Annotated in this window: 62 protein-coding genes and 1 tRNA gene (2 of these 63 only partly in view); 39 read left to right on the top strand and 24 right to left on the bottom strand. The window is 59.8% G+C overall.

Annotated features, from left to right (window positions below; all coding sequences use genetic code 11):
• A protein-coding gene (locus G482_RS0111840) for a TraB/GumN family protein (RefSeq protein ID WP_028450200.1) crosses the window boundary here: on the top strand, positions 1-849 show its 3' portion. 411 nt of this gene lie to the left of the window's left edge; 849 of the gene's 1,260 nt are visible here — the last part of the coding sequence; the start codon falls outside the window, past its left edge; the stop codon is at positions 847-849.
• A 104-nt stretch (positions 850-953) separates the two neighbouring features.
• On the opposite strand, the gene G482_RS18490 is transcribed toward G482_RS0111840, so the two are convergent.
• On the bottom strand, positions 954-2,030 hold the full coding sequence (locus G482_RS18490) for an alpha/beta hydrolase family protein (RefSeq protein WP_169721076.1): 1,077 nt from the start codon (positions 2,028-2,030) through the stop codon (positions 954-956).
• Between the two features lie 391 nt (positions 2,031-2,421).
• Between G482_RS18490 and G482_RS0111830 the strand changes: the two genes are divergently transcribed.
• The 3 genes from G482_RS0111830 to G482_RS0111820 all read left to right on the top strand — a co-directional run bounded on the left by G482_RS0111830 (position 2,422) and on the right by G482_RS0111820 (position 4,611).
• The gene (locus tag G482_RS0111830) at positions 2,422-3,186 is read left to right on the top strand and encodes an SDR family oxidoreductase (RefSeq protein ID WP_028450199.1); all 765 of its coding nucleotides are present in this window, start codon (positions 2,422-2,424) and stop codon (positions 3,184-3,186) included.
• Positions 3,187-3,196: 10 nt separating this feature from the next.
• Entirely contained in the window at positions 3,197-4,036 is an 840-nt protein-coding gene (locus G482_RS0111825; RefSeq protein WP_028450198.1) for a bifunctional transcriptional activator/DNA repair enzyme AdaA, read from the top strand.
• A gap of 89 nt (positions 4,037-4,125) precedes the next feature.
• A complete protein-coding gene (locus G482_RS0111820) occupies positions 4,126-4,611 on the top strand; it encodes an SAM-dependent methyltransferase (protein WP_028450197.1) in 486 nt (161 codons plus the stop codon).
• Positions 4,612-4,675: 64 nt separating this feature from the next.
• Here the strand turns inward: G482_RS0111820 and G482_RS0111815 are convergent, their stop codons facing one another.
• A complete protein-coding gene (locus tag G482_RS0111815; protein WP_028450196.1) occupies positions 4,676-5,296 on the bottom strand; it encodes a cation efflux transmembrane domain-containing protein in 621 nt (206 codons plus the stop codon).
• A 65-nt stretch (positions 5,297-5,361) separates the two neighbouring features.
• Between G482_RS0111815 and G482_RS0111810 the strand changes: the two genes are divergently transcribed.
• From G482_RS0111810 to G482_RS0111800, 3 genes are all read left to right on the top strand, one after another.
• Positions 5,362-5,796 carry a MerR family transcriptional regulator gene (locus tag G482_RS0111810; protein WP_028450195.1) on the top strand — a complete coding sequence of 145 codons (435 nt, stop codon included), beginning with the start codon at positions 5,362-5,364 and terminating at the stop codon, positions 5,794-5,796.
• Between the two features lie 105 nt (positions 5,797-5,901).
• A complete protein-coding gene (gene blaOXA / locus G482_RS18485; protein ID WP_034619679.1) occupies positions 5,902-6,708 on the top strand; it encodes a class D beta-lactamase in 807 nt (268 codons plus the stop codon).
• Positions 6,709-6,831: 123 nt separating this feature from the next.
• Positions 6,832-6,908 (top strand) — tRNA-Pro (locus tag G482_RS0111800).
• A gap of 171 nt (positions 6,909-7,079) precedes the next feature.
• On the opposite strand, the gene G482_RS0111795 is transcribed toward G482_RS0111800, so the two are convergent.
• Entirely contained in the window at positions 7,080-7,979 is a 900-nt protein-coding gene (locus G482_RS0111795; protein ID WP_028450194.1) for a LysR family transcriptional regulator, read from the bottom strand.
• Between the two features lie 127 nt (positions 7,980-8,106).
• Here G482_RS0111795 and G482_RS0111790 point away from each other — a divergent pair, with 127 nt between their 5' ends.
• The 9 genes from G482_RS0111790 (at position 8,107) to G482_RS0111750 (ending at position 13,524) form a co-directional block, all read left to right on the top strand.
• Positions 8,107-8,643 carry a carboxymuconolactone decarboxylase family protein gene (locus G482_RS0111790; RefSeq protein ID WP_028450193.1) on the top strand — a complete coding sequence of 179 codons (537 nt, stop codon included), beginning with the start codon at positions 8,107-8,109 and terminating at the stop codon, positions 8,641-8,643.
• Between the two features lie 59 nt (positions 8,644-8,702).
• Positions 8,703-9,200, top strand: a complete 498-nt coding sequence (locus G482_RS0111785) for a YHS domain-containing (seleno)protein (protein ID WP_034619534.1) — start codon at positions 8,703-8,705, stop codon at positions 9,198-9,200.
• 126 nt (positions 9,201-9,326) lie between these two features.
• Entirely contained in the window at positions 9,327-9,599 is a 273-nt protein-coding gene (gene grxC, locus G482_RS0111780; RefSeq protein ID WP_028450191.1) for a glutaredoxin 3, read from the top strand.
• On the top strand, positions 9,592-9,990 hold the full coding sequence (locus tag G482_RS0111775) for a DUF302 domain-containing protein (RefSeq protein WP_028450190.1): 399 nt from the start codon (positions 9,592-9,594) through the stop codon (positions 9,988-9,990). Before grxC ends, G482_RS0111775 begins: the two co-directional genes overlap by 8 nt.
• Before the next feature lie 11 nt (positions 9,991-10,001).
• A complete protein-coding gene (locus tag G482_RS0111770; protein ID WP_028450189.1) occupies positions 10,002-10,250 on the top strand; it encodes a BufA1 family periplasmic bufferin-type metallophore in 249 nt (82 codons plus the stop codon).
• A 128-nt stretch (positions 10,251-10,378) separates the two neighbouring features.
• On the top strand, positions 10,379-10,837 hold the full coding sequence (locus G482_RS18480; protein ID WP_051258996.1) for a DoxX family protein: 459 nt from the start codon (positions 10,379-10,381) through the stop codon (positions 10,835-10,837).
• Positions 10,838-10,846: 9 nt separating this feature from the next.
• On the top strand, positions 10,847-11,287 hold the full coding sequence (locus tag G482_RS0111760) for a peroxiredoxin family protein (protein WP_034619533.1): 441 nt from the start codon (positions 10,847-10,849) through the stop codon (positions 11,285-11,287).
• Between the two features lie 416 nt (positions 11,288-11,703).
• Complete coding sequence (locus G482_RS0111755) at positions 11,704-12,126, top strand: hypothetical protein (RefSeq protein ID WP_034619676.1); 423 nt, start codon at positions 11,704-11,706, stop codon at positions 12,124-12,126.
• A gap of 354 nt (positions 12,127-12,480) precedes the next feature.
• The gene (locus tag G482_RS0111750; protein WP_156905396.1) at positions 12,481-13,524 is read left to right on the top strand and encodes a hypothetical protein; all 1,044 of its coding nucleotides are present in this window, start codon (positions 12,481-12,483) and stop codon (positions 13,522-13,524) included.
• 147 nt (positions 13,525-13,671) lie between these two features.
• On the opposite strand, the gene G482_RS0111745 is transcribed toward G482_RS0111750, so the two are convergent.
• From G482_RS0111745 to G482_RS18470, 3 genes are read right to left on the bottom strand one after another with little or no spacing between them, the layout of a single operon-like run.
• A complete protein-coding gene (locus G482_RS0111745) occupies positions 13,672-13,974 on the bottom strand; it encodes a TfoX/Sxy family DNA transformation protein (RefSeq protein WP_211227614.1) in 303 nt (100 codons plus the stop codon).
• A gap of 43 nt (positions 13,975-14,017) precedes the next feature.
• Complete coding sequence (locus G482_RS0111740; protein ID WP_028450184.1) at positions 14,018-14,566, bottom strand: carboxymuconolactone decarboxylase family protein; 549 nt, start codon at positions 14,564-14,566, stop codon at positions 14,018-14,020.
• Positions 14,567-14,592: 26 nt separating this feature from the next.
• Entirely contained in the window at positions 14,593-15,633 is a 1,041-nt protein-coding gene (locus G482_RS18470; protein ID WP_084414646.1) for a zinc-dependent alcohol dehydrogenase family protein, read from the bottom strand.
• Positions 15,634-15,716: 83 nt separating this feature from the next.
• On the opposite strand from G482_RS18470, the gene G482_RS0111730 reads away from it, so the two are divergent.
• Positions 15,717-16,319 (top strand): TetR/AcrR family transcriptional regulator, encoded by a 603-nt coding sequence (locus G482_RS0111730; protein WP_034619530.1) that lies wholly within the window; start codon positions 15,717-15,719, stop codon positions 16,317-16,319.
• A 22-nt stretch (positions 16,320-16,341) separates the two neighbouring features.
• Here the strand turns inward: G482_RS0111730 and G482_RS0111725 are convergent, their stop codons facing one another.
• Positions 16,342-17,226, bottom strand: coding sequence for a LysR family transcriptional regulator (locus G482_RS0111725; protein WP_028450182.1), 885 nt, complete (start codon positions 17,224-17,226; stop codon positions 16,342-16,344).
• Between the two features lie 77 nt (positions 17,227-17,303).
• Between G482_RS0111725 and G482_RS0111720 the strand changes: the two genes are divergently transcribed.
• The 11 genes from G482_RS0111720 (at position 17,304) to moaE (ending at position 25,953) form a co-directional block, all read left to right on the top strand.
• Entirely contained in the window at positions 17,304-17,999 is a 696-nt protein-coding gene (locus G482_RS0111720; RefSeq protein ID WP_028450181.1) for a glutathione S-transferase family protein, read from the top strand.
• Between the two features lie 212 nt (positions 18,000-18,211).
• On the top strand, positions 18,212-19,789 hold the full coding sequence (locus G482_RS0111715; RefSeq protein WP_028450180.1) for a 2Fe-2S iron-sulfur cluster-binding protein: 1,578 nt from the start codon (positions 18,212-18,214) through the stop codon (positions 19,787-19,789).
• A 34-nt stretch (positions 19,790-19,823) separates the two neighbouring features.
• Complete coding sequence (locus tag G482_RS0111710; RefSeq protein ID WP_028450179.1) at positions 19,824-20,444, top strand: glutathione S-transferase family protein; 621 nt, start codon at positions 19,824-19,826, stop codon at positions 20,442-20,444.
• Positions 20,445-20,491: 47 nt separating this feature from the next.
• Positions 20,492-20,959, top strand: coding sequence for a nuclear transport factor 2 family protein (locus tag G482_RS0111705; protein WP_028450178.1), 468 nt, complete (start codon positions 20,492-20,494; stop codon positions 20,957-20,959).
• Between the two features lie 152 nt (positions 20,960-21,111).
• The gene (locus G482_RS0111700) at positions 21,112-21,354 is read left to right on the top strand and encodes a BufA1 family periplasmic bufferin-type metallophore (RefSeq protein WP_028450177.1); all 243 of its coding nucleotides are present in this window, start codon (positions 21,112-21,114) and stop codon (positions 21,352-21,354) included.
• Between the two features lie 70 nt (positions 21,355-21,424).
• Positions 21,425-22,267, top strand: coding sequence for an MNIO family bufferin maturase (gene bufB, locus G482_RS0111695; protein ID WP_028450176.1), 843 nt, complete (start codon positions 21,425-21,427; stop codon positions 22,265-22,267).
• Positions 22,264-22,989 (top strand): HvfC/BufC N-terminal domain-containing protein, encoded by a 726-nt coding sequence (locus G482_RS19675; protein WP_051258968.1) that lies wholly within the window; start codon positions 22,264-22,266, stop codon positions 22,987-22,989. The genes bufB and G482_RS19675 overlap by 4 nt, the downstream gene beginning before the upstream one ends.
• 42 nt (positions 22,990-23,031) lie before the next feature.
• Positions 23,032-24,003, top strand: coding sequence for a GTP 3',8-cyclase MoaA (moaA, locus tag G482_RS0111685; RefSeq protein ID WP_028450175.1), 972 nt, complete (start codon positions 23,032-23,034; stop codon positions 24,001-24,003).
• A gap of 47 nt (positions 24,004-24,050) precedes the next feature.
• On the top strand, positions 24,051-25,244 hold the full coding sequence (locus tag G482_RS0111680) for a molybdopterin molybdotransferase MoeA (RefSeq protein WP_028450174.1): 1,194 nt from the start codon (positions 24,051-24,053) through the stop codon (positions 25,242-25,244).
• Positions 25,245-25,493, top strand: a complete 249-nt coding sequence (locus G482_RS0111675; protein WP_028450173.1) for a MoaD/ThiS family protein — start codon at positions 25,245-25,247, stop codon at positions 25,491-25,493.
• A gap of 1 nt (position 25,494) precedes the next feature.
• Positions 25,495-25,953, top strand: coding sequence for a molybdopterin synthase catalytic subunit MoaE (moaE, locus tag G482_RS0111670; RefSeq protein WP_028450172.1), 459 nt, complete (start codon positions 25,495-25,497; stop codon positions 25,951-25,953).
• 18 nt (positions 25,954-25,971) lie between these two features.
• Here the strand turns inward: moaE and cysD are convergent, their stop codons facing one another.
• From cysD to G482_RS0111655, 3 genes are read right to left on the bottom strand one after another with little or no spacing between them, the layout of a single operon-like run.
• Complete coding sequence (gene cysD / locus G482_RS0111665) at positions 25,972-26,907, bottom strand: sulfate adenylyltransferase subunit CysD (protein ID WP_034619529.1); 936 nt, start codon at positions 26,905-26,907, stop codon at positions 25,972-25,974.
• Entirely contained in the window at positions 26,892-29,444 is a 2,553-nt protein-coding gene (locus tag G482_RS0111660; RefSeq protein ID WP_028450170.1) for a putative inorganic carbon transporter subunit DabA, read from the bottom strand. The genes cysD and G482_RS0111660 overlap by 16 nt, the downstream gene beginning before the upstream one ends.
• A complete protein-coding gene (locus G482_RS0111655; RefSeq protein WP_028450169.1) occupies positions 29,441-30,931 on the bottom strand; it encodes a proton-conducting transporter transmembrane domain-containing protein in 1,491 nt (496 codons plus the stop codon). Before G482_RS0111655 ends, G482_RS0111660 begins: the two co-directional genes overlap by 4 nt.
• 95 nt (positions 30,932-31,026) lie before the next feature.
• Between G482_RS0111655 and G482_RS18460 the strand changes: the two genes are divergently transcribed.
• Together G482_RS18460 and G482_RS0111645 are read left to right on the top strand one after the other, a co-directional pair.
• Complete coding sequence (locus tag G482_RS18460; protein ID WP_051258967.1) at positions 31,027-31,944, top strand: LysR family transcriptional regulator; 918 nt, start codon at positions 31,027-31,029, stop codon at positions 31,942-31,944.
• On the top strand, positions 31,941-32,810 hold the full coding sequence (locus G482_RS0111645; protein ID WP_051258966.1) for a DUF6671 family protein: 870 nt from the start codon (positions 31,941-31,943) through the stop codon (positions 32,808-32,810). Before G482_RS18460 ends, G482_RS0111645 begins: the two co-directional genes overlap by 4 nt.
• A 42-nt stretch (positions 32,811-32,852) precedes the next feature.
• Here the strand turns inward: G482_RS0111645 and G482_RS0111640 are convergent, their stop codons facing one another.
• Positions 32,853-33,035, bottom strand: a complete 183-nt coding sequence (locus G482_RS0111640; RefSeq protein ID WP_028450167.1) for a hypothetical protein — start codon at positions 33,033-33,035, stop codon at positions 32,853-32,855.
• A gap of 366 nt (positions 33,036-33,401) precedes the next feature.
• On the opposite strand from G482_RS0111640, the gene hypA reads away from it, so the two are divergent.
• From hypA to hypE, 8 genes are all read left to right on the top strand, one after another.
• Positions 33,402-33,743, top strand: a complete 342-nt coding sequence (gene hypA, locus G482_RS0111630) for a hydrogenase maturation nickel metallochaperone HypA (RefSeq protein WP_028450166.1) — start codon at positions 33,402-33,404, stop codon at positions 33,741-33,743.
• Positions 33,744-33,832: 89 nt separating this feature from the next.
• A complete protein-coding gene (gene hypB / locus G482_RS18455) occupies positions 33,833-34,693 on the top strand; it encodes a hydrogenase nickel incorporation protein HypB (protein ID WP_034619669.1) in 861 nt (286 codons plus the stop codon).
• Positions 34,642-37,056, top strand: a complete 2,415-nt coding sequence (gene hypF / locus G482_RS0111620) for a carbamoyltransferase HypF (RefSeq protein ID WP_245575280.1) — start codon at positions 34,642-34,644, stop codon at positions 37,054-37,056. Before hypB ends, hypF begins: the two co-directional genes overlap by 52 nt.
• Positions 37,047-37,292: a HypC/HybG/HupF family hydrogenase formation chaperone gene (locus tag G482_RS0111615; protein WP_028450164.1), complete on the top strand. Its 246-nt coding sequence runs from the start codon at positions 37,047-37,049 to the stop codon at positions 37,290-37,292. The genes hypF and G482_RS0111615 overlap by 10 nt, the downstream gene beginning before the upstream one ends.
• Positions 37,293-37,299: 7 nt before the next feature.
• A complete protein-coding gene (gene hypD, locus G482_RS0111610; protein ID WP_028450163.1) occupies positions 37,300-38,415 on the top strand; it encodes a hydrogenase formation protein HypD in 1,116 nt (371 codons plus the stop codon).
• Positions 38,416-38,635: 220 nt separating this feature from the next.
• Positions 38,636-39,301, top strand: a complete 666-nt coding sequence (locus G482_RS0111605) for a GNAT family N-acetyltransferase (RefSeq protein ID WP_084414642.1) — start codon at positions 38,636-38,638, stop codon at positions 39,299-39,301.
• Between the two features lie 86 nt (positions 39,302-39,387).
• Entirely contained in the window at positions 39,388-39,693 is a 306-nt protein-coding gene (locus tag G482_RS0111600) for a hypothetical protein (RefSeq protein ID WP_028450161.1), read from the top strand.
• A gap of 41 nt (positions 39,694-39,734) precedes the next feature.
• A complete protein-coding gene (gene hypE / locus G482_RS0111595) occupies positions 39,735-40,784 on the top strand; it encodes a hydrogenase expression/formation protein HypE (protein WP_028450160.1) in 1,050 nt (349 codons plus the stop codon).
• Between the two features lie 7 nt (positions 40,785-40,791).
• Here the strand turns inward: hypE and G482_RS0111590 are convergent, their stop codons facing one another.
• The 3 genes from G482_RS0111590 to G482_RS0111580 form a co-directional block, all read right to left on the bottom strand.
• Positions 40,792-41,943: a PQQ-dependent sugar dehydrogenase gene (locus G482_RS0111590; protein WP_028450159.1), complete on the bottom strand. Its 1,152-nt coding sequence runs from the start codon at positions 41,941-41,943 to the stop codon at positions 40,792-40,794.
• A 155-nt stretch (positions 41,944-42,098) separates the two neighbouring features.
• The gene (locus G482_RS0111585) at positions 42,099-42,722 is read right to left on the bottom strand and encodes a Rossmann-fold NAD(P)-binding domain-containing protein (RefSeq protein ID WP_028450158.1); all 624 of its coding nucleotides are present in this window, start codon (positions 42,720-42,722) and stop codon (positions 42,099-42,101) included.
• Positions 42,723-42,967: 245 nt separating this feature from the next.
• Positions 42,968-44,119 carry an Acg family FMN-binding oxidoreductase gene (locus G482_RS0111580; RefSeq protein WP_028450157.1) on the bottom strand — a complete coding sequence of 384 codons (1,152 nt, stop codon included), beginning with the start codon at positions 44,117-44,119 and terminating at the stop codon, positions 42,968-42,970.
• 89 nt (positions 44,120-44,208) lie between these two features.
• On the opposite strand from G482_RS0111580, the gene G482_RS0111570 reads away from it, so the two are divergent.
• Positions 44,209-45,099 (top strand): LysR family transcriptional regulator, encoded by an 891-nt coding sequence (locus G482_RS0111570; RefSeq protein ID WP_028450156.1) that lies wholly within the window; start codon positions 44,209-44,211, stop codon positions 45,097-45,099.
• A gap of 58 nt (positions 45,100-45,157) precedes the next feature.
• Here the strand turns inward: G482_RS0111570 and G482_RS0111565 are convergent, their stop codons facing one another.
• The 10 genes in view from G482_RS0111565 to G482_RS0111520 are tightly spaced (at most 24 nt apart) and all read right to left on the bottom strand, a layout consistent with a single transcriptional unit that may run on beyond the window.
• The gene (locus G482_RS0111565) at positions 45,158-45,586 is read right to left on the bottom strand and encodes a response regulator transcription factor (RefSeq protein WP_028450155.1); all 429 of its coding nucleotides are present in this window, start codon (positions 45,584-45,586) and stop codon (positions 45,158-45,160) included.
• A gap of 24 nt (positions 45,587-45,610) precedes the next feature.
• Entirely contained in the window at positions 45,611-46,138 is a 528-nt protein-coding gene (locus tag G482_RS18450) for an NADH-quinone oxidoreductase subunit B family protein (RefSeq protein ID WP_034619528.1), read from the bottom strand.
• 3 nt (positions 46,139-46,141) lie between these two features.
• Positions 46,142-46,684 carry a 4Fe-4S binding protein gene (locus tag G482_RS0111555; protein WP_028450154.1) on the bottom strand — a complete coding sequence of 181 codons (543 nt, stop codon included), beginning with the start codon at positions 46,682-46,684 and terminating at the stop codon, positions 46,142-46,144.
• A gap of 13 nt (positions 46,685-46,697) precedes the next feature.
• Positions 46,698-47,624: a respiratory chain complex I subunit 1 family protein gene (locus G482_RS0111550; RefSeq protein WP_051258964.1), complete on the bottom strand. Its 927-nt coding sequence runs from the start codon at positions 47,622-47,624 to the stop codon at positions 46,698-46,700.
• A gap of 4 nt (positions 47,625-47,628) precedes the next feature.
• A complete protein-coding gene (locus G482_RS0111545; RefSeq protein ID WP_245575279.1) occupies positions 47,629-49,323 on the bottom strand; it encodes a hydrogenase large subunit in 1,695 nt (564 codons plus the stop codon).
• Positions 49,324-49,337: 14 nt separating this feature from the next.
• Entirely contained in the window at positions 49,338-51,206 is a 1,869-nt protein-coding gene (locus G482_RS0111540; protein WP_028450151.1) for a proton-conducting transporter transmembrane domain-containing protein, read from the bottom strand.
• A 1-nt stretch (position 51,207) separates the two neighbouring features.
• Positions 51,208-51,696, bottom strand: coding sequence for a hydrogenase maturation protease (locus G482_RS0111535; protein ID WP_028450150.1), 489 nt, complete (start codon positions 51,694-51,696; stop codon positions 51,208-51,210).
• Positions 51,693-52,571, bottom strand: coding sequence for an FAD/NAD(P)-binding protein (locus G482_RS0111530; RefSeq protein ID WP_051258963.1), 879 nt, complete (start codon positions 52,569-52,571; stop codon positions 51,693-51,695). The genes G482_RS0111535 and G482_RS0111530 overlap by 4 nt, the downstream gene beginning before the upstream one ends.
• On the bottom strand, positions 52,571-53,641 hold the full coding sequence (locus G482_RS0111525) for a 4Fe-4S dicluster domain-containing protein (RefSeq protein WP_245575278.1): 1,071 nt from the start codon (positions 53,639-53,641) through the stop codon (positions 52,571-52,573). Before G482_RS0111525 ends, G482_RS0111530 begins: the two co-directional genes overlap by 1 nt.
• Positions 53,642-53,661: 20 nt before the next feature.
• Positions 53,662-53,885, bottom strand: partial view of a molybdopterin oxidoreductase family protein gene (locus tag G482_RS0111520; RefSeq protein WP_034619527.1) — the 3' end only. Its footprint extends 1,687 nt past the window's final position; only the last 224 of its 1,911 coding nucleotides appear in the window; its start codon lies off the right edge, out of view — the gene reads right to left on this strand; it ends in the stop codon at positions 53,662-53,664.

Genomic DNA, 53,885 nt, shown 5'->3' with positions numbered 1-53,885 from the left:
GGGCAAAAAATGTTTGCCTATGTCGATCAGACGCAAGCAGGCGCCAAGCCTATGGAGCTGGCCGGGATTGATGTGATGATGGAAGGCGTGGCGTCAACTGGGCTTTTTGTTACGCGGCTAGAAGCACGGCTGCAGGCTCGCAATGCGGCGGTTTTATTGGATCCGCAATGGAGCACCTTCAAAACTATCGCTCAACGCGTAACAACCAACCCTGAATACACCGATGCGCCTGCCGATCTGGCGGTATTTAAGCGGGTTTTGGAGCTGGTGAAAACTGAGTTTTGTACTGCCCCCGCTACAAATCAATATCGCTTTGACTCGGATGGCTTCTGGTGCCGCGCAGTGAATAGCTTGGGCGGAACAGCGGGTTATGTGTGGAATACGCCAAAAGTACTGGACTACAATGCGCGTGACCATGAAGCGGGAAACAACGCACTTTGGCTGCTGGATGGCCCATTTGCTGGGAAAAAGGCCATTGTACTTACGCATGCCTTGCATGGTTTTGCCGCAGGTTCCACCCTGCAGGAAAGTACCGGCAGCGTGCTCGCCAAGCGCTATGGCACGCAAATACACACTACCAATATCACCGCCAGCAAAGTCAATAGCCCCGATGAAATCGTATTAAGCGGTAGCTTGGAATTTGAATTAGACCAGGTGGGGGCGCTTGTTTACATGCCTTACCCGACGGATGCCGCGGTCAGAGCCGAGGTGGGCAAAAGAAGTATCCGTGAGGTGAACTTTGCCACGCAAACACCGAACCGTTTTGGTCGCGCCTATCAGAGCTTGTTTTATGTGCGGCAGATTAACTTCATTACCCCCAATTGGACAGGCTACCCAGCGGTGTATTGAGTTGCTGGCATTCTGTCTTGATAAACCGAGCCTGTTAGGCTCGGTTTAATTTTGCTTGGGTTCGGGGCGCGCAGCGGGCGGTGTCACTCGAGCAGGGCTCGCACTTACTGCGAATATCTTTTAGCCCACTCCACAATCAGCGGTAGAAACTCCGGCGCGAAGGCGTCTTCGGCGGCGATGAAATAGCGTAGCGTCATCCACCATGTCCATTCGCTGGGTAGTTGCATGCTGTAGGTGGCCGAATTCAGCATGGTGTGATCGGCCTGCGGGATGATGGCCACTTGATGCTGCGGGTGGGCTTGGGGTTTCAGGAGGGCGGCAAAGGCCTGCGCGTTTGCGGCGGCATCTACATTCAAATCATCTTGGCCCCAAATCGCCAGTATTGGCGTTGCTAGGTTGCTGAGCTGCTCGCGGCTATTGGCATGGCGATTGAGCGCGATGAAATGATAGCGCGCGGCGCTCAGCGGCTCGGTATTGGCGCCAGCGGGGGCGGGGTGTTGGGCGATGTAAGCCTGATATTGCTGGCGATAGTCGGCAAAGCTGAGCGAGAGCGAAGGCTGTGGCGCGGCGTGTTGCCATTGCAGCGCTTGCGCCGTGGCCGGCGCGCTAAGGCCCGCGCGGCGCAGGCGTTGCTGGGTGAAATACACCCCCTGCGCCTGCCAGTCGAGCGCCGCCCCAACGGTGATGAGGTAAGCGGGGGCGGGTTGCTGCGTGCCGACGATGGGTAAAACCCAGCCGGCTTGGGAAAACCCCAGCACGCCAATGTGTTGCGGCTGAATGTCTTTGCGCTGGGCCAGCATTTGCATGGCAGCCTGCGTTTCTTGCGCCCGATCGGCCATCGATTGCTGCAGCCAATCGCCCGTAGATTGGCCGGTGCCCGGTTTGTCCCAGCTAAAACACGCGATGCCCGCCGACAAAAATGCGTTGATGATCTGCGTGTAGCGGTCTAGCCCACGGGTTTGCGGCCCATCGCCATGCACCAGCAACACCACCGGAAAAGGCCCCTGGCCGGCGGGTAATAATAATGTGCCGGCCAGCTGATTTTGCTGCTGGCGAAAGGTGAGCTCAACTTGTTGCTGGGCGCGGAGCTCATGGCGCTGCGCCAAGAGCAGCACCGCCAGTAGGAGCAAAACTGCGCAGGCGCAGGCTAGCCAAAGTCGACGACGTAATTTGTAATGCAAACGGGTGTACTCCCAGTAGCAAAGGTGAGGCCGCGAGTGCGGGGCGGCGTTTCGTTGCAGCGTGACTGCGGCCATCCAGCCTAGGCCGGTGGTAAGCCATGCTGATGCGCGCGGCATAAATGCCAATCATACAGATTTAGAAAGATCTGCGTCATTTCAATTCGGTTGCAGCGCCATGCAGCTAAGCCCAATTTGATCTCTTGGGTATAGGCTTGTAGCCATTATTAAATAATGTGTTGAGCGATATACCCCTAATGATCATGGCAGGGCATCACGCGGCCAACATCCCCCTGCAATTGCGCAAGATTCGGGTCGGCATGACGGGGGCGGCGCCGTAGGATGAGCCCAGCTTAGGCATGAGCCTAAGCCTCATCTGATAAGGGGAAGCACCATGGGGCGTTTAGCCAATAAAGTAGCGATTATCACCGGGGCAAGCAGCGGCATTGGCCATGCCACGGCAGCGCTGTTTGCCCGCGAAGGGGCTGCAGTGGTGGTGGCGGCGCGGCGAGCGGCACCTTTGCACGATTTGGTGGCGCAAATTCGGGCCGCCGGTGGCCAGGCGAGCGCGCTGGTGGGCGATGTGGGGGATGAAGCGTTTGCAGAGGCGCTGGTGGCGCGGGCGGTGGATGAATATGGTGGGCTGGATATCGCCTTTAATAATGCGGGCATTTTGGGTGAAATGGGGCCGGTCACGCAGCTGAGCCTAGCGGATTGGAATCAGGTACTGGCCACTAACCTCACCAGCGCTTTTCTGGCCACCAAATATCAGCTGCCGGCGATGGCGGCGCGGCAGGGCGGCTCGCTGATTTTTACGTCGACATTTGTCGGCTATACCGCCGGTATGCCGGGCATGGCGGCCTATGCCGCCAGCAAAGCCGGGCTAATTGGCCTGACGCAAGTATTGGCCAGCGAATTTGGCGCGCAGCAGATTCGGGTGAATGCGCTACTCCCCGGCGGCACCGATACGCCGGCGGGCCGCGAATTTGCCAATACGCCCGAAGCCATCGCGCTGGTGCAGCAGCTGCATGCGCTCAAACGCATGGCTACGCCAGCCGAAATTGCCCGTTCGGCTTTGTATTTGGCCTCGGATGAGGCAAGCTTTACCACCGGCTCCGCCATGTTGGTGGATGGTGGGGTGTCGATTCAGCGGGTGTAAGGGGGCGCAGATGTCAGATTTCCAGCGCGTGGCGCAGGCCATGCAGTATTTAGCGGCGCATGCGCACGAGCAGCCTAGCCTTGCCGCCGTGGCCAGCGCGGTGCACCTGAGCCCGTTTCATTTTCAGCGGCTATTTTGCCGCTGGGCCGGCACCACGCCCAAGCGGTTTTTGCAGGCGCTGACGCTGGAGCGGGGCAAGGCGCTACTCGATCAATCCGCCTCGGTGCTGGAAACCGCTCATGTGCTGGGGCTGAGTGGTGGCTCGCGCCTGCATGATCATTTTGTGCAGCTGGCCGCAGTTACGCCCGGCGAATACAAAAGCCGTGGCGCGGGGCTGGTGATCGAATATGGGCTGCACGCCACGCCGGTTGGGCCGCTGTGGCTAGCGCAAACCCCGCGCGGGGTCTGCCGCGCCGAGCTGCTGGATTTTCATTCCCCCGCCACGTTGCTGGCCGAGCTGCAGCAAGCCTGGCCGCTGAGTACCATCCGCGAAAACCCAGCCGCCACCGCGCCTGTGGTGGCCACGATGTTTGGCGCGGCAGATGCCGCCGCGGCAGGGCCGGTGTCGCTGCATGTGGCCGGCACCAATTTTCAGCTGGCGGTGTGGCGCGCTTTATTGAATATCCCGCCCGCGGCGCTCACGAGCTACGGGCAGATCGCGGCGGCCGTGGGGCGCCCGACGGCGGCGCGGGCCGTGGGCAATGCCATCGGCGCCAATCCTGTGGCCTTGCTCATTCCCTGCCATCGGGTGATTCAGCAAAGTGGGGCACTGGGCGGCTATCGCTGGGGCTTGGGCAAAAAGCTGATGATCCAAACCTGGGAGCAGCTGCAGGCCGCGCCCGTGCTCTAGCCTTGTGCGCCACAGACAAAGCCCTGCCGCATACGCTACAGTGGGCAGGGCGCGGCTGCCGGCTGCGCCCACACCCAGCCGGAGGCCCAATGAACGACACCTTTTCCCTTGCCCCGATTGCCTATGTGGCGGCCAGCCGCAGCGCGCCCGAAGACGATCACTGGGGCGGCACACTGGCGCAGATTACCCTCACCGACGATTACCCGGCCGAAGCACTGGCCGGGCTGGCCGAGTTCTCGCATGTGGAAGTGCTCTTCGTGTTTCATCAGGTGGCGGCGCACAAAATCGAGTCGGCCGCCCGCCACCCGCGCAATAACCCGGCCTGGCCCAAGGTGGGCATCTTTGCCCAGCGTGGCAAAAATCGCCCTAATCGGCTGGGCTCCACCATTTGCCGTGTGGTGAGCGTGGCCGGGCGCACCCTCACCGTAGCCGAGCTGGATGCGATTGCCGGCACGCCGGTGGTGGATCTCAAACCCGTCCTGGCTGAATTTTTGCCCCGCCAAGCGGTGCAGCAGCCCGCATGGGCCAGCGAGCTGATGCAGGCGTATTGGTTGCCCGCGGCTACACCGGAATAAGGTAAGGGTATTGCCCTATCGGGCTTGCTAATCTTGCTTTACTGGTGAATACACCTGGCGGGTATTAGTGTGCGTGCTTTAATTCATGACGCGCTTGGCGCAATACCTGTAGGGCTGCGCTCAGCGCTAGGCTGGCCATGATGGTGGCCACCATTAAATCCGGCCAGCTACGGCCGGTGCCAAACACCCCCGCTGCCGCCAGCAAGACTGCCAGATTGCCAATCGCATCGTTGCGCGAACACAGCCATGCGCTTTGCCGATTGCTATCGCCATGCCGGTGCGCATACAGCAGCAGCGCCACGCCCAGATTCACCAACAGCGCCAGCGTGCCCACCCAACCCATGGTGAGCGGCTCGGGCACGCCGCCCTGCCAAGCCCGCCAGCCGCTGGCCAGTAGCACCCCCACGCCAAACAGCGCCATGCTGGCCGCTTTCACCAGCGAGGCCCGCGCCCGGGTACCGAGGCTGAGCCCCAATACCCACAGACTCAGCGCGTAATTGGCCGCATCGCCTAAAAAATCCAGCGAATCGGCCAGCAGCGACACCGAGCCCGCTGCCGCCCCGGCCCACAGCTCCAGTCCAAACATCCCGGCATTAGCCAATAGCGCCAGCCATAAAATTTGCCGATAACGCGGGTCGACCACCGCCGTAGCCCCACTGCACCCACCGTGACATGCTGCTCCCATGGTTTTGCTCCACATCGAAGAATGATGCAGGTATGCTGAACCCTGTAGCCACTACGGAGTCAAGCATGGCCACCCTCACCACCCAGCAGCTGGCGCAGGCCAGCGGTGTGCATGCCGAAACCATTCGCTATTACGAACGCATTGGGCTGTTGCCCGCGCCGCCGCGCGCGGCCAATGGCTATCGCCGCTACGGGGCCGATGCCGTCACGCGGCTGGGGTTTATTCGCCGCGCCCGCGAGCTGGGCTTTGCGATTGAAGATATTCGCGGCCTATTGGATCTGGCCGCCCACCCCGATGCGCCTTGCCGCGATGCCGATGCGCTGGTGCAGCGGCAGCTAGAGGCCGTGGCCGCGCGGATTCGCGATTTGCAGGCTTTACACAGCGCGCTACAAACGCTGGCCGGCTGCGACAGTGATGCCGCCGCCCATTGCCGCCTGCTCGAAACACTGGAAAACCGCGCCTGCCCGCAGTGCGATGCCCAGCACGCCGCAACGGCATAAATTCTGCCCGCTTCGCTATCGGCCATGCCGCTCGGTGATGGTGATATTGCCTTGTGGGTTATGGCGGCTTTTGCGTATGCTGGCTGTTTTGGGCGGGAAGTGGCGATGTATAAATTCATTACGGGTATAGCGCTAGGGCTATTGGCTAATCTGGCTTTGGCGGCAATACCCCTAAAAGAAGACCCGCGTCTCGTTACCGCCATGCAAGGCGCGGCTGGGGTGATTGTGGTGCAGGATGTAGCTAGCAATCGCTGGCTGACCAATGATCTGGCCCGCGCGCAGCAGCGCTTTAGCCCCGCTTCGACGTTCAAAATCCCCCACAGCCTGATCGGCCTGCATACTGGCGCGGTCGCCAGTGTGGATGAAGTGTTTTTCCACTACCGCGGCGAGCCAGTGTTTTTGCCCAGCTGGGCGCAAGACATGAGTTTGCGGCAAGCGATTAAAGTGTCTAATGTCTTGGCCTATCAAACGCTCGCCCGCCGCATCGGCCCAACGCAGATGCAGGCGGCGCTAACCGAGCTCAATTACGGCAACGCCAAAATTGGCAAGGCCATTGACCAATTCTGGCTTGGGCAGGGCGCGCTGCAGATTAGCGCCAGCGAGCAAGTCCAATTTTTAAGCCGCCTGGCTCAAGGTCAACTACCTTACCCTGCTGCCCAGCAAGCCGCCGTGCGCGAGATTAGCCTACTGGAAAACACCGCCGGCTGGCAGCTCTACGGCAAAACCGGCTGGACCGGCAGCCAGCAGCCCAGCATCGGTTGGCAGGTAGGCTGGCTCACGCAGGGCGGGCAGCTGTATGTATACGCCCTGAATATGGATACCCCGCCCGGCACCGATCTAGCCGCCCGCCCCGCGCGTGTGAAAGCCAGCCTGCGTGCACTAGGGCTGCTTGAGGGTATGTCTACCAAGTAATTGATTTAATTGGGTTGCGAGTAGATACAGTGGTGGGTATGAATCACCACTAACCCCAATCCTCTCCGCCAAGCCCCGCCAAGGCTTGAGTCACCTCGCGGTTGCTGTTAAAATTCAATGCATCGGAATATGGCGCAGCCTGGTAGCGCACTTGCATGGGGTGCAAGGGGTCGCGAGTTCGAATCCCGCTATTCCGACCAATAAAAACAAGGGCTTATCATCGTGAGGTGGTAGGCCCTTGTTGCATTTCTAGGCCGAACGCCTGTTGGCTTATCCATCGGCTTATACAAAATGCTGCGCTTGGGACAAAGTGACCTTTACTCTGAGCCCCTAGCCCGCCATGCAAATAATGGCAACTGATTCACTCCGCCTCAATTCAGCGCCCCATTTTCCCTTAGCGCTTGCGCCATAAAATCCACAAAGGCGCGGATTTTGGCTGAGCCGTGGCGGCCTTCGCGGTGGACGATGTGGATGGGCAGGGGCTTGGCTTCGTAGTCGCTTAGCACCGTTTTCAGCTCGCCACTCTGTAAATGCGCGGCCACCTGATAGGAAATCAGGCGCGTAATCCCCGCGCCATTGCGTACCGCCGAGATTGCGCCGTCGTTGCTGGTGACAGTGATGCGTGGTTTGATGCGTACGACTTTGCTGTGTTCATCTTCACCAAATTTCCATTCCACCGTGGGGCTAATGCTGCTGGCTGCCACGATCTGGTGCTGCAGCAAATCTTGCGGGGTTTGCGGAATACCATATTGCGCCAAGTAGTCGGGTGAGGCGCACAGCACGCGGCGCACTTGGCCCACCCGTATTGCCCGCATGGTACTGTCGGGCAAGGCGCCGATGCGGATACCCACATCCACCCCTTCTTCCAGCATATTCACCACCCGATCGAGAAACATCGCCGATACATCCACATCGGGGTAGCGCTGCAAAAACTTCACCACCTGCGGCATCACATACAGCTGGCCAAACAGCACCGGCGCGGTGATGGTCAGATGCCCGCGCGGTTCGGCGTTAATGCCGGCGGCCACTTCGTCGGCTTCTTGCACCTCGGCCAAAATCCGCCGCGCATCATCCAGATAGCGCTGGCCCGCATCGGTGACGCGCACATAGCGCGTAGTGCGGTTAAGTAATTTCACGCCCAGATCGTCTTCCAGCGCTGCTACCGCACGCGTCACCGCCGGGGGCGACATGCCCAGCTTGCGCGCGGCGGCGGCAAAGCTCTCGGTTTCCGCGACGGCCACATACACGCTCATCTGATGAAAACGATCCATGATTTATTCCATTTTTAGCAACAATCTATTGTCTGGCATATGGATTCTTCTTTCAAGTGGAGATCGGCACAATGCAGTCATTCGCTCAACACCGAGCGAAGTTCTTCAAACCACAAGGAAAAACATCATGAGCCGGATTACCGTCATCACTACCGAAACCGCTACTGCCGAACAACAAGCGCTGTTTGATGCGATCCACGCCCAGCTGGGGATTGTGCCGAACTTTTTGAAAGTGTTTGCCAATTCACCTGCGGCACTGCGCGCCTTCCTCGGCCTGCACGGCATTGCCAAAGAAGGCAGCCTGGATCTGCAAACCCGCGAGCGGATCGCCCTGGCTCTGGCGCAGCAAAACTCGTGCGAATACTGCTTGTCGGCGCACACCGCGATTGGTAAAGGCGCTGGCCTGAATGGCGATGAGATCGCCGCCAACCGCGCCGGCTCTAGCCAAGACGCCAAAGCCGCCATTGCCGTCAAACTGGCGCGTTCGCTGGCCGAGCACAAAGGCGAAATCACCACCGCCGAGCTGATCGAAGCGCGTAACGCCGGTTTTACCGATGCCGATATCGTCGAAATCATTACTCACGTTGGTATGAATTTGCTGACCAATATCTTGGGCAAAGCCAGCCGCGTGGAAATCGATTTCCCGAAAGTGACTTTGGCTTAAACGTTTGCTGCACCCCGTTGTACCCACACTCACTACTTCTTATTGAAAAGGACTATCCCATGTTGAACCTTCGCAAAACCCTGATCGCCGCTACTTTGATGTCGGGCTTCGCCTTCTTGGCGGCCGTACCAAGCACTGCCATGGCCTTCGACGAAAACTCGACCGCCGCGATTAATGTCGATGCCCAAGGCGTCGGCCTGAAAGGCTACGACCCGGTGGCGTATTTCACCGCCAAAGCACCCACGCTGGGCAACGCGGCCTACAGCGCGCAGCACGATGGCGTGACTTATCACTTCGCCAGCAAAGCCAATCGCGACAAATTCAATGCCAACCCAGCGCGCTTTGCGCCGCAATTTGGCGGCTTCTGCGCAATGGGCGTGGCGCTGGATAAAAAGCTGGATGGTGATCCGCAAGCCTGGAAAGTGGTCGATGGCAAGCTGTACCTGAATGTGAATAAAGAAGTACAGAAAAAATGGCTGGAAGACGTGACCGGCAATCTGAAGAAAGCCAATATGGAATGGCCAAGCATCAAAGATAAAGCCCCCAAAGAACTGTAATAACCACTATGGGTATGTTGCTGTAGCCATTAAATTATATGCAATACAGCGATATACCCTATCAATCACGCCATGGTGCCGCGGCCCTTGCCCCGGCGGCCGTGGGCAAAGCGCAAGGAAAGCCAGATGTCGACCATTACCCTCTACAGCACCCGTAGCTGCCCATTTTGTGTGCAAGCCGAAAACCTGTTGGCGCGCAAAGGCCTGGCGGTGAACAAGATTTTGGTAGATCAAAATCCGGATGAATTTACCACCATGGTAGCGCGCAGCGCGCGTCGCTCGGTTCCGCAGATTTTTATTGGTGAGCGCCATGTAGGTGGGTTTACCGATCTGCTCGCGCTAGATCAATCAGGCCAATTGCCAGTCTGGTTGGCGCAAGCCGGGGTGGCCGATGTGTGAAGAACCGAACGCCTTTGGCATCGACAAAATCGCCTCGGCCTATGACTTTAGCGAAACCATCGCCCGCTTAAGTGCAGCGATTCAGAGCAAAGGGGCGACGATTTTTGCCCAGATCGATCATCAGGCGCAGGCGCAGCAATATCAATTGCAATTGACCCCGATGCAGTTATTGATTTTTGGTCACCCCAAAATCGGTACGGCGCTGATGAATTCAGCCGCCAGCACGGGGCTGGATTTACCGCTGAAAGCCTTGGTGAGCCAAGACTGCCACGCGCAGGTGTGGGTGCACCTGAATCAGCCCGATTATTTGCAACTGCGGCATGGATTTGACGACGGATTATTAAACCCGCTGCGTGGCCTGCATACCTTGCTCAGCCACAGCATTCAATAAGGATGAATAGAATGGATCGCAAACACCTGATTCTCGCCAGTGCCATGACCGCGGTGCTGGCGCTGGCCAGCCAGCCGAGCCTGGCTGCCGACCCCAATAAAGAAAAATGCTTTGGTGTGGCCAAAGCGGGCGGCAACGATTGCGCCGCCAATGGCCACTCTTGCGCCGGCATGGCCAAGCAAGACCGCGATGGCAAAGAGTGGAAGCTCGTCGCCAAAGGCTCATGCCTGCGTCTGCAAGGCTCGCTCACGCCCAAGTAGCCCGCAGCTGGCTATCGATCTCTCCTCCGTTTGCCCCCTTGTTTGCCCAGCAAGGGGATTTTTTTGCCCAGCCTGTCAGATTTGGCGCCCCGCGCCGACTAATTGAAACCCATCACAAGGAAACGACCATGTTCGCTAGCCCTTACTTCGCCCGCCTTAGCGCGGCCACACCCTTCAATCATCTCGCCCCGGTGGTCGATTTACTGCTGCGGCTGTATCTGGCCAAGGTGTTTTTTATGTCTGGCCAGACCAAAATCGCCGATTGGGAGACCACGCTGCTGCTGTTCACCGACGAATACCACGTGCCATTGCTCTCGCCGCAGCTGGCGGCCATTGGTGGCACGGTGGGCGAGCTGGTGCTGCCGGTATTGCTGGTGCTGGGCGTGTTGACCCGGCTGTCGGCGCTGGGGCTGTTTGGCCTGAATCTGGTGGCGGTGCTGTCGTATTACCACGTGCTCAAAGACATTCCCACCGCGCTGCAAGATCACCTCGAATGGGGCTTGCTGCTGCTGGTGTTGCTGGCCGTGCCGGTGCAACGCTGGGCGCTTGAGCGGCTGTGGCTACCCAGCGCTAGCGCCAATCAATAAGGAGTGATGATGAAAAATCTCTGGCTTGCTTGCTGCCTATGGCTGGCCTGCGCCAGCGCCTACGCCGCCCCGCAGCTGCAGGGGCGGGATGTGCTGACCGGGCAGGCGGTTAATCTGGCGCAACTGCGCAGCAAAGATCAAACCGTGCTGCTGGTGTTTTTTAAAGCCGGCTGCAATACCTGCGTTTACAACTTCAAACTGATTCGCGAGTTTTATCAGGCCAATAAAAATAGCCGTTTTCAGGTGATTGGTGTGGGGCTGGATCGCAAACCCGAACTCTTTCGCAGCTACGCCGAGCTAGTGCGCGCCACCAGCCCAAAGATGCGCAGTTTCCGCTGCTATGGCGCTTTGACCCCGCGCAGCAAGATCAATTTGGCGAAATGCAAAGCGATTCCACCGTCTTTGTGCTCGGCAAAAACGGCGACATCACCCTCAAGCGCGAAGGCGTAATCAAAGATGCCGATTGGGATGACATCTGGACCTCACTGCAAAATCCATAGCAAACGCGGCCAACGCCGGGCTGGCTAGCCGTGGTGAGGGTGAAGCGGCTTTGCAAGGGTATATCGCCCTGAGTAAATTGATAATTGGCTTACGGATGAATACATGGGGCATGTATGGCTGTGGGGATGAGGTGAAGGCACTCATCGTGCCTGATCAAACATGCTGGCTGATTGGCATAAATCTGGGCCTGGCTAGGAAGAGCGATTACAATCGCTGCTGTTCATCGGGTGACGGATTTCGGCCATTGCCAGTCACTAAAATCACAGTTGTTTGTGCATTAAGTTCGCATTTAAGAGAATTCTTCCGTATTTTGACAAGCCCAAATGAATGCGAATATCGAATATTACATTTCAAGGTTAGAGTTAATGCTTTATTCATTCCATCTATTCGCTGGAACTTTTAAGAATGAAAAGGATGCTCAAAAGTTTGCTTTTGAACATTGGGAACCGGAGCCCTCAGCTGATACTTGTGATAGCGATTACGAGGCTTGGGAGCGCAGAAACCCTATTTGGCCACTTAAGCAAGAACTAGGGTTTTATATGGATTCTGATTTTGTTGAGTTAGTGACCGACTTGTCTTATTTAAATGACCTTATTCAGAGCGAATCTGAAAAATCAATCCTAGCAAAGTGTCTTTCTGAAAAATATAGTCATTACATAATAATTGGTTCTGAAGCCATATATGGAGATCGGCGAGCGCCATTGAATGACAAGCAGCTAAGAGAGCCTGTAAGTACCGAATCACTGGTCTATCTTGGGAAATTTAACAGCAAAATACAAAACAACTAATTTACTTCGAAAACTACCTGCTTTTGCTATTTTAAAGGGTGTTTTCATATATGAAGTGGCTCATCGACTGATATTCTCGGAGTCTGCGGATGTGCGATTTAACCGCAGAATGGTTAGCACGCCCACGATTCCCCCTGAAGACAGCTTTCCGCTCTGGGTCGCCAGCCGCCCTCGCGCATTAAATAACCCAAGCTGTCGCGCACCCCGGCTAGCGATGCGCCCCCCAGCCCGTTCTCACGGGCTTTTTTGCGGTTTTGTGTTTCTAAATTTGCAATAATCAATTGCATGGACTGATGATTCTTCTTTAAATCGTGCTCAATCACAATGGCGTCATTGTTTTGGATGATTGCCGCGATGAGCTTACATACTTTCAACCTTGTTCCCCATTGCCCCGGCGAGCGGGTGATGCCGCTGGCGCCGCTGCTGACTTTGCCCAATGGCCAGCGCTGGGTGGCGCAGCATTATTTGCGCTATCAGCACACGCTGCAGAGTGTATCGGCCTTGCTGGCGCAGATTGATTTTGATGCGCACACGCCGCTGTTTGCCGGGCAAGATGCTGGCGGGGTGTATCTGCAAGTGGGGCTGATTGGGCGCGAGAATTATGATCGCAGCAATACACTACGGGCGTATAAGCTGGTGTACGGCAGAAAATGGCGTATAGATGCCGATACCCCCACATCGGAAATCATCCAAACCGCTTTTCTGGCGATAAAAAAAGCGCGTGAGCATGAGGTGCGCGAGCTACTGACGGTGCGCAATGCGGCTGGCCAAACCAGCGCGGCGTTTAGCAATCACCATGATTTACCGCTGCTGGCGCAGCAGCGAAGTGGGTTACAGCCCGCCACTAAGCCCGCAGCTGGGCTGACGGCCGAGCTGGCGGCGCTGCGCTTTGCCCAGCGCCGGATTACGCTGTTGCAACAGGTGGATCTCGCCGGCGAGCGGGTGTTGCTGGATTTACAGCTGGGCCCGGCGCCGCTGGCGCGGCAGCTGGAGGGCGATTTGCCCGAATTTGCCGAGCTGGCCTTTAGCGTGATTTTGCCGCGCGGCGCTTGGGCGCAGCTGCCGTACGCGATTATGGATGCGCTGATTGCGCATAGCGATCGGCATGTGGATGAAACCTTTCGCTTTCGCGGCTTTGCCCGCTTTAGCCGCGCCAACTCGATCCAGGCGATTGCGGCGCTGTCGCTGCATACGCGCCCCTATGCGCGCGATCTGGCGGATGCACAATTTGCGCAGATTTTTCGCGCGAATAATTATGAGGTGGATGCCAGCCGCGCACCGGCGCTGGGGCAGGGCGCGCTGGCGGAAAAAAACCAGCGCCTGATCGGGCAATTTGCCGATTTGCTCGGCCATCTGCCACAAGGCTATGCCCAAGCACCCGCGACGCAAACGGCTTAGCCGCAGGGGGCGCGAGGGTCGCGATGATAATCCCGAAATCGTGGCCGTGCCGCGACTTTGGGTGCCAGCTTATCGGCGGCTGTTTGAGCGGTATATGGCTGAAGAATAGGTATTAATTGCCCCGCAGGGCTATACCCTTTATTGGGCTTATTTGCGCTTGGGTGCCAGCCCCAGATCATCCAGCCGCAGCAGTATTTCAGTTTTGCGCTCGTGTTTGATTTGCTGCCACGGTAGGTCTTCCTGCGCGCCGATCAGGGCATACAGCATATTCAGCGATAGATTGGGCACCACTTGTTGCAGCTGGGCATATAGCGCAAAGGCATCGGCAGCGCGCACTTGCGCGGCGCTGGTGATGCCGATTTGCGCCAGCATGGCGCGGCTTTTTGGCCCGAGGCCTTTGAGTTGATCTACGCTCGGCATGGTGGCGGTTTCGCTTACGGTGGGTTGCACAAGGATAGCCATGATCGGGGCGATCTGGCTATCGATGCCCGGCTTAGGCGGACGGCCAGCGGTCGGCGGCAAAGACTGCGTCTAACGGCGTATCAGCCACGCTGGTGGTGTAGTTGGACAAGATTTTCAGGCTAGTCCCCAATATCACCTCGAACACCGTTTGCTGGCTGTAGCCGGCGGCGATGAAGCTGGCGACTTCCTGCGCGGTGGGCCAGCCGCGGCTTTCGACAACTTGGCTGGTGAATTGGCGCAAGGCTTCGAGTTTGGCATCGGCAATTGGCGTGTTGTTGCGCAGCGCGGCGATCACCTCGGCGGGCACGGCGGCTTTGGCGATGGTGGTGTGCGCGGCCATGCAGTAGTCGCAGCGATTGAGCCGGTTGGCCGTCATCATAATGATCTGTTTTTCGGTTTCGCTTAAGTTGGTGTGGTTAAAAATCTGCGTGAGCGCCAGATAGCCTTCCAATAGCGCGGGCGATTCGGCCATATGGGCGAATAAATTGGGCACAAAGCCGTAATTGGTCTGCGCTGCTTGCAGCAAGCTCTGGCTGCCGGCCGGGGCGGTGGCGATGGTGTGTAGTTGAAATGGGGTCATGCTTATTCCTTGATGGGGTGTGGGGTTTAGGGCTGAACATTGATAACGACTTTGCCGAAATGCTGGGCGCTGGCGAGGTAGTCATACGCCGCGCTGGCCTCGGCATAGGCAAACTGCCGGTCAATTACCGGGATAATCTGGTGTTGGCTCAAAAAGGCATTGAGCGCGGTAAAGTGCGCCACCGAGCCGACCAAAATGCCGTTGATCTGCGCGTTTTTGGCTTGCAGTGGCCATAAATTGGGCGTGGAGCCAAAGCCGGTGAGCACGCCGATCTGGTGAATCTGCCCGCCAGAGGCCAGCGCATGAATCGAGCGCGCGTATGTGTCGGGGCCGCCTAGCTCTAGCACATGATCAACGCCGATACCGTCAGTGAGGGCCAGCGCGATGTCATCCCAGTTGGCTTGCTGGCGATAGTTGATGGTGTGCCAGGCGCCCAGCGCTTTGGCGCGCGCCAGTTTGTCATCGGACGACGAGGTGATGATGACTTTGGCGCCTTGCGCCACCGCCAGTTGCAGGGCAAACAGCGCCACGCCGCCGGTACCCTGAATCAGCACCGTTTCGCCCGCCTGCAGCTGGCCGCGTGCAAACAGCGCCTGCCAGGCGGTGACGGCTGCGCAGGGCAGGGTGGCCGCTTGCGCCAGCGATAGATGAGCGGGGATGGCCACAATCGCGTTTTCGCTCGCCACAATATGCTCGGCCAATACTCCCGGCGTCTGCGCGCCGCCCAGCGCACCTTGCAAATAATGCTGGGCCTGATATTTGCCCTGAAACCAGCGGGCGAAAAAGTTGGGCGCAACCCGATCGCCCACTTGCCAGCGCTGCACCTGGCTGCCCACGGCAATGACCGTGCCGGCCGCATCCGAAAGCGGAATCTGCCCATCCACCGTATCTTGGCCAGCATTGCGCAAGATCAGCAAATCGCGGTAATTCAGGCTAACCGCGCCGACCTGAATCAACACCTGATCGGCGGCCAAGGTTGGAAGCGGTCTGGCGACGCGCTGCAACTGAAAACCAGCGGGCTGGCGCTGCAGCTGATAGTGGCTGCTGGAAGTCTGTGAGGCTGACATCGGCTAATTCCTTTTGTGTAGTGAATGATACACAATATAATCAGGCTAAGATGACGGCGTCAATAAATTTTGTAGTGATCAATATGGAAATAAAGAAAACGCGCGGCCGCCCGCGGGCCTTCGATCGCACCCATGCGCTTGAATTAGCACTGCATTTGTTCTGGGCTAAAGGCTATGAAGGCACCTCGCTGAGCGACCTCACCAGCACGCTGGGTATCAATGCGCCCAGCCTGTATGCCGCGTTTGAATCCAAACCGGCGCTGTACCGCGAAGCGCTTGATCTGTATCTCGCGCAGCAATACGAGCGTATCGGCGCTTTGCTGGCCGCCGCCCCCTGCGCGCGGGAAGGGCTAGAGGCCATGTTGCGCGGCGCGGCGGTGCAATTTACCGCCTCCGATCACCCGCCCGGCTGCCCGATTGCCAGCGGAGTGCTGCGCTGCGCCGAAGCCAATGCAGCCATCGGCGAGCTGACCGCCGAGCATCGCCGCTCCACCCGCGCGATGATGCTGGCGTGCCTACAGCAAGGGCAGGCCGCCGGCGAGCTACCCGCCCAGATCGATACGCAGGCACTGGCCGGCTTTTATGCCGGAGTGATTCAGGGCATGTCTGTGCAGGCCATTGATGGCGCTAGCTGCGCGGATTTACAGAAGATGGTCGATCTGGCCATGCAGGCTTGGCCAGTGTAGGGCGGCGAAGTCGAGGGGGCGCTTAGCGCAATTGAATATGCTGCGCCAAATGGCTAAACACCGTGGCCACGCGGCGCAGGTGGCGCGATTCGGGGTGGGTTAGTAGCCACAAATCGGTGGCGCATTCGTCCAGCGCACCAGTGAGCGGGCGTAGATTGGGGCGCGTGGCGGCCAGAAACAGCGGCACCATGCCCACGCCCATGCCACGTTCGATTAATTCCACCACCGTTAAAATGCTGTTGACCCGATAGCGTGGTGTGATTTTCGGGTAGTGTTTTTTGCGCCAGAGCACGGTGGGGTGATCGGGCAGGGCGTCGTCGGGCGCGATCCACGGCGCCTGCTGGGCGATGGCCGCGGGCAGGTCGGCCCACGGGCTGTGCGGCGCGGCAAACAGCGCTACGCTTATGCTACCCAGATGCTTGCCCACCAGATGTTGCGGCGGCTTGCGGGTAGCGCGAATGGCAATATCGGCGTCGCGCCGGGTTAAGTTAGCCAGCTCATTGCCGGTGTGCAAATCAAAACTCAGCTGCGGGTGGTGGCGGGCGAGGATATCGAGCTCGGGGGCCACCAGCCCATGCAAAATCGAATCGGTGGTGGTGATGCGCACGCTGCCGGCCACATCTTCGGGCTGCAGTTGCGCGGCCGAGCGGGCGGATTCGAGCGCGATTTCCATTTGCTCGGCGTGCTGGGCCAGCGTTTGCGCAAGCTCGGTCGGCAAATAGCCCGCTTTGCTGCGCTCGAATAAACGCTGCCCCAGCCCCAGTTCCAGCCGCTGAATACTGCGATACACCGTCGAGGCATCCACGCCCAGCCGCTCGGCTGCCGCGGCCAAAGTGCCGCCACGGCTTACCGCCAGCAAAAATTCCAGATCCTGACTACCAAGATGGTATTGCGTTTTTGCATGCATGCTGTGCAATCCTGCGTATGTTTATTGCAAATGGGCAAGGCTAGACTAGCGCATATTAAACACAGGAGGAAATCCGCATGTCGCAACCGATTACCTTGGTCAGCCATTTGCTCTGCCCTTTTGTACAGCGCGCAGCCATTGTGCTGCTAGAAAAAGGCGTGCCATTTACCCGCAAAAATATCGATCTGGCCAACAAGCCGGATTGGTTTCTGGCCATTTCGCCACTGGGCAAAGTACCGGTGTTGCAAGTGGGCGAGACGGCGATTTTTGAATCGGCGGTGATTTGCGAATATCTGGATGAAACCCACGCGCCGCCGCTGCACCCGGCCGACCCTTTAGCGCGCGCCCGCCACCGTGGCTGGATGGAGCTGGGCTCGGCGATTTTGAATGACATCGCCGGGGTGTATTCGGCGCCGGACGAAGCCAGTTTGCAGCTCAAAGCCCAGCAGCTTGCGCAAAAATGGGCGCAAGTTGAGGCCGCGCTGAGCGACGGGCCGTATTTTGCCGGGGCTGAATTCACGCTGGTGGATGCGGTGTTTGCGCCGGTGTTTCGCTATTACGATGCTTTTGAGGCGATAGCGCCGCTGCGTGCGCATCTGTCGCTGGCGCCATGGCCGCAGATCGAGGCTTGGCGGCGCGCGTTGGCGCAGCGGCCCTCGGTGCAGCAAGCGGTGGTGGCTGATTATCCGCAGCGCCTGCTGGCGTTTTTACAGCAGCGCAACTCCTTCCTCGGCACGCTGCTACAGCCCGCCGCGGTCAGCTGCAGTCTATAAACCCGCGGCAGTATCGGGCGGTAGAGCGCTTGTAGAGTGGCGGCCAGCCCAATACCTGCAGGCGGCGATGGGAATGCCCGATTTTTGCCGCGCCATGGCGGGGATTGTTGCATTTGAAGGAATAATCAATTCATTGCCATGGCGATTCTCTTGCCTGCGGCGGCGCGCCATACTGAGGCCATCCAATTCCGGAACGCCTCAGGAGGCTCCCCATGCCACGCGCCTTTGCCGCCATCACCTTTACCGACAGTGTTAAAGCGGCGCAAACCCGTTATCACAGCCGCGAGGGCAATCTGGGTTTTGAGCTGGCCGAGGATAGCCGCAGTGAAATCACCCCGCGCGAGGCCGAGTTTATCGCCGCGCGCGATAGCTTTTATATGGCCACCGTGAACGAAAACGGCTGGCCCTATGTGCAACATCGCGGCGGCCCCGCCGGGTTTTTAAAAGTGCTGGATGAACACACGCTGGGCTTTGCCGATTTTCGCGGCAATGTGCAGTATTTGTCGGTGGGTAATCTGAATGCCAACGACAAAATCTCCATCATCCTGATGGATTACCCCAACCGCCGCCGGCTCAAAATCTGGGGCCGTGTGCGCATCGTGCACGAAATCGATGATCCGGCGCTGATCGCCGCGTTGGAAAGCCCCGCCTACCGTGCCCGCATCGAGCGCGCGATGGTCATCAAGGTTGAGGCGTGGGATTGGAATTGCCCGCAGCACATCACGCCGCGTTATACCGACGCCGATATCGAGCAACTGATCGCCCCTTTGCAGAGCGAGCTGGCCGCGCTGCGCGCCAAGCCGCAAGCTGCCGCGCCGCTTGAGCGCTTGGGCAGCGGTGAGTTGGAATTAGTCATCAGCGGCGTGCGCCAGCTGACGCCGCTGGTGCGCGCTTACGAGCTGCGCCATCCGGCAGGTGAAGACTTGCCGCCGGTGACGGCTGGCGCGCATCTGCAAGTGCCGGTGCAGCTGCCCAATGGCCAGCAGAGCGTGCGCAATTACTCGATCGCCTCCAACCCCGCGCGCCGCGATATTTACGAAATCGCCGTGCTGCGCCAAGACGACGGCACGGGTGGCTCGGCCTTTGTGCATCAGCATTATCAGCTGGGCATGACGCTGTATTGCAGCAAGCCAAAGAACGATTTTGCGCTGAACGAAAGCGCAGCGCCGGTGTTGCTGATTGCCGGCGGCATTGGCATTACGCCGATCAAGGCGATGGCGCAACAGCTCAAAGCGCAAGGCCGTAGATTTGAATTGCACTACGCTGCGCGCAGCCGCCGCGAGATGGCCTATGGCGATCGGCTGCAGCGCGATCTGGCCGGACAAATTAGCGTGTATTTCAGCGCCGAAGGCGCGCGGCTGAATCTGCCGCAGCTACTGAGCCAAATGGCCGATACCACCGAGGTGTATGTCTGCGGGCCTAGCGGATTAATTGATGCGGTGACCAATACTGCCGCGCAATTGCAGATTGATCCCATGCACATCCATTTCGAGCGCTTTGCTGCCGCAGCACATGGCGAAAATCGGCCGTTTGAAGTGCTGCTGCGCCGCTCGCAACGGGTGATTCCAATCGCCGCCGATCAAACCGTGTTGGCGGCGGTGCAAGCGGCGGGCGTGGATACGCTCTCTGATTGCGGCGTGGGCAATTGCGGCACCTGTGCGGTGAAAGTGCTGGCCGGCGAAGTAGAGCATCGCGATCACGCGCTGAACGCCAACGAGCGCGAGCGCGCCGGGCTGATGTGTATTTGCGTGTCGCGGGCGAAATCGGCGCGGTTAGAGCTGGATTTATAAAACGATTGATTTTGATTTGAAAAAGGAAAGCATCATGATCCAGCTCTACGAATTCGCTCTCTCAGGTAATTGCCACAAGGTTAGGCTGATGTTGGCTTTGCTAGGTATACCCTATCAGAGTATCGCCGTGAATGGCGCCGTGCGCGAGCATAAATCGCCCGAGTTTCTGGCCAAAAATCCGCTTGGCCAAGTGCCGGTGCTGGTCGATGGTGATGTAGTACTGCGCGATAGTCAGGCGATTCTGGTTTACCTCGCCCGCCAGTATGGTGCCGAGCAGGCCGACTTCTGGCTGCCGAATGATCCGGTGGGCCAAGCGCAGGTGCAGGCCTGGCTGGCGACAGCCGCGAATGAAGTGACGCGTGGGCCCAATGCGCTGCGGCTCTTGCATAAATGGGGCCGCACTGTGGCGGTGGCCGAAGCTGAAACCCTCACCGCGCAATTAATGGCGGTGCTGGAAAGCACACTGAGCCAACAGCCGTGGCTGGCCGCGCCGCACATCACGATCGCCGATATTGCCCTCTACCCGTATATCGCGCTCAGCCCCGAAGGGCAAGTGCCTCTGGCGCAATACCCCGCAGTTTGCCAGTGGCTAGCGCGCATCGAGGCGCTGCCCGGCTATGTGGTCATGCCCGGAATTGCGCAGCAAGTTGCCTAGCCCTAACCAAGCAATCAATCCATTCAACCCATTTTTGGAGTAAAACCATGTCAGCTCGCCCACCACTACCGCCGTTTGATTTGGAATCGGCCACCTTAAAAGTTCGCTTGGCCGAAGATGGTTGGAATTCGCGCGACCCTGAGCGCGTTGCTCTGGTCTACACCGAGGATAGCGTTTGGCGTAATCGCCACGAGTTTCCGCGCGGCCGCGCGCAGATTGTCGAATTTTTAAGCCGTAAATGGCAGCGCGAACACGAATACCGGCTGATCAAAGAGCTGTGGGCCTTTGACGGTAACCGCATCGCCGTGCGCTTTGCCTACGAATGGCACGATGCCGCCGGGCAATGGTTTCGCTCTTACGGCAATGAAAACTGGGAATTCGATGCCCAAGGCCTGATGCAGCGCCGCTTTGCCAGCATTAACGACTTGCCGATTCGCGAAGAGGAGCGGCTGTTTCACTGGCCCCAAGGCCGCCGCCCTGATGATCATCCGGGCCTGAGTGATCTGGGTTTGTGAGCGCGTTTTAGGTTTTAATTTAATTAAAAACAATGCCTTATTAGATATTTGGCCAGAATCTGCATTTTGTTTGTCAGACCCCAGCCTTTGGCCCGACTAAGTTGCAGATACCGCTGACGGTATCGCTTAAACCACTTTGGAGATCGTGCATCATGAACAAACAACTTATCCTCACTAGCGCATTAACCGCCGTACTGGCTGCCGGCGTTTCAGGCACCGTAGTCGCCGCCGACAAAGAAAAATGCTACGGCATCGCCATGGCTGGTAAAAACGATTGTGCAGCCAATGGCCATGCCTGCGCCGGCCAAGCCAAAACCGATAAAGATGCCAAAGAGTGGAAATACGTGGCTGCCGGTACCTGCGTTGATATGAAGGGCACGCTCAAACCGATGTAAGCCCGCTGGCGGTGGCGAGCGCACACGTTGTGCTGGCCGCCGCAGCCCAAACAATAAGGTATCCGTCACTATGCATTGCACTTTACCGCTGACCACCGGCCTTGGCCTGCGCGCGCCGCACCTCGCTGATGTTTTAGCCCAGCGCCCACCGGTGGCATGGTGGGAAGTTCACAGCGAAAACTATTTCGGTGGTGGCGAGCCGATTGCCGCGCTGTGCCAGCTGCGGCAGGATTACCCGATCAGCCTGCACGGCATTGGCCTAGGGCTGGGGAGTTTGGGCCCGCTGGATGCGCAGCATCTGGCGCAGCTGCAACAGCTGGTGGCGCGCGTTGAGCCGGCGGCGGTGTCCGAGCATCTGGCCTGGAATCGCCACGCCGAGCGCTATTTTAATGATTTGCTGCCGGTGCCACGGGTAGAGGGCGTGATTGAACATCTGGCCGAGCGCATTAGCATCGTGCAAGACACGCTGCAGCGGCCGATTTTGCTGGAAAACGTCTCGTCCTATGTTGGCTTTGCCGATGAGCTGCTGTCCGAAGCCGAGCTGATGGCCGAGCTGGTGCGCCGCACTGGCTGTGGGCTATTGGTGGATTTGAATAATTTTTATGTCAATGCCCTCAATTTGGGGCTGAACGCCGAAGCGGAGCTGGCACACATTGCCGGCGACTCGGTGTACGAAATTCATGTGGCCGGTTTTGAATGGTTTGAAGGCACGGCGATTGATACCCACGGCGCGCCGGTGAGTACCGAAGTGCTGGCGCTGTTGCGGCAGGCGCTGGCGCGCTGGGGCGCCAAGCCCGTGCTGCTGGAGCGCGATACCAATCTGAGCGACTTTGCGAGTTTGTATGCAGAGTATTGCTCGCTAGACCAAATAGTAAAAGCATCGGCAGGCAATACGGCAAGGGAGTATGTATGAGCTACGCCCAAGCGATCAGCGCCTTTAGCGCCTTGCTGCTCGACCCGCAGGCCCAGAGCGCAGGGCTATTGCACGCTGCGCGGATGCGACATTATCGGGCCAATTGCCGGCTTAACCGCATTGCCGCGCTGCAGGGCGTGTTTAGCAATGTGGCACAGCTGGTGGGTGAAGATTTTTTTACCGCCATGGCGCGCGAGTATGTCGACGCAACACCTGCGCACGCGGCCGATTTGCATGCCATGGGCGCAGATTTTGCCGATTTCATCGCCCAATTTGCCCCCGCCGCCGAGCTGCCGTATCTGGCCGCCGTGGCGCAGGTCGACTGGGCGCGCTGGCGCGCGTATTTAGCGCCGGATGCCACCACGCTGGGTCTGACCGAATTGGCCGCGCTTGCCGCCGCCGATTTTGCCAGTCTGCAGCTCGTGTTTCACCCCAGCTTGCAGTTGGTGCAATCGCTACACTGGCCGATTGCCGATATTCTGGCCATGCATGCCGGTGGCCCCAGCGCGGATTTGCGGCGCGGCGGGCAGCAATTATTAATTAGCCGTCGCCAGTGGCAAGCGATTAGTACTGGCCAGTGGGCCTTGCTACAGGCGCTGGTGGCGGGCGAAACAGTAGGCGATGCGCTGGAGCGGGCGCTACAGTGCGAGCCAGATTGCGATATTCAGACCATAATCAGCCTGCTGTTTACCCAAGGGCTGGTGCTGCGGGCCGAGCCCTAGCGCGGCCTTGCCGGCCGATCGATTAAACGAGTTGATAAAAGCATGTTGCAAGATCGTTTTGGTAGAACCATTGATTATTTACGGGTATCGGTCACCGATCGTTGCGATTTGCGTTGCAGTTATTGCCTGCCAGCGCGGTTTACCCAGTTTGAAGAGCCAAGCCACTGGCTCAGCTTTGCCGAAATCGAGCGCGTGGTGGCGGCATTTGTGCGGCTGGGCGTGCAGCGGGTGCGCCTTACCGGCGGCGAGCCTCTGTTGCGGCGCAATCTGCCCGCGCTGGCGGCGCAGCTGAAAGCGCTGGGGCTGCGCGATTTATCGCTCTCTACCAATGCCACCCAGCTGGCCAAATACGCCCAGCCGCTGAAAGCCGCCGGGGTGAATCGTATTAATGTCAGCCTTGATACGCTGGATCGGCAGTGCATGCAAGACATTACCGGCCGCGATGCGCTGGCGCAGGTGATGGCCGGGCTAGCGGCCGCGCGCGCCGCCGAGCTGAGCCCGATCAAGCTGAATATGGTGGCGATGAAGGGCGTGAATGAGGCCGAAATCGAAGCCATGGCCGATTTTGCTTTGAGCAATGGCTATATTTTGCGGCTGATCGAGGCGATGCCGCTGGGCGATACCGGCCGCAGTACGCAATTTCTGGAGCTGGGCGCAGTGCGGGAGCGGTTGGTGACCCGCTATCAGCTGGTGCCGCAGGCGCTGGAATTGGGCGGTGGCCCGGCTCGCTATTGGCAAACACCGGATGGCAGCGCGCAGATTGGCTTTATCACCCCGCGCTCACAGCATTTTTGTGCCACCTGTAATCGGGTGCGGCTGACGGTGGATGGCACTTTATACCTGTGTTTGGGGCAGGAAAGCACGGTGGAGTTACGCCCCTTGCTGCGCAGCGGCATCAGCGATGCCGAGCTCGATGCCGTGATTATCGCGGCGATAGAGCTCAAGCCCGAGCGCCACGAATTTAACGAGCAGCCCACCAAATTAATCCGCTTTATGTCGCAAACTGGTGGCTAAGCGCAGCCGCTCGCCCACACCGAATATGCTTTTCAGGAACCGATTGTATGCTTGATTTTGAAGTGGCCCTAGCGCAATTGCTGGCCCAGGCGCGCGTGGCTACGCGCACCGAATTACTGCCCTTAACCGCGGCGCGTGGCCGAGTATTGGCGCACGATGTGATTGCCCCCATCAATGTGCCAGGCTTTGATAACAGCTCGATGGATGGTTATGCGCTGCATATTCCGGTCGCCGCGCCAGCAACAACGCACTTTCAGATTACCCAGCGCATTGCCGCCGGGGCGGTTGGGCATGCCTTAGCCGCCGGTGAGGCCGCGCGAATCTTTACTGGTGCGCCCATCCCCGCTGGCGCCAATGCGGTCGTGATGCAGGAGCACTGCACGCTGGCGGGTGAGGCGCTGCAGCTGGCCGCGCCGGTGCCGCTGGGCGCGAATATCCGCCGCATTGGCGAAGATGTACATCACGGGCAAGTGGTGCTGCGCGCCGGCCAACGACTGAGCCCGGCCATGCTGGGGCTGGCCGCCTCGCTCGGGATTGCGCAACTGACTGTGTTCGCCCCGCTGCGGGTGGCGCTACTGAGTAGTGGCGATGAGCTGGTCGAGCCCGGCCAGCCTTTGCCCGCAGGCAAAATCTATAACGCCAATCGCTATACGCTGCTGGCCCAGCTACAGGCCTTGGGCTGCGAACTGGTCGATCTGGGCGTGATCCCCGATCAATTCGACGCCACGGTGGCGGCGCTGGCGGCGGCGGCCGAGCAGTGCGATATTTTGCTCACCTCCGGGGGGGTATCGGTCGGAGAGGAAGACCATATCAAGGCTGCCGTGCAATACCTCGGTGAACTTAATCTGTGGAAAATCGCCATCAAGCCGGGCAAGCCCTTTGCCTATGGCCGGATTGGCAACGCTGATTTTATTGGCTTGCCCGGTAATCCGGTGTCGGCATTGGTGACGTATTTAATGTTGGTGCGCCCGTTTATGCTGGCGCGGCAAGGCGCGAGCGAGCTGGCGCCGCCGCGCATGACGCTGCCGGCCGATTTTGAGCTCAAGCGCGCGGGTGATCGGCGCGAGTTTTTCCGTGCGCGGCGCAATCCGGCGGGGCAGGTGAGCTTATTTGCACACCAAGGCTCGGCGGTGCTCACCTCGCTGGTCTGGGCTGAAGGGCTGGTGGATATTCCGGCGGGCACTACCGTGCAGCGTGGCGATCCAGTGGCGTTTATTCCGCTCAGCGCGCTGGAGGGCTAAATGCTGACGATTTTGTATTTCGCCCGCCTGCGCGATGTGCTGGGGTGCGCCAGCGAAACGCTGGCCACGCCACCGGCTACCGTGCGGGATTTAATTGCGCTGCTGGTGGCGCGCGGCGGTGTTTGGCAGGCCGAGCTGGGTGGGGCGCGCGTGTTTCGGGTGGCGATTAATCAAGAAATGGCGCAGCTGGATGATGCGATTCCGGCTGGGGCCGAAGTGGCGATTTTTCCACCGGTCACCGGGGGCTAAGATGCAGCAGGATGTCATTCGCGTACAAAGCGCCGATTTTGATGTCGCCCACGAATACCAGCGCCTGGCTGGCCAGCCGCAGATCGGCGCGGTGGTAATGTTTGTGGGCCGGGTGCGCGATTTGAGTGCCAATGCGGATCTGCATGCCTTGCATCTAGAGCATTACCCGGCGATGACCGAACGCGCGCTGCAACAGCTGGTGCAGGCCGCGCGCGCGCGCTGGCAGCTTGATGCGGTGACGATTATTCATCGCGTGGGCCGCTTGGCGCCGGCCGAGCAAATCGTGCTGGTGCTGACCGCCAGCCCGCATCGGGATACAGCCTACGAGGCCAATCGCTACCTGATGGATTATCTAAAAACCGCCGCGCCATTCTGGAAAAAAGAAATCACCCGTCACGGTGAAGCATGGGTAGAGGCGCGCGCGAGCGATGAGCAGGCCCGCGCACGCTGGGAAACCTAAGCCCCGGCGTGCGGCCAGCTAGAAATAGCCCTGGATCTTTTTGCGCTCCATCGAGCCGGATTGATCGGTATCGATCAGGCGGCCCTGTCGCTCGCTGGTGGTGGTGAGCAGCATTTCCTGAATAATCTGCGGCAAAGTTCTAGCGCGGCTTTCTACTGCGCCGGTGAGCGGGTAGCAGCCTAGGGTGCGAAAGCGTACCCAGCGCCGGCTAATGCTGGCGCGCTCGGCCGGGATGAGGTAGGGCAGGATGCGCTCATCGTCGATACAGATCCAGGTGCCATCTTTCCACACTACATCCCGCTCGGCCGCCCGATACAGTGGCACGATGTCGATGTTTTCCAGCCAGATGTACTGCCAGATATCGAGTTCGGTCCAGTTCGAGAGCGGAAAGACGCGGATGTTTTCGCCCGGATCTAGCCGGCTGTTATACAGCTGCCATAGCTCGGGGCGCTGGTTTTTCGGATCCCATCGCTGGTGCTGATCGCGAAACGAAAACACCCGCTCTTTGGCCCGGCTTTTTTCCTCATCGCGCCGTCCGCCGCCAAAGCAGGCATCAAAACCATGCTGCGCCAGTGCTTGCTTGAGCGCATCGGTTTTCATCGCATCGGTGTATTTCACCGAGCCACTCGTAAACGGATTCACCCCTTCGGCCAGTGCCGCCTGATTAATATGCACGATGATCTCGAGCCCGTGTTGCGCCGCCAGCCGGTCACGAAAGGCCGCCATTTCGTGAAATTCCCAGGTGGTGTCGACATGCAGCAAGGGAAACGGCACCTTGCCCGGCCAGAACGCTTTGCGCGCCAGATGCAGCATCACCGTTGAATCTTTGCCAATCGAGTAAAACATGCAGGGCTTGCTAAATTCGGCCACCACTTCGCGCAGGATGTGGATGGCCTCGGCTTCCAGCTGCCGCAGATGCGACAGCTGGGCGGCGGGGATTACCAGTCGGTCCATGTTTGGCTCTCCGGATCATATGAGCTCAGCAGCAACCACTGATTGCGCACTTTGGTGGCAAAGGCGGGTAGCTGGGCCAAGAGTTGTTCGACATGTGCTTTGGGCGCTTCGATCACGACCAGTAGCCGCTGCGGGATATGGTAGGGCGTGTGGTCGTCGGCCATTACGGCTTGCCACGGCAAGCCCGCCAGGAGATCGCTGCCATTACCCTGCATCACCCCCAGCCCGGCGGTAACGGTTTGGGTGGCCTTACTGCCGCTACCTTGATAATGCGGCGCGACAGCCGAGGCGTAGTACTGCAGATTGATCCACTGTGCGACAGTAACCGGCCCGGCCACGATCGCGGCCAGCAGGCTGCCCTCGCGGTCTTCGGCCCAGTGGTAGCCATGCAAAAAGGCACGTCCTTGTAGATTGTGGCCCTGGCTCCAGCTGCGGCGGCCGATGATAAAGGCCGCATTGCGGGCCAAACCCCACTCGGGGCGCACTTCGCTCCAGTCTTCTGCGCGACGCAGGGCTTCCTCATCAGCCCGGTCGGCTTCACCGGCCAATTTAGGCAGTTGTGGCAGCCGCTCGGCGCTGAGCTGAGCGTAGGCAAAGGGCAGTGCCGCCTGCAGCTGCTGCCAAGCTTCGGCCGCCGGCCCCTCGTGCGGAGCGGCATCGAGCCAGTGCAAGGTATCGAGCGAAGTCTGGTGCTCGGCGGCGATAAACCGGGTGTGTGCCGGGATGGCGATACCCTGCGCCAGTAAGCGCTCGCGGATCAGGCTGTCATTACATAGGGCGGCCAGCACTCGCGCATTAAAGCCACCGGCCGCGCCACCGCAGGCACCACAATCGAGCTTGGCGGCGTAGGGGTTGTTGCGGCTATGGCTACCGTGGCCGGCAATCACCACCAGCGGGGCAAATTCGCGGGTAAGGCCAATGCCTTTGAGTGCGCCGGCCGCCCATTCGGCCTGCTGGGCGAGCGAAGCCGCCGATTGCGGCCCATGCGCGCCCACGGTGGGGCGGGTTTGCGGCTTGCGCACGCCCCGGGCCCAGCGCTGGCGCCAGCGGGCAGGAATAAAACTTTGCCACAGCATTTGCAGCCCTTGCCAATGCCCCGCCAGCTCTGGCAGGGCCAGACTGGCCAAGGGGTCGTGTTTGATCTGCTGCTGTACCAGCTGGCGTTGCTGGTTTTGCTGCCGCGCTAGGCGATAGCGTTGGCGCTCATGCGGGGCGGCGGTTTCGCTCACTTCGGCCTGTGGCGCCAAAATCACCGGGCAGGCGGCGTGGGTGTGCTCGCTATCTAGCTCGCGGGTACTGATCGGCAGACCAAAAAAGCCGGCAAAGCCATAGGTGGCAAAGCGGCCGCTGGCCTCAATGGCCCGGCGGAGCGGCTCGGAGCGCACATCGATACAAAACACCAGCTGGGCGACTGGGGCCTCCGCGCGGTTGGGCGCGGCTGGCTGGCTGAGGGTATTTTGCAGCGTCTGGCGATATTGCGCTTCCCGAATTTCCAGCCCCAGCCGGCATTGCGCCAGTACATCAAAGCGGTGAGCTAGGCGCAGGTATTGCTCGGTTTGCGCTGGGCTAAAGGCCGCCCAATCGGCAGGCTGCAGCTGCGCATGGCGCTGCCAGGCCTCTAGCAGCGGTAGTGGATCAAGAGTTGCGGCGGGTGCGCTGCCGGGTAGAGGCAGCCCTTCGGTCAGGGCGGCTTCGAGCGTGAGCCGCAGCGCCAGGTAATCGGTGAGCGCGCTGATTTCACCTGCAGCGCGGCGGCCCAGCCAGCGCAGCATCCCGGCCCAACCTGGCTGCGCAAGTAGATGTGCTTGCAGATAGGCCAGCTGCTCGACCGGGCTGGCAAGCTGAGCCAATGCGGCTTGCAGTGCGATCTCGGGGCTGGCGGGTAGCTGCGCCAGTTTGCGCCGCACGGCAGCGGGCAGCTGCGGATCATACTGCGCCTGTTGCTGCCAGGCGCGGTATAAATCGGCCTCGGCCAAGCCCCAGCTGCGGCTATCGCGGGCGATAAAGAGCTTTGCCCAGCGCTGCGTGGTGCTTTCCAGTAGTTGCAAAGCGGCGGGCTGCCCAGCCTGCGCGAGACGGGTGGCGCGGCTATGCAAACCGGGGGCGCTGGGCGCTGGGATGGCTGGCAGGGTGTCGAGTAGGGCCGACCAATCCGCAGCAGGGGTAGCAGTAGTGCCTGCCGCAGGCAGGAGCTGCGCACTGCAAAAGCGCAGCGGCAGCAGATCATCGGTCGGAAAATCATGCTCGCGCAGCCAGCGGCGCAGAAGCTGCAGCAAGAGCGGCGAGTTGGCCGGCAGGGCATCTAGCTCGGGCAAGTGGGCGCGCGCTGGATACAGTGTGCTGGCGTTGTGGTGGGCAAACCAGCGGGCCACTTCATCAAAGCTGCGGTCTTCCACGTCCTGCCAGGGGCTGCGGGCGGCAAAAGTGGCGATCGGCCATTGTGGCGCCACCACCACCGCGGCGGCCTCGACCAGCGCCGGGGTGAGATCGGCAGACTGGAGTGATTGCAATGCTTGCGACGACAGTGGGGCGTTCATACCAGTACTCCTTGTTGGGCGCGGCGCGCCAGATGGTTTGGATGCATATCGAGGGTGTGGCGAGGCGCTTCACTCAGGCTAATCAGCTGCCAGTACAGGCGCTGTGCCAGTGGATGGCGTGGGCGCTGCAGCAGGTATTGCAAGGCGGCCGAACCACCCAGCAGCAGCGCGGCGCTGAGGTAAATCCAGCCATTGGCCGGTGCGCTAAGGGCCGCGGCTGGTGCCGGCAGCAAGGCGTGCAAACCGGCTTGCACGGCAAAGAAACCACCGACACTCACAAGCCAGAAAGGCAGGCTGCGCCATTGCCAGATCGGTAGCGTGGCCAATCCTTGCGCCAGCGCCCAGGCCAGCAACAGGGCACTGAGCCAGCCGGCAGGTTGCGCGGCGTAGGCTGGGTGCAGGGCGAAAAGGCCGATCATCACCAGCGCGGCTAGCAGCAGTACTTTAGGGAAAGCCGGTAGGCTGACGGCGCGTCGCTCGGGGCTAACGGTGCCACCGGCCTGCAAAAACAGGCTGGCCTTAAACAAACCATGCAGCAGCAAGTGAATCAGCGCCGCTAGGTAAGCGCCCAGCGCACATTGCAGCAGCATGCAGCCCATCTGGGCCACGGTCGAGGCGGCCAGCTGGCGTTTTACATCAACCTGTACCAGCGCCATACCGCTGCCCAGCAAGATCGAGCACACGGCCAGCAGTAGCAGCGACACTTGCGCCCAGCCGGCGGCGGCCAGCAAGCTGCCGTAGTGCAGCAGCAAAATCCCGCCGGCATTCACCAGCCCCGCATGCATAATCGCCGATACTGGCGTAGGGGCGACCATGGTGGCCAGCAGCCAGCGCTGGGCAGGCCACTGCGCAGCAGGGATTAAGGCGGCCAGCAGCAGCGCGGCTGCCGCAGTTTGAATCGCCCAGGCGGGCCAGCTTGCCAGTGAGGTAGGCAAGCCCACTTGCCAGTGCCCGGTTTGCTGCTGCACGAGCACCACCAAGACCAGCAGTGCCAGCCAGGCCACACTCAGCCACAGCCCCACATAGCGGGCTGCGGCTTGTGCGGCCGGCCAGTCACGGGCGAGGCCAATCAGCCGGAACAGCGCCCACAGCGCCAGCCCCCAGCCCAGTAGCAGCAGGCGGCTATCGGTGCTGGCCCAGGCCAGCGAAGTGCCGCTAGTAAGGAGTGTGAGCCAAGCCAGGGCGCGGGCTTGATCAAGATCGCCGTGCAAAAAGCGCAGGCTAAAGCGCTGCACAATCGTGCCCAGCCCCAACACCAGGCTAATCAGCAGCCAAGCAATCGGGCTGGTGCTGAGTGGCCAGCTGTGGGCGGCTTGCGGTAGGGCTAGTTGCGCCAAGGCAGCCAGCGCAGCAATGGCCGCCAAACGGCTATGCCAATGTAGAAACAGCGGCTTGGTGCGCAACAGCTGGGCGCTGGCCAGCGCCACCGACAGCGCCAGAGCACCTAGCCAAAGCCCGAGCGGTAGAAAAGAAACAGTAGGCTGCATGGAACTTCTCGCGTTGATTGCAGATGCAGCCATGATAAAAAAGTAGTGGCATAATTAGAAATTGCGATTAATTTTGTTTTGCATAACTTTTACTTATGAATGTAACCCTCAGGCAGTTGCAGATTTTTGCCAAAGTAGCCGAAACCGGCAGCTTTACCCGCGCCGCCGAGCAGCTGTTTCTCACGCAGCCAGCGGTGTCGCAACAGATCCGGTTGCTCACTGAAGCCGTGGGCGAGCCCTTGCTTGAAACCATGGGGCGTAAGGTGTATCTCACCACGGCGGGGCAAGCTTTGCTGCACACCAGCGAGCAAATGAATCAGCAATGGAAAGCGTTTGAAGAAGACATCGCCGCCCAGCGCGGCCTGCACAGCGGCACCTTGCGGCTGGCGGCGGTGAGCACGGCCAAGTACTTTATTCCACGGGTGCTGGGGCCGTTTTGCCAGAAATACCCGGGCATTGAAGTAAAGCTGGAAGTTGCCAATCGCGATCGCATCATCGAGCGGATCGAAGACAATCTCGATGATCTGTACATCATGACCAAACCGCCGGAAACCCTGGAGCTGGTGCGCGAGCCTTTTCTGGATAACCCGCTGGTGGCGATTGCTGCGCCCACCCATCCGCTGGCCGCACAGGCGCAAATTACCTTGGCCGAATTTGCCCAAGAGCGCTTTATCATGCGCGAGCCGGGCTCGGGCACCCGCATTGCGCTAGAGGCATTTCAGGCGCGCGCGGGGGTGAGCTTCAATGTGCGGATGGAGCTCGGTAGCAACGAGGCCATCAAACAGGCCGTGGCAGGCGGGCTAGGGGTGTCGATTTTGTCGCGGCACACCCTGCACCGTTTACCGGTGCAAGAAGATGAAGTGGCGATTTTGCCGGTAGAGGGCTTTCCGCTGCATACCCAGTGGCAGCTGGTGTATCTGAGTAAAAAACGGCTTTCCCGTGCGGCGCAGGCGTTTCTGGCCGAGCTGGCGGCGTGGATTCCGCAATACCGCAGTCGCAAGGGGATTACATGAGCGCGCACCCACCCCGCTATCCGCGTGCCGCTGCCTTGCGCGGCGAGCGCGTGCTGGTCGCCAGCCGGCATCACAAGGCCGCCGCGATGCAACGACCTTTTGCCGCCCTGCTGGGCGTTGAGCTTTGGAGTCCGCCTGAGCTTGATACCGACCGCTTTGGCACCTTTAGTGGCGAAATCGAGCGCCCCGGCCCGCCCGTGGCCATGCTGCAGGCCAAAATCGCGCTGGCGCAGGCTGATTACCCCGCCCAACGCTACTGGCTAGCCAGCGAAGGCAGCTATGGCCCGCATCCGTATTGGCCGCAGTTGGCGGTGGGGGAAGAATGGCTGTTGTGGCTGGATGCCCAGACGGGGCAGAGCCTGACTGAACGGCGGCGGTTTACCACGCGGCATTACGGCGCCTGGATGATCAGTAATTGGGCCGAGCTGCGCGCCCGCTTGGCGCAATGCCCGATGCCCGCGCTGGCGCTCACGTTACGGCCGCTGGCGGGTGATTTGCCAGCGCAAAAAGCGCTGCGGAACGTGGCGGCGGTGGAGGCGGCCTATGCCGAGTATGTGGCCGCGGGTAGCCCGGCGGTGGTGCTTGCGCTGGATATGCGCGCGCATTTACATCCCCCGCGTCAGCGCAGCTTGCGCCGGCTGGCCGCCCGTTTGGCTCATCGTTTGGCCATCGCGTGCCCAGCCTGTGGCGCGGCTGGCTTTGGCGAGCGGCAACTGCAGCCGGGCTTGCCCTGCGCTGATTGTGGCCTTGCCACTACCCAGCCCAAAGCGTTGATTTATTCCTGCCCGCACTGCGGGTACTGCGAACCGCATCGCCACTATCACACCCCAGCTGATCCGCGCTGGTGTGATTACTGCAACCCTTAGCCCGCGGGCTACGCCGCCTGCGGGCTGCGAGGGCTGGCCACCTTAAGCGCTGGCGGTGTTACTCATAATCAGCGCGGCGGTGGCGGCTACAGCGGCGCCGGCGCCCGCTAGCCGGATCGGTTTCGCTTCGCGGGCCCAATGCCACAGCAGCGCGCCGATTACGCCCACCAGCATCGCCAGGGCAAAAATCATCGCAAAACCAAAAACATAAGATTGAATCGGCATGGTTGCTACTCCTTAACTCCTAAATAACCGTTTGCACGGCAAAGCCGGCCATCGCTCGGGTGGCCACGAAGGGCAATGGCGATGGTGGGGCGCTACAAGAGGTGTTGGCGGCGTACCCTGCCGCATGGGGCCTCATGCTTAAATCGACCGCTGTTTTTGCGCCGCAGTTCCGGTAGCGGGCGAGTTTGTGACTTATTGCCACCTCTCTTGACCGCGCAGTGCTAGTCGGCACGGCATAGCGGCCGGCGGGAGCGAAGTTTCGCCGTGGCGGTGGCGAAACACCTGTGGGCACGCTGATTTGGCTCAATTTTTTTGCCGGCAGCCAGTGGTAGGCTGTTGTGGTCAGGGGGCGATAAGGGGCGCGCGATGCATGAGTTAAGTCTGGCCGAACGTGTACTCCGCATTGCCGAGCAAGCCGCGCAGCAAGCCGGCGCGCAACGGGTCACTAAGGTGCGGCTGGCGGTGGGGGCACTGGCGCATGTGGCGCCCGATACGCTGCAATTTTGTTGCGAGCTGGCCGCGCGCGGCACGCCGCTGGAGCACACCGAATTCACTGTTGAGCAAACCCCGGGCGCGGCCTGGTGCGAGCCCTGCGGGCAACCGGTGGCTTTGCAACGCGTGGGGCAGGCCTGCCCGCACTGTGGTGGCTATGCGCTGCGCATTACTGGGGGCGAAGACATGCAGGTACTGGATATTGCCGTGATCTGATTGGTAGGTATATGCATGCAGGCTATGCATTAATTGGCCTGTATGCATATACCCATCTAGCTGGCGCAGGCCGGCGCAAGGAGCAAGCGATGTGTACCAGCTGCGGATGTGGGCATGGTGAAACGCGGATCAATGGCCTGGTGCCACCCCGGCGGCGGCGCGGTGCCGGGCCGTCGGGGGCCTATCGCTTGGCGGGTGGCGTGCCAACTCAGGCCGAGCCCGCACCCCCAGCGACCACTGGCCCCTTGGGCGCGGTGCATGCGCCGGAAGTAGACCCCGAGCGCACGATCCGGCTGGAGATCGATATTCTGGCCAGTAATGACGGCCAAGCTGGGGCGAACCGCGCGCGGCTGGCGGCGCAGCAGATTTTTGCATTAAATCTGGTTTCGAGCCCCGGCTCGGGCAAAACCACGCTCTTGGTTGAAACCCTGCGCCGCTGGGTGGGCGCGGCGGCGGTGATCGAGGGTGATCAGCAAACCGACAACGATGCCGAGCGGATTCGCGCCACCGGGGTGCCGGCGGTGCAAATCAACACCGGCAAAGGCTGTCATCTGGATGCGCACATGGTGGCGGGCGCGCTGGATGTGCTGCAGCAAGAGGGCACTTTGGCTGCCAATAGCCTGCTGTTGATCGAAAACGTCGGCAATCTGGTGTGCCCCGCGGCCTTTGATCTGGGCGAAGCGCACAAAGTAGCGATTTTGTCGGTCACCGAGGGCGAAGACAAACCGCTCAAATACCCGGATTTATTCCGCGCAGCCGATCTGCTGCTGTTGAGCAAAACCGATTTGCTGCCCTATGTGGATTTTAATGTCGAGGCGGCAATCGCCATGGCGCGGCAGGTGCGCCCCGATTTGCCGGTGATTCAGCTCTCGAGCAAAACTGGCGCGGGCTTTGCCGAATGGCAGGCGTGGCTGCTGGCTGGCTGCCGACGGGCGCAGCAGCGGGGCTAGCCATGCAGCAGCGCCTGTGTGTGCGGGGCATTGTGCAGGGGGTGGGGTTTCGCCCTTATGTGTATCGCTTGGCCAGTGAATTGGCTTTAAGCGGCTGGGTGCGCAACGATGGCGACGGGGTAACGATCGAAATCGCCGGCCCGGCCCCGCAGGTGGCGCAGTTTTGCCAGCGCCTGCCGCTGGAAGCTCCAGCGCAGGCGCGCATTGATGCGCTATTACTGCAGCCTGCCGAGGCGGCGATCAGTGCGCCGGGCTTTACGATTGTGGCCAGCGCCGCGGCGCATTCAGCGGCCAAGGCCAGCATTGGCCCCGACACCGCGCTGTGCCCCGCGTGCCTGGCCGAGTTATTCGACCCCGCCAGCCGGCGCTATCGCTACCCGCTGATCAATTGCACCGATTGCGGCCCCCGTTACACGCTGGTGCGGCGACTGCCTTATGATCGCGCCAACACCAGCATGGCGCCGTTTCCGCCATGCCCGGCCTGTGCGGCCGAATACCAGCAGCCCAGCCACCGGCGTTTTCATGCCGAGCCCAATGCCTGCCGGGTCTGTGGGCCGCAGCTTCAGCTCTGTGATCTGGCTGGCACGCTGCTGGCTGGCCACGGCACGAGGCAGGATGCGTTGGCGCACACGCTGGCCTTGCTGCAGGCAGGGCAGATTGTGGCGATCAAAGGGCTGGGCGGTTTTCATCTGGTGTGCGATGCGCGTAATTCAGCCGCCGTGGCCGAGCTGCGCCGGCGCAAACAGCGCGCCGCCAAACCGCTGGCGGTAATGGCGGCCAATGCCGCCTCGCTGGCGGGCTGGCTGCAGATCAGCCCCGCCGAGCAGCAATGGCTCGATTCCCCCGCGCGGCCGATTGTGCTGTTGGCCAAGCTGGCTGGAGCCGATGAGGCTTTGCCGGGTATTGCTCCGCAGCTCTCATCCCTTGGCGCATTGCTGCCCTATACCCCTATTCAGTATTTGCTATTTCATGAAGCGGCCGGCCGGCCGGCGGGCTTGGGCTGGCTGGATGAGCCACAAGATTTGCTCTTAGTCATGACCAGCGCCAACCAGCGCGGTGAGCCGCTGATTACTGATAATCAGGCCGCGCTCACGCAGCTGGCCGGCTTGGCCGACGCGGTGTTACTGCATGAGCGCGATATCGTGGTGCGCTGTGATGACAGCGTGCTGCGGGTGGACGCCAGCGGTGCGGCGCAGTTTATCCGCCGCGCGCGTGGCTACACCCCGCTGGCTTTGCCATTGGCGCGGGCAACAGCGCCCATCTTGGCGCTGGGCGGCTTTTATAAAAACACGCTGTGCCTCACGCGCGGGCCCGAGGCCTTTGTTTCGCAATACATTGGCGAGCTAGATCGGGTGGCCAATTGCCGCGCGCTAGAGCAGGCTAGCGCGCATTTGCAGCACCTATTGCAAGTTGCCCCGCAGTGCGTGGCGCATGATCTGCATCCCGATTTTTTCAGTAGCCAGCTGGCGGCGCGGTTGGCCGCGCAATGGCAAGTGCCGAGTTTAGCTGTGCAGCATCATCACGCGCATATTGCTGCAGTGCTGGCCGAACATCAGCTCGATGAGCCGGTGCTGGGCTTGGCGCTGGATGGGGTGGGCTTGGGCAACGATGGCAGCGCTTGGGGCGGCGAACTATTGCTGGTGGATGGCGCGCAGGCCCAGCGCTTGGGGCATTTGCGGCCGCTGGCGCTGCCCGGCGGCGATCTGGCCGCGCGCGAGCCGTGGCGCATGGCCGCGGCGGCGCTGCATCAGCTCGGGCGGGCGGATGAAATTGCCAGCCGCTTTGCCGACCAGGCCGCCGCGCCCTGGTTGGCGCAAATATTGCGCCGCGCACCAGCCTACACCACCAGCATGGGCCGTTATTTCGATGCCGCCGCGGGCTTATTGGGATTGGCCACGCAGCAGGATTTTGAAGCGCAAGCGGCCATGCTGCTGGAAGGTGCGGCGGCTCGCTATGGGCCAGTCGCTGCGCCGGCGGCCGGGCATGAGCTGCAGCGTTTGCCCAATCAAATCTGGCAGCTGGATTTAGCGCCGCTGTTGCAGCAGATCAGCGTGGCGGCCAGCCCCGCGCTGGGCGCGGCGCAATTTCATGCCGGGCTCTGTGTGGCGCTGGCCAATTGGTTGGAGGCCGCCGCGGCGCAAACCGGGCTGCGCACGGTGGCGGGCGGAGGCGGCTGTTTTTTAAATGCGCTGTTGCTCAGTGGCCTACAGGCCGAATGTCGCCGCCGGGGTTTGCGGTTGTTGATTAATCAGGCCATGCCCTGCGGGGATGGCGGTTTGGCGCTGGGGCAGGCCTGGGTTGCGCAGCGCTGGCTGGGCACCGCAGGCCAAGCCGATACGCACAGGAGAGCAGGATGTGTTTAGCGATACCGGCGCGGGTGACCGCGCTGCTGGCAAACGACGAGGCACGCATCGAGGTCGGCGGCGTGCATAAGGTGATCTCGATTGCCTTGGTCGATGAGGTCGCGGTGGGCGACTATCTGATCGTGCATGTGGGCTTTGCCATCGGCAAGCTCGACCCTGCTGAGGCTGAGCAAACGCTGGCGCTGTTTGCGCAAATGGCGCAGCTGGACCCCAGCAACCCGGCCCCGTATCAGTGAGGCGCGCATGAAATACATTGCTGAATTTCGCGATGGCGAGCTGGCCCGTGGGCTGGCCAAGACCATTGCCGCCACCGTCAACCCCGCGCGCGAATACCGGCTGATGGAGTTTTGCGGCGGGCATACGCACGCGATTTCGCGCTATGGCCTGCAAGATTTGCTCCCCGCCAATGTGCGGCTGATCCACGGCCCGGGCTGCCCGGTGTGCGTGCTGCCGATTGGCCGCATTGATAGCGCCATTGCACTGGCCATCCAGCATGATGTCATTCTCTGCACCTACGCCGACACGCTGCGCGTACCGGCCAGCGGCGGCTTGTCGCTACTGAAGGCCAAGGCGCAGGGCGCGGATATTCGCATGGTGTATTCCGGCGCCGATGCGCTGCGCATCGCGCAAGACAATCCCAGCCGCGCCGTAGTGTTTTTCGCGATTGGCTTCGAAACCACCACGCCCCCCACTGCCGCCATCATCCTGCAGGCGCAGCGGCTGCAGCTGGCCAATTTCAGCGTGCTGTGCAATCACGTGCTCACCCCGGCGGCGATGGTGCACATCATGGAATCGCAACAAGACCCTGCCGCGGTGGCGATTGATGGCTTCGTCGGCCCCGCCCACGTCAGCACCGTGATCGGCTCGGGGCAATACGAAGGCTTTGTGGCGCGCTACCAGCGCCCGGTGGTCATCGCCGGCTTTGAGCCGCTGGACGTGATGCAGGCAATCTTGATGCTAATCCAGCAAATCAACGCCGGCCGCACCGAGGTCGAAAACGAATTCACCCGCGCTGTGACGCGCGAAGGCAATCGCAAAGCGCAAGGGCTATGCGAACAGGTATTTGAGCTGCGCGACACTTTCGATTGGCGTGGCCTGGGCGAAGTGCCGCATAGCGCGCTGAAAATTCGCGCTGAATTTGCCCAATTCGACGCCGAATTGCGCTACCAGATTGATTATTTAAAGGTGCCCGACCACAAAGCCTGCGCATGCGCCGCGATCCTACGCGGCCACAAACGCCCAGCCGATTGCAAAGTCTTCGGCACCGTTTGTACGCCAGATCATCCGCTAGGCGCGTGTATGGTCTCATCGGAAGGGGCGTGCGCGGCGCATTATACTTATGGGCGGTTTAGGGTCTGATGATGTGGCTTTAATTCGAAGAAAATTCAATGACAATCAATATTCGTACAAATGTGTTTCTTAATGAGTGGCTGACCCTCTGTGTGTCTGATTTTAAAAAGTGATAATTGTGTCAATTAATCAATCTATCCTCGAGTGCGAAGATGCTTATGTGCATAATTTTGCACATTCCCATGTTTGCACAGAGTTAATACGCTTCTCGGATTCTAAATTGGAATCCATGTATGCACACAATTACACGCACATCAAAACCATGTCGCCTGCTAGGCTGCAGGCATTGATTTGTGAAGAACTACTTTTATGTCGTAAAACTGGCAGAAATTTCTGCAGAATAGTGTTCGATTTTGTAGCTAGTGATGGTTTGTTATCCAGTTTGACTGGTGATTTTCAGTATTCTCGTAATGGGTTTTACGTATTTCCTCTGGTTGATTTGGCCTTAATGCAAGTTCGGCAGGATTGCAGTATTCGCCAAATCCAGCAAACGAGCATGTTAGACGATCTACTGGATTGCGACTTGCAACTTGACGAAACGATGCTGGGTAGAGACTTTTGCATCCGCCGGTGCCAGCGTCTTGGAGAGGCCTACCTCGCCAATGGGCCGATAAGTGCTTATCTTTGTTATCAGAATGGTCAAGCAATAGGTGCTGGACAATTGTTTATCCATGACGGCATTGCCAAAATTGAGAATCTCGCTGTTATTCCTTCCAGACAATCTCAGGGATTTGGCTCGGCTATATTGAAGCATTTACTCACCCTCGCTAGTCAGGCGGGCTGTCATACCGTTTATCTAACTACAAGCGAAGATGACTCGCCTAAAGCAATGTATGTTAAAAACGGATTTGTGAAAGTGGGTGAAAATAGCGATCTGGTTTTTATTTTAAGCTAAAAGACCCATTGCGGTTTTTTTTTGTGGTTAAGATATTTTTCTGTTAGTGTTTGGACTGGGTTTTTGCCACTTTAGGAAAGTAAGGCATGAGCATGCAGGATAAATTCATTCAAATCGGTAGTCTTCAATTCAAACGTAGCGACATCAAGCAGTATTGGGTGGATTACGAATCTGCCAAAGAGCGCGCGATCCGGCTTGAGCAACAGGATAATCACTATATCGGTAGCCCATTAGGTTTGCTGCTTGCCGGCGTCGTATCGACTTGGCTACGTAAAAAGAATCGCCAGCCAGATGCAAAGCAATATTTGCATCTCAAAACGGCCAAAGATGATTTTTGCTTTGCTGTGGATGAGATTGATTTTTCGAGCGTACTGGCCGAATTAAAGCAATAACGCTTTACCCCTTACATCGTTGAATACTCGTCAGGCCTACCATGAAAACCTACACCCGCCCCCTCGATTTGAAAAACGGCCGCGTTGATATGAGCCATGGTAGCGGTGGCCGGGCGATGGCGCAGTTGATTGATGAGCTGTTTGCGCGCCATTTTGCCAATGACATTTTGGCCGAGCAGGGCGATGGCGCGGTGCTACCGGCGCAGACTGGCCTCAATGGCGGCCGGCTGGTGATGGCTACCGATAGCCATGTGGTGTCGCCGCTGTTTTTTGCCGGTGGCGACATCGGCTGCCTCTCGGTGCATGGCACGATCAATGATGTGGCGATGATGGGCGCGCGGCCGCTGTATTTGTCGGCCGGTTTTATTCTGGAAGAGGGTTTTGCGCTGGCCGATTTAGAGCGCATTGTGGCCTCGATGGCGGCCGCGGCGCGCGAGGCCGGGGTGCCGATTGTAACGGGCGATACCAAGGTGGTGGAGGCCGGCAAGGGCGACGGAGTGTTTATCACCACCACCGGTGTGGGGGTGATGCCTGAGGGTATTGACCTGAAAGCATCAAATATCAAGGTGGGTGACAAGATACTGGTGTCGGGTATGTTGGGCGATCATGGCGTGGCGATTATGTCGCAACGCGAAAACCTGACTTTCGAGACCACGATTCAATCCGATACCGCGGCGCTGCATACGCTGGTGGCGGCGATGCTGGAATCCGTGCCCACGCTGCACGCGCTGCGCGACCCCACGCGCGGCGGCCTCGCTGCTGTGCTGAATGAATTTGCCCACGCCTGTGGCCACGGCATGGTGATCCGAGAGGCGGCTATTCCGGTGCGCAGCGAAGTCGCTGCCGCCTGCGAATTGCTGGGGCTAGATCCGCTGTATGTGGCCAACGAAGGCAAACTAGTCGCCTATTGCGCCGCCGCCGATGCCGATGCGCTGCTGGCGGCGATGCGCAGCCACCCGCTGGGGCGCGATGCGGCGATCATCGGCGAGGTGATCGCGGATGAACACGCCTTTGTGCAGATGGAAACCGCATTTGGCGGGCGGCGGATGGTGGATTGGCTCAATGGCGAGCAGCTGCCGCGCATTTGCTAGCCGCGTTTTAATCGGCCGCCGGGGCCAGCTGCAATAGCTTGCCATCGTCTTCATCGGTGAGCAGATACACCAGCCCATCCGGCCCCACCCGTACATCGCGAATGCGGCCAAACTGATCTTTCAGTAGCCGCTCTTCGTGCACCACCCGCTCGCCATCGAGCTCTAGCCGCACCAGCATCTGGTATTTCAGCGCGCCCAACAGCAGATTACCGCGCCAAGCCGGGAAGGCATTGCCCTGATAAAACGCCAGCCCGGAAGGGGCGATGGACGGTGTCCACTGATATTGCGGCTGGGTCATGCCGCTTTTGTGCGTGCCTTCGCCGATGGCTGTGCCCAGCCCATAATTGCGACCATAGGTAATCACCGGCCAGCCGTAATTGCGCCCGGCGCGAATGATATTGAGCTCGTCGCCGCCTTGCGGGCCGTGTTCGGTGGCCCACAGCTCGCCCGTGCGCGGGTGAATGGCTGCGCCTTGCACATTGCGATTGCCCAGGCTGTAGATCATGGCGCGGGCGTCTTTGCTGCTGGCCCAGGGGTTGTCAGTCGGAAAGCGGCCATCGTCATGCAGGCGAATGATTTTGCCGGCCAGATCATCGGGCCGCTGGGCGCGCTGCATGTCGCCGCGATCACCTTGGGTAATGTATAAAAAACCCTGCGGATCAAAAGCCAGCCGCGCGCCGAAATGCTGGCCGGCGCTGCTGCCCGGCCGTTGCCGGTAAATCTGCTGCAGATTGTCCAGCCGTGGGCCGGCGGCCCCTTCGCTGAGGCGGCCACGCACCACCTGCGTGGCGTAGCCCTGACCTTCGGGGCCGCTGTAGGCCAGATACACCCAGCGATTGCGGGCAAAATCTGGGTGCACGGCCACATCCAGCAGGCCACCTTGCCCAATTACCGCAATCGGCGGCAGGCCACCAATGCTACGTGGGTCTAGCTCGCCGCTGCGGCTAATGAGGCGTAAACGCCCCGACCGCTCGGTGACCAACATGCGTCCATCGGGCAAAAACGCCAGCCCCCACGGATGCGCCAGCCCTTGCGCCAAGATGCTGACCTGCAAGGCGTGTTTTTCGCTGGCGATGCGCAGCACATCGGCCTGCGCTGGCTGCAGTAACGTGGGGAGGGCGATGGCCGCGAGCACGGCCGCAAACAGTAGGCGTGACATGCGCAACTCCGAGGCGATATCTCATCCGCATAGACGCGGGCCGGCGCAAAAAGTGCCACTGTGGCCGCAACGATGACTGTGTGTTTAATGGGGTGTGCTGGGGTATAGGTCTGTAAGGTATATTTTGTTATGCATACAGCTCTATACCCATTGGTTTAGAGCTGATCGGATTCCACAATGACTTCCCCTGGCTCTGCCGCAAACAGGCCATTGAGCAGGGCGGCGGCAATTTGCGCGGGTTGCACTGGCCGATAGCGGCGCGGGATCAGCGGGCCCAGAAGGCCGCAGACGAACAACCCCACTGCTTCGGCGCGCCGGGGTGGAGTTCGCGCTGCCTGAATCAAGGCGGGCCGCACAATCCGCAAACGCGGAAAGCCCAGCGCTCGCACGCCCGCTTCGGCCTCAGCTTTGGTACGCAAATACAGATTGCCCTGCAAGCTGGCGCCCAGCGAGGAATTCAGCGCCAGATAAGGCACCCCGGCCTGACGCGCCTGCGTGGCCACTTGCAGCACCAAATCGCGATCCACCGCCACAAAGCCTGCGGGTGAGCCGGCGATTTTCCGCGTGGTGCCCAGTGCGCAAATCAGCCCATCGGCCGCCCACCAGCTCGCATCGCGCGGAAGCTGGGCAAAATCGAGCAGCGGATTCAGCAATTTGGTATGGCTGGGCAGCGCGCGCCGCGTGGGGGCGATCACGGCCGTAATGCGCGGGTCGGCCAGCGCCTGCTGCAAGACTGCTTGCCCCACCGCGCCGGTGGCACCGAAGACTAATAGTTTCATCACTCACTCCCGCGCTGAATGGGTCTTAGCTTAGCTGAACTCGCCGGCCCGCGCGCTGCTGGGCCAGCAGAGCATAGACGCGCGCAGTGAATAAAAGTGCCGCCAGTGCTGCCGACCGCCGGGCGGTAATGTGGGGGTTGGCTTAGGGGTATAGCTCTAAAGCCCATGATCGTTAATGGCCTAAAGGATATACATTGCAGGGTATGTCTACCGCGAACGCTAGCCCTTGCCTTATTGGTGGGCGCTTAGGCTGGGCGTAAATGCGCCGCCAAGCCTCGGCGCGGGGACGGCTCGACTGGCGGGGCGTAGCCCAGGCGTGCCCACATTTGCACCGTGTGCGCGGCTTCGTGCACCCCCAATAATTGCCGGATTGCCGCGTAGGGCCCGCTTTGCTCGGGGTATTCTTGCAAGGCCTGTTGCAGCGGGTGCATTACCAGCCCCTGCGCGGTGGCGGCCAGCTGTGCCCGCACATAGGCCCGGCCCGCAGCTAATTGGGTGGCTCGGCGATTATCGAGGGTGATCAGCCAGAAAAAAGCCTGCGTGCTGGCAATCTTGGCATTGAATTCATCCACCTGCCCACGTACAGCCGCACTCTCGGGCGGTGAAGGGCGGCTGCGATCAAAGAGGCCGGTGGCGGTGAGCAAACGGATGAGCGGGGTATTGAGGCTAATTCCATCGCGGTGCGCCGCAATTTCGTCCGGCCCTACTCGCAGCACCCGATAGGATTCGAGCAGCGGGGCGGGCGTACTCAGCTCGATTTCCCACGCCTGCTGCGCAATGCGGCGGTGCTCGGCGATGCTGGGCTCACCCGCCACCACCATCCCCACTTCGACGGGCAAGCCCGCCACGCTGGCGCGAATGGCTGCAAGCGCGGCGGCTGTTGGGATTTGCGGGAGATACAGCGAGCGATTGGTATGCCGCTGCAAAATCTGCGCAAACAGCGGGTCGGGGCGTACGCTGGCATCAGCCAGCAGGCGCACGCGGGCAATCGGGGTGTCGCCTACTTCTTGCCCGAATTCGCCCGCGGGAAACGGCGTAATCTCCGCACGATAGCCGCGCTCTTGGGCGGCGATGGCCAGCAGCTCCAAAAACGTGCCCTGGCTCATCACCAGCTGCCGGTGATAAGGATCGGTTGCCGGCAGTAGCCGCTGCGGGTCGAGTCGCAGCCAAATGGTATCCGGCGTATCCAGATTCACCAGCCAGGATTGCAGATTATGCGCATTGGGCGCGAGGATGGCGTGTGCCAGCACCCATTCGCGCAGCGGCAGCTTGGCGGACGGTGGCTGCCAGGCCGCAATGGCCTCGGCCGGCAGCGCAGTGCTGCAGCCCGTGAGGGGCAGGGTGGTGGCCACCAGCATTCCGCTGGCGCATAGGCGTAACCATTGACGTCGATTCATGTTGGCGGCTCCGAAACAGGGTGATGCTGATTGTGCGCGGGCAGAGTTTTATTCACAATTGGATAAGACTTTAAATCAGGTATTCAAAAATGAATGAATACGATTTTCCTTGGGATTATGTGCAGTCGTTTCTGGCGGCGCTGGAGCAGGGCAGCCTGATGGGCGCCGCGCGCGCGAGCGGCATTAGCCAGCCAACCCTGAGCCGGCATATCGCCGAGCTAGAGCAGCGCTGGCAAGTGGTGCTGTTTGAGCGGACTGGCCGCGGGCTTGTGGCCACACCCGCCGCGCTGAATCTGGCGCCTGCCGCCCGCAGCATGGCTGAATGCGCTAGCCAACTTGGGCGGTTGGTCACCGGGGCTGAACGCGAGCTGGCTGGGCGGGTGCGACTGGCGGCCAGCCAAACGGTGGCGTATCTGGTGTTGCCCGCGCTGCTGGCACAATTAAAACAGCGCTATCCGGCCATCGAGATCGAGCTGGTGGTCAGTAACACGCAGGCGAATTTGCTGCGCCGCGAGGCCGATATTGCTTTGCGCATGGTGCGCCCGCAGCAATCCAGCCTGATCGCGCGCAAAATCGCCGAAGTACCGGTGCGGGCTTGCGCCCAGACAGGCTATCTGGCGGCACAGGGGCGACCGCGGGAGGTGGCAGATTTATTAACACATGCACTGATTAGTGGGGATCAGCAAGATCAACTGGTGGCCGCTTTTGCGGCGGCCGGCCTGCCCACCGCACAGCTGCGCTTTGGCCTGCGCTCGGATGATCTGATGGCGCAATGGATGGCAGTGCGGGCGGGCTTGGGCGTGGGTTTTCTGGCCGGATTTTTATGCCGCGCGGCGCCCGAGGTTGAGCCGCTGCTACCCGATTTGCCCCTGCCCCGTTTGCCGCTGTGGCTCACGGTACATCGTGAGCTCAACAGCAGTGCGCGCATTCGGGCGGTGTATGATTTTCTGGCCGAGGCACTACCGGCAGCCTTGGCCTAAATTTTCAAAATATCAGGGTATTGCTCGCAAGCCATTTTGGCGTATTGCTTAGCAAGCATTACCCTGCAAGGGTATTGCTCGGGGCTTCGGCCAGCATGCTCTCGAGCTTAGCCAGCAGGGTATCCAGTTGTGCAGGTTTGCTCAGCATGCCGGCGATCGGCGGTAGGTAGCTTTGTTTTTCGTTCAGCGAAAAGCGAAAGTGGGTGTGCTGATCAATGCCGGTTAGCAACAAAATCGGTGTGTGGCGGATGTCCCGGTAGCGCGAATCGACGCGCTCATCGCGGATTTGGTACACCAGCTCAAAACCGGCAGTGTCGGTTTCCAGCATGGCTTCGGTGATGATGGCATCGGGCTGTTCGCGCAGTGCCAGCTGGCGACCGGCCACGGCCGAATGGGCGCAGCACACCTGATAGCCGTGCGCAGACAGCGCCTCGGCTAGCTGGTTACATAGCGCGGTGTCGTTGTCGATTAACAAGATTTTTTTCATGGCGATGCTCACTCGGCGGGCGGCTTATTTCAGTAGCTCGTAAATCACATTGCGCTTTTCCCAGGCTTCGTTGCGCTCATACATATCGATGGGGAATTCCATTTGTTTAAGCTCGACCGGCGCGGCCTGTTTATCCACCAGGCCCAGTGCCAGCGCCACGCCATACAAAATCGCCTCGGGGCGCGGCGGGCAGCCGGGGATGTAGTAATTCACCGGCAACACTTTATCGGCCCCGCCGGTGACGTTATAGGTATCAAACCACGCGCCGCCGCCAGTGGCGCACGAGCCAATCGCAAACACCAGTTTCGGGTTGGGGATGGCCTCGTAGGCACGCTTCACCAGCGGCAAGGTCGGGCGGGTGACTGCACCGGAAATCAGCATCGCATCGGCGTGACGCGGCGAGGCTACCAGCTTGATGCCAAAGCGCTCCACATCGTAAAACGGGGTGAGAATGTTCAGAATTTCGATATCGCAGCCATTACACGCGCCGGTGTTGCAGTGATACACCCAGATCGATTTGCCGAACATTTTTTTGCACAGGTTTTTGAGCATGGCTTACTCCTTGGTGCTCGGGCGCTGGTATTGATCGGACTGCTGCAACAGCGTGGGGTCGAAGGTTTCGCTGGTTTTGCGGATCAGCGCGCGCTGTTCGAGATTGTCGTAGCGGAAACCCTTGAGGTTGATGCGGTCGATGGCATTGGTTTTTTCCATCTCATAGCAGCGCCCGCAGCGCTGGCAGGTCATCATAAAGAGCTCCATCCGCGTGGTGATGTCTTCTTTCTGATCACAGGCAATCTCGAAGCTGTTGCTCATGGTGATGGCCTGCTCGGGGCAGATGTCGGCGCAGCGGCCACAGTAAGTGCAGCGCGAGCCGTCATACAGCATCACGCGCAGCTCCTGGCACACATCGCGGACCAAAATACAGCGTGCCGGGCAGTGATCGGAGCAGCCGCCGCAGCCGATGCATTTTTGGTGATCAAACACCGGCTGGCCGCGCAGATTGGCCGGCACCGGTGGGCGCTCATGCGGATAGTTGAGCGTGACCACGCCCGGTTTCATCACCATCAGCAGTTGTTTGATTTTGCTGGTTAGCCACATGATGTTCTCTCCATCAAAGCACGACGGCCGCAGCAATCGCCGCCAGCGCAATCAAAAACAGCACGCCGAAATAGCGAATCGCCTGATCGATCCGGTAGCGCGGGTGCGTGGCCGATAACAGCCCGATCAGCAAAAACACCACCGCCGTCAGTACCAGTTGCAGCGCCAGATCAGCCAGATAAAAGCCGGTTCCCAAGAGCGGCACAAACATCGCAATCGGCAGATAGGCGTAAAACATCTGCTTGAGCATCATGTAGTACTTAAACAGCGCGTAGTTCGGGCCGCTGTATTCGATAAATGGCCCGCCCAACAGCTCTTGCTCGGCTTCAGCCATATCAAACGGCTGGCGTGCCACAAAGGCTTGCAGTCCAAACAGGCTCACTGCAATCATCACCATACCGGGCAGGCCAAAGGCCGCCATCGGCGTGCCGTAAATCACGGCAGACAGATCAAGGCTGCCGGTTTTGAGTACCCCCAACAGCAAGATCATGAACAAAATCGGCTCGACCATGATCATGGTGGTCATTTCGCGGCTGGCGCCGATCAGGGCGTAGATGTTTTTGCTGGCAAAGGCGCCCAGCAATACCGCCACGCCGCCCAGGGTGAGCAGATACACCAGTGAAATCGCATCGGCATAGGCTGTAAATGCGGTGGCGCGCCCGGCCAGCGGCAAGATGGCAATCACGCACAGCATGGAGGCAAAGGCGATCACCGGGGCGAGCCGGAAGGGCAAAATGCCAGTCGAATCGATGTTTTCTTTGCCCAACAGCTTGAGCACATCGTAAAACGACTGCACCAGCGGCGGCCCCTGCCGGCTTTGCACCCGCGCCGTTACGCGGCGCACGATGCCGTCGAATAAGGGCGCCAGCGCCAGAAACACCAGCAAATTGAGCAATACCTGCACATAAGACCAAATGGGGTGGAGTGTCGCGGTGGTCATGGTCTTAACCCTTTAGTGAGGCATGGCGTGCCTGTTGCTGGCGCGACAGCGCATCCAGCTCGGCCTTGCTGATAGAGCTGGCTTGCCCAGTTTGCAGATCCACCACCGCCACGCGGTCGGTGCAGGAAAAACACGGGTCGATACTGCCCATGATGATGGGGAAGTCGCCGAATTGTTCGTCCAGCAGCATCAGCGGCACGGCTTGCAGATTGGGGAAGGTGGGGGCGCGCACGCGCCAGCGCTCGGGGCGATTGTCCTCACCGGTAATCACGTAATGCACCGATTCGCCACGCGGCGCCTCCACCACGGTGATGGCATGGCGCTGGGCGGGAATGCTGTCTTTCATCTCGACGAAAAATTCGCCGCCCGGCATTTTTTCGAGGCATTGGCGCACGATCTTGATCGCCTCGAAGGTCTCGATCACGCGGATGACGAGCGTGGCCCACACATCGCAGCTATCGAGTACCGGCACTTCAAATTTCATTTCGTCGTAGGCGGCGTAGGGGTGATCGCGGCGCGCATCGATATCCACGCCGCGCGCGCGGGCCACCGGGCCGACCAGGCTCCAATCCAGCGCTTGCTGTTTGGTGATGGTGCCCACGCCCTTGGTGCGTTTGTGGATCGAGGTGTCTTTTTCAATCGCGCGGTGGATGATAGCCAGATCATCTTCGATGGTTTTCATCACCCGGCGGATATCGTCGGCGATCTCCGGCGTGATATCGCGGCGCACGCCGCCCACCAGAATCATGCCGTAGGTTTTGCGATTGCCGGTGAGGCGCTCGCACAGCCACATAATCTGCTCGCGCACGCGCCAAGCCTGCATGAAGACGGTATCAAAACCAATCAGGTGGCCAGCCACACCCAGCCACAAGAGATTCGAGTGGATGCGCTCGAATTCCAGCATCATGGTGCGGATAAACTCGGCCCGGCGCGGGATAACCAACCCCGCTGCTGATTCCACCGCTTGCGAAAATGCCGTGGCATGCACCGAGCCGCAAATGCCGCAGATGCGCTCGGCGATAAACGGCACCTCGTTGTAGCTAATCTGCGTGGTGCAGAGCTTTTCGATGCCACGGTGGGTCATAAAGCCGCGATAGTCACAGCCCTTGATGGTTTCGCCATCGACATACACGGCAAAGTGTTCGGGCTCATGCAGGCTGGGGTGAAACGGGCCCACCGGCACAATCTTGGTGCCCGGTGGCGCTTCATCCAGCTCGTAGGCAACGTCTTCGGCGCCCTTGGGCACCAGATTGTGTGGCACATCTTTGCGTAGCGGGTAAATCCCATCCGGCCAGTCATCGGCCAGTACCAGTTTTTTGGGTTTGGGGTGGCCGGCAAAGCGCAGGCCCAATAGATCGGTCACTTCGCGCTCAGACCAGCCGGCCGAGGGCAGATCGGGAGTGATCGATTCGATAATGGCGTCGTTTTCCGGTGCGCTGGTGCGACAGCAAACAAACTGATCGCTATCATCCAGCGCAAAGGTGTGAATCATCCCCAGCGTGCCATCGCGTTCGATATTGTCGTAGCCCACGCTGCACAAATAACGTGCGCCGGCATTGGTGATGATTTTGCTGGCTTCGCGGATCCCGGCGCGCTTCACATCGATAAAAATCGTGCGCGGATCGGTTTTTTCGACGCAGACCACATCATCGCGCAGGCGGGCGATCAGTTTGGCTTCGAGTTCTTTTCGTTTGGACATCTGCATACTCCCCATCAAGCGCGCACGTTGCCGCCGGTCCACTTCATGAATTTCTTGAAGGCATCAAAAATGTGGCTGCTCAGATAGCGGTTGGCGTTGTTGAGCGTTTGGTAGCCACACAGCCAGACCGGCGCCTGGCGGGTTTGCGCGCCGCCCGCGTGTTTCAACCAGCGCGCGAAAAGCCCTGCCACTACCAGCAGTGCCACCATCACCAGCGGCAGTGAAAACGCTACCGCGGTGCCGCTGGCATTGCTAACGGCAACCCCCGCATAGCGCTCAGATAAAGTCGCAAGAAGGGCTGGCGTGGCCAGCGTGTGGGTCAGCACGCCTTCCGAGGTGGCCAGCACGCGACCAAACAGCGCCACAAACAGCCATGGGCACAAACCCTGCAGCAAACAAATGGCGGTGAGCAGCAGTTTGGGCGCCAGCATTAGCTTGCCCACTTCCTGCACCTTGGCGTTCCCGTCCGTGTTCCACTCGACCCCCACCGAGGTAAAGGTCATGCCGTAGAGCTTCACATAGGTGGCAAGCGTCATCGCGCTGGTGACGAGCGCAATTACGCCGAAGATCACAAAGATGCCTGCCGCTTTGCCGGATAGCAGCGTGGCGGCCACGATGGCCCATTTGCTGGTAAAGCCCGAAAAGGCTGGCACGCCCGAAACGGCAATCGCGGCGATACCGGCGATGATGGCGGTGATGGGCATCAGCGCAAACAGGCCGCCGAGTTTGTCCAGATCTTTGGTGCCGGTGGTGTATTGCACGCTACCTACACAGAGGAACAACAAGCTTTTGAAAATGGCGTGATTCAGTACATGCAAAAACGCGCCCAAGATGGCCAGCAGCGCCAGCGCATGTAGCGCGGCATTCGGACCCAGGTAATAGCGCGCCGCGCCTATCGCCAGAATGATGTAGCCGATCTGGCCGATGGAGCTATACGCATTCAGGCGCTTGGCATCGACTTGTTTCAGCGATTGCGAGGTACCGATAAACAGCGTGACCACCCCAATCACCGCCACCGCCATCCCCCAGTACTGTAGCTCGTGCGCGGGCATGCTCTCTGGCGTCATCCAGAACAGGGTGCGGATCAGGCCGTAGATACCGGTTTTCAGCATCACGCCCGACAGCAGTGCGCTGATTGGTGACGGCGCCACCGAGTGCGCATCGGGCAGCCATAGCTGGCCCAGCGGAAACATACCGGCCTTCATGCCAAAGCCGAGGAAGGCAAGTGCCAGCAGCAAGGTACGCAGGCCGACATCGAGCGTACCCAATTGCTCGGCAATGTAATGCAGTGGCGTACCCCAGCCGCAGCCCGGCACCAGCAGCCCAGCCGTTAGCACCGCCGCCCACGCCAGCTGCATCAACAGCAGGTATTTATTGGCGCTGCGCACAATCACTGGGTCGTGATGATCAAAGCGGATCAGCCAGAAGGAGGTCAGCGTCATCAGCTGCCAGGCGATGGTGAAACCGGTGCTCAAGTCATCCACCGTCACCAGCGCGATCATGCCGGCGATAAACACGGGGTAGCAGAAATAAAAGCCGCGCAGGCTGTAATGGCGGTAATGCGCCATCTGCATATAGCCAATGCAGTACAACGCCACCACGCTGGCAATCACCGCGATCAGCAGCAAAAACACTGCCGAAAATCCATCCACCAGCAGCGGGATCGTGAGCCCTGCCAGCTGCAGATCAAAGCTGGCCGGCGCGCCGGGGCCGCTCAGCACATTGATGGCGCTGCTGGCGAAAAACAGCCCGGCCAGCACTACCGCTAGCAGGTTAACGATGCCTGCCAGTTGGCGTTTGCTCGCCAGTAGCGGGGTAATTAGGCCCGCACCGAGCAAGATCGCCAGGCCGGTTTGTAAATGCGGATAGATCGTGGTGTCCATCTTAGTGGCTCCTTCCAGCGTGCTGGCACAGCAGATCAATCACTGCCGCCGCGCTGTCCTGTATGGCTGGCTCCATCTGCAAGCCAAAGTCGATGTTGTGGGCGCTGATGCCCAGCAGGTAAACCTGCTTGCCCTGTTGTTCGAGTAATTGCGCGGCCATCGAAAGTGCCAGCTTGTGGGTGGAATAGCCGCCGCCAGTTTCCAGCTCGCGCAGCTTGCCCAAGACCAGCGAGCCGGGCGTTTGCCCGCTGCCGCTGATCGCATCCACCAGCAAGATGTGCTCGGCCGGGCCCGCGGCCAGCGCAAACACGTAGTTTTCGATCACGTCTTCGACATTGAGCGCCGCATGCGGGCTGCCGGCGGGTAACTGCTGGGCCAAGGTGTCGGCGATATAGCAGCCCACGCCATCGTCGCTGCGCAGCGGGTTGCCGATGCCCACAATCTGCGTCGGGCGGCTGAAAATTTGGGCCAAATCGTGGGTAAAGCTCATATCTGTTCACCCAGCGTTTTGATTTGCCGGTAGGTATAAACCGGCCCATCGGTGCAGACGAGCGTGCGGCCTACCGCGCAGTGCTGGCATTTACCAATGCCGCATTTCATCTGCCGCTCTAGCGTTGAGATGATCGCGTCTTCGCTCATACCGCGTTTTAAAAATTCGCCAATCACGCTGTTAAACATCACTGGCGGGCCGCAGACAAAGGCCACGCTGTTATCGACCGGCACCTTGGCTTTTTCGATCAGCTGGTTCACATAGCCCACTTCGCCATTCCAACCGGCTTCGGGTTTATCGATGGTGATAAAGGTCTCGAAGCCCGCGTTCTGTTGCCATTCCTTGATGTCTGGCTGGTACATCAGGTCTTGGCTACTGCGCGCGCCGTACAGGAGGATGATGCGGCCGAAATCTTCGCGGTGTTGCAGCGCATGCACGATCGAACTGCGCAGCGGAATTAGCCCAATGCCGCCCGCCACGTAAATGATGTTTTTGCCTTTGATGTCTTCAAACGGAAAGCCATTGCCAAATGGCCCGCGTACGCCGAGCTTGTCGCCGGGTTTGAGCGCGTGCAGCGCATTGGTCACCTTGCCGACGGCGCGCACCGAAATATGAAAGCGATCGTTTTCCGGGCTGGGCGGCAGCGACACGGCAAATTCACCGGCGCCAAACACCGTGCACATAATGAATTGGCCCGATTTGATGCGAAATTCACGCTCGACGTCTTTATTCGGAAAAGACAGGTAAAAGGTCTTTACCTCAGGGATTTCATCGCGAATCTCGTCGATATTCACCACCTCGGGGAAGGTCACAATCGGGCACAGGCCGGTGGTTTTACAGTTGCCATGCTCGTGATTGCCGTGACAATTGGCCATCAGTTTTGCCCTCCGGTGATTTCGCGGCGGATGTATTGCACAACATTGGGTAGGCCAATATCGCCGGGGCACACCCACTGGCAGCGGCCACAGCCCACACAGCCGGGGCGCAGGTATTTTTTCGATTGCGGGTAAGACAGCTTGCAGAAAAAACGCTTATTACGGCGGTCTTCCACCGGTTGGCGCGGGTTATGATCGCCAGCCATACGGGCGTAGCCTTCAAATGAACACGAGTCACGCATCCGTAGTCGTTCGCACTCACCACAGGCGGTGGCCGAGTCTTCGATGTTGAAGCAGCTACAGGTTGGGCAAACAAAAGAGCAGGCGCCGCATTCAAAACACTGATCGCCGATGTATTCCCAAGTTTCCGGTTTCACAAAACCGGTGGTGATGCGATTCATCACCTTGGCCACCCAGGCTTTGTTGTCGGTGGCGAGCTCGGGAAAGAGATCAATACTGCGCTCCACCACGGCTTTAAATTCCGCCGCGTGGGCGGCGCTGGCCACCGACCACTGGTGTGCATCGGCCAGAGCCTGACCTTTTTCGCTGCCTACCCGCACCAAAATGCCGTCTTTCAGCTGCGTTAAATCCAGATCAAAGCCCTCATCGGCATCGGGGCCCGAATGCGTACAGACGCAGAAACACTGCGGGAAAGGGTGCAGGCAGGTATTACTGATCAGCAGGCATTGGCGTCGATGGGTGAGGTAAACATCATCCACAAACTCTTGCCCGAGAAAGAAGCGATCCAGCACCAAAATACCCGACAGATCACAGGGGCGCAGGCCAAACAGCACTTTGGGCCGCTCGAAATACTGTTTGCTTAGCTCCACGCTCTGGCTTTGCGCGTCGTATTTGTATTTCAGGATGCGCTCCATCTGCGGGAATAAGATTTCCTTCACCGGCATGGAGGGAATCGGCGCGGCCAGATCCAGCGCTTCGGCCGAGGCCAGCTGATCGAAAAACACCTGCTTGGTTTGCGGCTCCACCTGCGGGCCGTAAACGTCGTAACTGGCTTGCAGCTCAGTCACCAGCGCGCTGATGTCGTGCGCCGAGAGGAGGTACATGGACATGATGGTTTCCTTGCCGCTCGTCATTCTTGGATCTGGATCGGAATCACGCTTTCCTCGCCGGCTGCGTAGGCGTTTTCATACGGCAGCAGGAAATCGGAAATCATGTTTTTGATGAAGTAGGGGATATAGGCGGTGCCGTTTTGCACATCGGGCGAAATCTTCACCGCAATCTTCATGCTGGTGCCGATGCTGGAGCGCACATTCACCAGCCATTTGTCCTTCACTTTCAGGCGGGTCGCGTCGT

It is taken from the genome of Chitinibacter tainanensis DSM 15459 (assembly GCF_000429785.1).
Taxonomy (GTDB): Bacteria; Pseudomonadota; Gammaproteobacteria; order Burkholderiales; family Chitinibacteraceae; genus Chitinibacter; species Chitinibacter tainanensis.
Note: the sequence above shows the minus strand (reverse complement) of the source record. Positions and strands in the feature narration are given on the sequence as shown.

Coding starts and splice junctions, on each gene's coding strand:
- G482_RS0111825 (WP_028450198.1), top strand. CDS start 3,197: ATGTCAGATTTCCAGCGCGTGGCGCAGGCCATGCAGTATTTAGCGGCG.
- G482_RS18460 (WP_051258967.1), top strand. CDS start 31,027: ATGAATGTAACCCTCAGGCAGTTGCAGATTTTTGCCAAAGTAGCCGAA.
- moaE (WP_028450172.1), top strand. CDS start 25,495: ATGCAGCAGGATGTCATTCGCGTACAAAGCGCCGATTTTGATGTCGCC.
- G482_RS0111730 (WP_034619530.1), top strand. CDS start 15,717: ATGGAAATAAAGAAAACGCGCGGCCGCCCGCGGGCCTTCGATCGCACC.
- grxC (WP_028450191.1), top strand. CDS start 9,327: ATGTCGACCATTACCCTCTACAGCACCCGTAGCTGCCCATTTTGTGTG.
- G482_RS0111550 (WP_051258964.1), bottom strand. CDS start 47,624: ATGACCACCGCGACACTCCACCCCATTTGGTCTTATGTGCAGGTATTG.
- hypD (WP_028450163.1), top strand. CDS start 37,300: ATGAAATACATTGCTGAATTTCGCGATGGCGAGCTGGCCCGTGGGCTG.
- G482_RS0111640 (WP_028450167.1), bottom strand. CDS start 33,035: ATGCCGATTCAATCTTATGTTTTTGGTTTTGCGATGATTTTTGCCCTG.
- G482_RS0111760 (WP_034619533.1), top strand. CDS start 10,847: ATGAAAAATCTCTGGCTTGCTTGCTGCCTATGGCTGGCCTGCGCCAGC.
- G482_RS0111740 (WP_028450184.1), bottom strand. CDS start 14,566: ATGACCCCATTTCAACTACACACCATCGCCACCGCCCCGGCCGGCAGC.
- G482_RS0111815 (WP_028450196.1), bottom strand. CDS start 5,296: ATGGGAGCAGCATGTCACGGTGGGTGCAGTGGGGCTACGGCGGTGGTC.
- hypE (WP_028450160.1), top strand. CDS start 39,735: ATGAAAACCTACACCCGCCCCCTCGATTTGAAAAACGGCCGCGTTGAT.
- G482_RS0111775 (WP_028450190.1), top strand. CDS start 9,592: ATGTGTGAAGAACCGAACGCCTTTGGCATCGACAAAATCGCCTCGGCC.
- G482_RS0111710 (WP_028450179.1), top strand. CDS start 19,824: ATGATCCAGCTCTACGAATTCGCTCTCTCAGGTAATTGCCACAAGGTT.
- G482_RS0111540 (WP_028450151.1), bottom strand. CDS start 51,206: ATGGACACCACGATCTATCCGCATTTACAAACCGGCCTGGCGATCTTG.
- G482_RS18470 (WP_084414646.1), bottom strand. CDS start 15,633: ATGTCAGCCTCACAGACTTCCAGCAGCCACTATCAGCTGCAGCGCCAG.
- G482_RS0111750 (WP_156905396.1), top strand. CDS start 12,481: ATGAGCTTACATACTTTCAACCTTGTTCCCCATTGCCCCGGCGAGCGG.
- G482_RS0111590 (WP_028450159.1), bottom strand. CDS start 41,943: ATGTCACGCCTACTGTTTGCGGCCGTGCTCGCGGCCATCGCCCTCCCC.
- moaA (WP_028450175.1), top strand. CDS start 23,032: ATGTTGCAAGATCGTTTTGGTAGAACCATTGATTATTTACGGGTATCG.
- blaOXA (WP_034619679.1), top strand. CDS start 5,902: ATGTATAAATTCATTACGGGTATAGCGCTAGGGCTATTGGCTAATCTG.
- G482_RS0111700 (WP_028450177.1), top strand. CDS start 21,112: ATGAACAAACAACTTATCCTCACTAGCGCATTAACCGCCGTACTGGCT.
- G482_RS0111545 (WP_245575279.1), bottom strand. CDS start 49,323: ATGTCCAAACGAAAAGAACTCGAAGCCAAACTGATCGCCCGCCTGCGC.
- G482_RS0111755 (WP_034619676.1), top strand. CDS start 11,704: ATGCTTTATTCATTCCATCTATTCGCTGGAACTTTTAAGAATGAAAAG.
- G482_RS0111675 (WP_028450173.1), top strand. CDS start 25,245: ATGCTGACGATTTTGTATTTCGCCCGCCTGCGCGATGTGCTGGGGTGC.
- G482_RS0111680 (WP_028450174.1), top strand. CDS start 24,051: ATGCTTGATTTTGAAGTGGCCCTAGCGCAATTGCTGGCCCAGGCGCGC.
- G482_RS0111570 (WP_028450156.1), top strand. CDS start 44,209: ATGAATGAATACGATTTTCCTTGGGATTATGTGCAGTCGTTTCTGGCG.
- G482_RS0111790 (WP_028450193.1), top strand. CDS start 8,107: ATGAGCCGGATTACCGTCATCACTACCGAAACCGCTACTGCCGAACAA.
- G482_RS0111795 (WP_028450194.1), bottom strand. CDS start 7,979: ATGGATCGTTTTCATCAGATGAGCGTGTATGTGGCCGTCGCGGAAACC.
- G482_RS18450 (WP_034619528.1), bottom strand. CDS start 46,138: ATGCTCAAAAACCTGTGCAAAAAAATGTTCGGCAAATCGATCTGGGTG.
- G482_RS0111605 (WP_084414642.1), top strand. CDS start 38,636: ATGTATGCACACAATTACACGCACATCAAAACCATGTCGCCTGCTAGG.
- G482_RS0111615 (WP_028450164.1), top strand. CDS start 37,047: ATGTGTTTAGCGATACCGGCGCGGGTGACCGCGCTGCTGGCAAACGAC.
- G482_RS0111530 (WP_051258963.1), bottom strand. CDS start 52,571: ATGGCCAATTGTCACGGCAATCACGAGCATGGCAACTGTAAAACCACC.
- G482_RS0111810 (WP_028450195.1), top strand. CDS start 5,362: ATGGCCACCCTCACCACCCAGCAGCTGGCGCAGGCCAGCGGTGTGCAT.
- G482_RS0111580 (WP_028450157.1), bottom strand. CDS start 44,119: ATGAATCGACGTCAATGGTTACGCCTATGCGCCAGCGGAATGCTGGTG.
- G482_RS0111555 (WP_028450154.1), bottom strand. CDS start 46,684: ATGTGGCTAACCAGCAAAATCAAACAACTGCTGATGGTGATGAAACCG.
- G482_RS0111660 (WP_028450170.1), bottom strand. CDS start 29,444: ATGAACGCCCCACTGTCGTCGCAAGCATTGCAATCACTCCAGTCTGCC.
- hypF (WP_245575280.1), top strand. CDS start 34,642: ATGGCAGGCGTGGCTGCTGGCTGGCTGCCGACGGGCGCAGCAGCGGGG.
- G482_RS0111585 (WP_028450158.1), bottom strand. CDS start 42,722: ATGAAACTATTAGTCTTCGGTGCCACCGGCGCGGTGGGGCAAGCAGTC.
- G482_RS0111705 (WP_028450178.1), top strand. CDS start 20,492: ATGTCAGCTCGCCCACCACTACCGCCGTTTGATTTGGAATCGGCCACC.
- G482_RS0111655 (WP_028450169.1), bottom strand. CDS start 30,931: ATGCAGCCTACTGTTTCTTTTCTACCGCTCGGGCTTTGGCTAGGTGCT.
- bufB (WP_028450176.1), top strand. CDS start 21,425: ATGCATTGCACTTTACCGCTGACCACCGGCCTTGGCCTGCGCGCGCCG.
- G482_RS0111820 (WP_028450197.1), top strand. CDS start 4,126: ATGAACGACACCTTTTCCCTTGCCCCGATTGCCTATGTGGCGGCCAGC.
- G482_RS0111645 (WP_051258966.1), top strand. CDS start 31,941: ATGAGCGCGCACCCACCCCGCTATCCGCGTGCCGCTGCCTTGCGCGGC.
- G482_RS0111535 (WP_028450150.1), bottom strand. CDS start 51,696: ATGAGCTTTACCCACGATTTGGCCCAAATTTTCAGCCGCCCGACGCAG.
- G482_RS0111565 (WP_028450155.1), bottom strand. CDS start 45,586: ATGAAAAAAATCTTGTTAATCGACAACGACACCGCGCTATGTAACCAG.
- G482_RS0111600 (WP_028450161.1), top strand. CDS start 39,388: ATGAGCATGCAGGATAAATTCATTCAAATCGGTAGTCTTCAATTCAAA.
- G482_RS0111770 (WP_028450189.1), top strand. CDS start 10,002: ATGGATCGCAAACACCTGATTCTCGCCAGTGCCATGACCGCGGTGCTG.
- G482_RS0111830 (WP_028450199.1), top strand. CDS start 2,422: ATGGGGCGTTTAGCCAATAAAGTAGCGATTATCACCGGGGCAAGCAGC.
- hypA (WP_028450166.1), top strand. CDS start 33,402: ATGCATGAGTTAAGTCTGGCCGAACGTGTACTCCGCATTGCCGAGCAA.
- G482_RS0111720 (WP_028450181.1), top strand. CDS start 17,304: ATGTCGCAACCGATTACCTTGGTCAGCCATTTGCTCTGCCCTTTTGTA.
- G482_RS0111785 (WP_034619534.1), top strand. CDS start 8,703: ATGTTGAACCTTCGCAAAACCCTGATCGCCGCTACTTTGATGTCGGGC.
- G482_RS0111525 (WP_245575278.1), bottom strand. CDS start 53,641: ATGTCCATGTACCTCCTCTCGGCGCACGACATCAGCGCGCTGGTGACT.
- G482_RS0111715 (WP_028450180.1), top strand. CDS start 18,212: ATGCCACGCGCCTTTGCCGCCATCACCTTTACCGACAGTGTTAAAGCG.
- cysD (WP_034619529.1), bottom strand. CDS start 26,907: ATGGACCGACTGGTAATCCCCGCCGCCCAGCTGTCGCATCTGCGGCAG.
- hypB (WP_034619669.1), top strand. CDS start 33,833: ATGTGTACCAGCTGCGGATGTGGGCATGGTGAAACGCGGATCAATGGC.
- G482_RS0111725 (WP_028450182.1), bottom strand. CDS start 17,226: ATGCATGCAAAAACGCAATACCATCTTGGTAGTCAGGATCTGGAATTT.
- G482_RS19675 (WP_051258968.1), top strand. CDS start 22,264: ATGAGCTACGCCCAAGCGATCAGCGCCTTTAGCGCCTTGCTGCTCGAC.
- G482_RS18480 (WP_051258996.1), top strand. CDS start 10,379: ATGTTCGCTAGCCCTTACTTCGCCCGCCTTAGCGCGGCCACACCCTTC.